Here is a 57,671-nt window from a genome sequence, read left to right as displayed (position 1 = left end):
TTCTCCTCGCTATGATGAAATAGTCGCTTCTTTGACAGGCAGCACTCCAGCGGCAGTTGAGACATCAGTTGCTTCAACTACTCAAGAGATTGACCTAAATCATATTGATGCTGTAGTAGTGGCTTATGGCAAAGCTGAAGGATCTGCAACTATGGGTTGTGAAACGATTCGGGCAATCTTTAAAAACAAAGATATTTGGATTCCGGTCTCTACAGTAGCTATCTCAGAATTAGGTGAATACAATGCTAAGAATATCGTAATTGTGACAACGATTACCTTGCAAGCAGAAGTCCAACAGGCGGCACCAAATTCTCAATTTTTGATTGTGGATAGCTTAGTGACAACACCCGAATATGATAAGATGGTTGCTAGGATGTACAAATAGAATTTAGAGGTTTGTAAATAACACATGCTATTAACAAAACGAGAAGAACAACTTTTGAAGGCTTTCCTAAATGTAGGGAAGCTTTCAATGCAAGACATGATTGAAATTTTGCAAGTTTCTTCTAGAACGATTTACCGAACCTTGGCTGAACTGACCGAAACTTTGGATCAGCGAGGGATTCAAATCATAAAAAAAGGCAAGCAATATTTTCTGCGTGGCAATTTGGATGATTTACTAACAGATTTGAAAGTTGTGGTTGAATACAGTCGACAGGAAAGATTAACATTGATTACCTATCGCCTTTTGACGGAAGAGGATTTCATCACCAATGAGTCCCTGCAAGAGTCTATGAAAGTCAGCAATGTGACCATTATTCAGGATATTGCAGATATTGACAAGCGACTCTTGGATTTTGATCTGAAGATTGAGCGTCAGAAGGGATATAGGATTTCTGGAGATTCGGTTTGTAAGAGACGGCTTTTAGCGATTTTATTGACTAACTCTATCTCAGTAGCAGACTTTTCAGCTGGAAATTTCGGCAGTTTTGATATCTTAGATGTGAAGAGAACTCAGCAGGCCAGTCGGATTTTTGAAACCTATTTTACGGATTTTCCAGACATGGATGTCAAGATGAAGATGTTTTTTGCTATCTTGTTATCTTTGCTTGGTCAGGAGCAAAATATTTCAAATCTTCCTAATACCAGTAAGCAGGCTTTGGAAATCTCTCAGAAAATCTTTCAGGACTATTCCAAGCAGACTATCCATTTTTACAGTATTCATGATATTATCTATTATGCTAGTGTTTTGGATGAGCTGATTATCAAAAGGCAGGACAATCCTCTCTTTACGGAAAAGTTTGATGGTGAGTTCTTCTACAATATTTCCAATCTGATTGACACAGTTTCCATGTACACTAAGATTGATTTCTTTAAGGACAAGGTACTCTTTAATTTCCTATTCCACCATATTCGGCTCAGTCTAGGTATTCCCATTCTTTTCCCAGATGAGAATCTTCCTGAGTCTATCCAGCTTTTGATTGAGAGAAACAAATTTCTTCACACGGTTGTCAGTCTTTTGGTTAATGATATTTTCCCTAAGTATCTGCACACAGATTACGAATATGGAATGATTGCACTCCATTTTATCTCTAGCTTGGGTCGTAGTCCAGAGATTTATCCCATCCGTATCCTACTTTTGACAGATGAGCGGCGGGTAACTCGGAATCTATTGGCTGCTAAGATTAAGAGTGTGGCTCCCTTTGTGGAATGGGTGGATATCCAGTCTCTGGCAAACTATGATAATCTAGACAGCAGCCAGTATGATTATCTTTTGGCAACTAAACCATTGGGAAATCAAGAAATTGATGTAATTTCCAGCTTTCCTACAGTTAAGGAATTGCTGGAACTGCAGGAAAAACTCCAGTATGTTCAGGAAAATCGAACAGTAGTGGCCAGAGAAGATCTGATTCAGGATGTCAACTATGACCTTCAGGCATATCTAAAAGCTAGCAGTCAGATACTGAACCATTTTCACCTGCTTCCTCTAGCAAATCCAGAAAGTTTTGAAGGAACTATCAGACAGATTATTAGTCAGATGTCTCAGGTTAATGACCACTCCTATCTCGTCGAAAAATTGCTGTCCCGATTTGAAACCAGTCCTATGGCTATTCCAAATACGGGTTTGGTCCTCTTGCATACCCAGTCCAGCAAGGTGACGACCAGTAGCTTTACCATATTTGAGCTCAGACAGTCTGTTACTGCTCTGTCCATGAAGAGGGAGAGGGAGAGAGTCAGCCGTTGTCTACTCATGCTGACAGCTGCAGATGCCAGTGAGGAAATGCGAGATTTGATGACGACTATCAGCCAGTCTATTATTGAAAATCATCTCTATACAGAGATTTATAAGACTGGTAATCAGACCATCATTTATCAGTTGCTCAACACCATATTTAATGAAAAAATCAAGAAATTGGAGAACTAAGATGAAACTTGAAAAACATTTGATTAAACTCAATGAGAAATTTTCTAACAAAGAAGAAGCTATCCGCTTCTGTGGAAAGGTTCTTTATGAAAGTGGCTTTGTCACTGAAGACTATATTGAAGCTATGATTAATCGTGATGAAGAACTATCTGTTTATATGGGCAACTTCATTGCTATCCCCCATGGGACTGATGAAGCTAAAAAGGCTGTCCTTAAGTCTGGTATCACAGTCGTTCAAGTACCAAAAGGAGTTGATTTTGGCAATGCAGACGATCCAAAAGTAGCAACAGTTCTTTTTGGCATTGCTGGCATTGGCAACGAGCACTTGGAAATTATCCAGAAGATTTCTATCTTCTGTGCCGATGTGGACAATGTAATCAAGCTAGCAGATGCTCAGTCTGAAGAAGAAGTCATTCGTCTGTTGGACGGTGCCGAATAAGCTATTCAGTTCATGCAGTTGGAATTTTCTAACAATGAATTAATCTGGGAAACTATCTAATCCTAGAATAGGGCAATGGTAAGCAGCTAGTGTAGATAGTTCAAAGTATAGTTCGGAGATTCTAAATTGAGATTCCACAAGAAATTATTAGCTACTATAACACTACGAGAAATAAAGTAAGAAAAGATAAATTAAACGACTATATCAACTCAAAGGAGAAATTCAATGAAACATGCAGTACATTTTGGAGCCGGAAATATTGGCCGTGGCTTTATCGGTGAAATTTTGTTTGAAAATGGCTTCCATATTGACTTTGTAGATGTCAATGACGATATTATTCAAGCTCTAAATAAGCAGGGCAAATATGAGATTGAAATTGCTCAAGAGGGTCAGCCCCATATTGAGGTAGCCAATGTCACTGGTATCAATAGCAAGAAGCATCCAGAGCAAGTTGTTGAAGCTATTCAAAAGGCAGACATTGTGACAACTGCTATCGGGCCTAATATATTGCCCTTTATTGCGGAGCTTCTGGCTAAGGGAATTGAAGCCCGCCAAGCTGTTGGGAACACACAACCTCTGGATGTCTTGGCCTGTGAAAATATGATTGGTGGTTCCCAATTCCTCTATCAGGAAGTCAAAAAATATTTAAGTCCAGAAGGTATGGCATTTGCTGAAAAATATATTGGTTTCCCTAATGCTGCGGTTGACCGGATTGTACCGGCTCAAAGCCATGAAGATCCACTTTTTGTAGTCGTAGAGCCTTTTAATGAATGGGTAGTGGAGACTAGCCGCATAAAAAATCTGGATCTGCGTTTAGATAAGGTTCACTATGAAGAAAATTTGGAGCCTTTCATCGAGCGCAAGCTCTTCTCAGTCAACTCTGGTCACGCAACTTCAGCCTACATTGGGGCTCATTATGGTGCTAAAACAATCTTAGAAGCTCTGCAGAATCCACAAATCAAGGATCAGATTGAGGCAGTTCTGGCTGAAATTCGTAGTCTCCTGATTGATAAGTGGAATTTTGATGAAAAGGAGCTAGAGCACTATCATAAAATTATCATTCAGCGCTTTGAAAATCCCTTTATCGTGGATGATGTTAGTCGCGTAGCTCGGACTCCGATTCGCAAACTAGGCTATGATGAACGTTTCATTCGCCCGATTCGCGAGCTCAAGGATCGAGGTCTGTCCTATGACAACCTGCTCAAAACAGTAGGTTATGTTTTTGATTATCGTGACGTCAATGATGAAGAAAGTGTCAAACTTGGCCAGATGTTAGCAGCTCAACCAGTCAGAGAGGTTGTTGTTCAAGTAACAGGTCTGAATGATCAGGATTTAATTGATGAAATTGTTGCTCTTGGATAAGTTTAGCCTCATAGCAGTCATTGCGAATTGCTCATCTGGACGTATCATAAAAGCTGATGAAAACCTATACTTCATCGGCTTTTTTGGTGTATTCTCGTTAATTCACAGAAAGAGTGGATAAGAAGTTTAACTCGTTTTTGGTTAGATGCTTATTTTATAGATTAAAAAATTATGTAACTTTTTACAAAAATCTATTGACTTTTTGTTTGGAACACTGTATAATTACAATTGTAAACGGAAAGGAATAAAATCCGTTACATTCGCTCAAACAAGATGAAATTCTTAGCTACGCTCAGTTAAAGTGATTTCATCTCTATTTTGGGAGAGGTTTAAAATTATGTAAAATATTGGCTGCCTTTTATAAATATAAATCCAAAAGATAGAGTTGCTCACTTTGTCTTATATTTTAAGCAGTTGCAAAAATTATGTAAAATAACAAATGAGGTACAGATATGAATAACAACTACAACAACTTTGATAATATGGATAATCTTTTCAATCAATTGATGGGAAGAATGGGCGGTTTTAATAGTGAAAATCGGCGTTATCTCATCAATGGACGTGAAGTAACACCAGAAGAATTTGCACAATACCGAGCAACGGGGAAACTGCCGAAACAAGCGGTAGAAAATCAAAATCCGCAAATGCAGGGACAAACAGGTGCTCCAAAACAAGATGGCATTTTAGCAAAATTGGGTCGCAATTTGACAGAAGAAGCGCGGCAAGATATGTTAGATCCCGTTATTGGTCGCAATAAGGAAATTCAAGAAACAGCTGAAATTCTGTCTCGTCGGACGAAGAATAATCCAGTGCTAGTCGGAGATGCTGGGGTTGGTAAGACCGCAGTTGTCGAAGGTTTGGCGCAAGCGATTGTCAACGGCGATGTCCCTGCTGCTATTAAAAATAAGGAAATTATTTCTGTAGATATTTCTGGATTAGAAGCAGGTACGCAATATCGAGGTAGCTTTGAAGAAAATATTCAAAATTTGGTGTCTGAAGTGAAAGAAGCCGGCAATGTCATTCTCTTCTTTGATGAAATTCATCAAATCCTTGGTGCTGGAAGCACAGGTGGAGACAGCGGCTCTAAAGGTTTGGCAGACATTTTGAAACCCGCTCTTTCTCGTGGGGATTTAACTGTGATTGGTGCGACGACGCAAGATGAATACCGCAATACCATTTTGAAAAATGCGGCTTTGGCTCGCCGTTTCAATGAAGTAAAAGTAAATGCTCCGTCTGCAGAGGATACTTATAAGATTTTGCAAGGAATTCTTGATTTGTACGAAAAACACCACAATGTTATCTTGCCAGATGAAGTGTTAAAAGCGGCTGTGGATTATTCGATTCAATATATTCCGCAACGCAGTTTGCCAGATAAAGCAATTGACCTAGTAGATGTGACAGCGGCTCACTTAGCAGCTCAACACCCCGTTACAGATGTGCATGCAGTAGAACGTGAAATCGCAGAGCAAAAGGCCAAACAAGAAGCTGCTGTTGAAAAAGAAGATTTTGAAACGGCTTTGAATGCCAAGATGCGCATTGAAGAGCTGGAAAAGAAAATTGAAAATCATACGGAAGATATGAAAGTGACAGCGACTGTCAATGATGTGGCAGAGTCTGTAGAACGCATGACGGGTATTCCTGTTTCTCAAATGGGCAGCAGCGATATTGAGCGCTTGAAAGAGATGAATGCGCGCTTAAAGACCAAAGTCATTGGACAAAATGAAGCGGTTGAAGCGGTGGCACGTGCTATTCGGAGAAATCGTGCAGGTTTTGATGAAGGCAATCGTCCAATTGGTAGCTTCCTCTTTGTCGGACCAACTGGGGTCGGAAAAACAGAGTTAGCAAAACAATTAGCGCTTGATATGTTCGGTACAAAAGACGCGATTATTCGTTTGGATATGTCTGAATACTCTGACCGCACGGCTGTGTCGAAGTTGATTGGTACAACAGCTGGCTATGTGGGCTACGACGACAATAGCAATACATTGACAGAACGTGTTCGTCGCAATCCATACTCGATCATTTTGCTGGACGAAATCGAAAAAGCTGATCCGCAAGTCATCACGCTGTTATTGCAAGTCTTGGACGATGGACGTTTGACAGACGGTCAAGGAAATACTGTCAACTTTAAGAATACAGTTATTATCGCTACTTCTAACGCAGGATTTGGCTATGAAAGCTTTACGGGCGATGAAGAAAAGGATATGAAAATTATGGATCGGTTGAAACCATACTTCCGTCCAGAATTCTTGAACCGTTTCAATGCAGTCATTGAATTCTCTCATCTTGGTAAAGAAGATTTAGCTGAAATCGTCGACTTGATGTTGGATGAAGTCAACCAAACGCTTGCTAAGAAAGACATCACGTTAACAGTAACAGATGCAGCCAAACATTATCTAGCAGAAGAGGGGTATGATGAAGTCATGGGTGTTCGTCCGCTTCGCCGTGTGATTGAACAACAAATCCGTGACAAAGTAACAGATTATCATCTGGATCATCTGGATGTGAAACATCTTTTGGCAGATCTTAAAGATGATGAATTAGTCATTGAGGAAACAACAGATAGTCAAGTTGAAAAATAAATTTCATTATTCAAACGCTGAGAAATTTCTCGGCGTTTTTGGCTCCCATATTTTTCGCAGTCCAAGAGTGAACAGTTGCTTGTGTAATTCTTGGTCTTTTTGTTACCGCTTACATGGTTTATAATAGGCCTATAAAGAACAAATAAAATAGAAAAAAGGAGAGTTAAAATGAACATCATTTTAAACATTCTGAACTGGTTCTCGCAAAATATTTTGCAGAATCCGGCCTTCTTTGTAGGTCTCTTGGTTCTCATTGGCTATGCGTTATTGAAAAAACCAGCGCATGATGTCTATGCTGGTTTCATCAAAGCGACAGTTGGTTATATGCTGTTGAACGTTGGTGCTGGAGGTTTGGTAACAACTTTCCGTCCGATTTTGGCGGCTTTGAACTTTAAGTTTAAGATTGGTGCGGCGGTTATTGACCCATACTTTGGATTAACAGCGGCAAATACAAAGATTGCAGAAGAATTTCCAAACTTTGTCGGAGCAGCAACAACAGCACTTTTGATTGGTTTTGGTGTCAATATCCTGCTCGTTGCTCTTCGGAAAATTACGAAAGTGCGGACGCTGTTCATTACAGGTCATATCATGGTGCAACAAGCAGCAACCGTTTCATTGATGGTTCTTCTCCTTGTTCCTCAATTGCGTAATAGCTGGGGCGTGCTGGCAATCGGTGTCATCTGTGGACTTTACTGGGCAGTCAGCTCCAATATGACAGTAGAAGCAACACAGCGTTTAACTGGTGGCGGTGGTTTTGCGATTGGTCACCAACAACAATTTGCGATTTGGTTTGTGGATAAAGTTGCAGACAAATTTGGCAAGAAAGAAGAAAATCTTGACAATTTGAAGTTGCCAAAATTATTGTCTATTTTCCATGATACAGTGGTTGCTTCGGCGACGTTGATGTTGGTTTTCTTTGGAGCTATTCTCTTAATCTTGGGTCCAGATATCATGTCAAATGCAAAAGTCATTACATCAGGTACAGTTTACAACCCTGCTAAGCAAGATTTTTACATGTATATCATTCAAACAGCCTTTACTTTCTCAGTTTATCTCTTTGTCTTGATGCAAGGGGTGCGGATGTTTGTAGCAGAATTGACCAATGCCTTCCAAGGTATCTCTAACAAATTGCTTCCTGGTTCATTCCCAGCTGTGGACGTTGCAGCTTCTTACGGTTTTGGTTCACCAAATGCAGTGCTTTCAGGCTTTGCTTTCGGTTTGATTGGACAATTGATTACCATTATGCTCTTGATTGTCTTTAAGAATCCAATTCTGATTATTACCGGTTTCGTTCCAGTATTCTTTGACAATGCAGCGATTGCAGTTTATGCGGATAAGCGTGGTGGCTGGAAAGCTGCGGTTATCTTGTCCTTTATCTCAGGTGTGCTGCAAGTAGCGCTCGGTGCTCTCTGTGTGGCACTACTCGGTCTTGCTTCTTACGGCGGTTACCATGGAAATATTGACTTTGAATTCCCATGGCTTGGATTTGGCTATCTTTTCAAATACCTTGGTATTGCTGGTTACATTCTTGTCTGTGTGTTCTTGCTGGCTATTCCGCAACTTCAATTTGCCAAAGCAAAAGACAAGGAAGCATACTACCGTGGTGATGTTCAAGCAGAAGAAGAATAAAAATAGATTTAAATATTGGAGGAAAATAATATGGTTAAGGTATTAACAGCGTGCGGAAATGGCATGGGTTCATCTATGGTGATTAAGATGAAAGTAGAAAATGCTCTACGTAAACTTGGGCAAACAGATTTCACGGTCAATTCTTGCAGTGTGGGCGAAGCTAAAAGTTTAGCTTCTGGTTATGATATCGTCATTGCCTCTCTTCATTTGATTCATGAATTGGACGGACGGACAAATGGCAAATTGATTGGTCTAGATAATCTGATGGACGACAAAGAAATTACTGAAAAACTATCACAGGTATTGGAATGATGCGGCTAGAGGTTTGTCTCAGCCTCGTCGCTTAAGAAATTGATATAGAGGCTTTGGACGCTTGTCCAAGCCTCATTCGCTTAAAAGGATAGGTGAAACTGAAAGCATAGGAAAATTGAAGTCTGTTGTACTTTTAAAGTAGCAGAGGATTTCTCTTTGCCAATCCGTTTTGAGTTTCCATTTCCTACGAAAGGAAGAAGCCATGAATTTAAAGCAAGCATTGATTGAAAACAAATCTATTCGTTTAGGGCTTTCTGCTTCAACTTGGCAAGAAGCGGTCAAACTTTCTGTTGACCCTTTGATTGAAAGCGGAGCTGTTAAGCCTGAATATTATGATGCAATCATCGAATCCACAGAAGGATATGGTCCTTATTATATTTTGATGCCGGGTATGGCGATGCCACATGCTCGTCCAGAGGCTGGTGTACAAAAAGATGCCTTCTCTTTGGTGACTTTGAAAGAACCTGTAACTTTCTCAGACGGGAAAGGTGTGAGTGTCTTGTTGGCTCTTGCGGCAACGAGTTCAAAAATTCATACGAGTGTCGCCATTCCGCAGATTATTGCCCTCTTCGAATTGGAAAATTCTATTGATCGTTTGTTAGCTTGTCAAACAGAAGCAGAAGTTCTAGCTTTGATTGATGAGTCAAAAAATAGTCCTTATTTAGAAGGATTGGATTTAGATAGTTAGTAAATGGTTGTGTTTCAATCCATTAGAAAAGAATAGAAGGAGAGAAAATTATGTCAAAACGTCTTCCAAATTTACAAGTTGCACTAGATCATTCAGACTTGCAAGGAGCTATTAAAGCAGCTGTGTCGGTCGGTCATGAAGTGGATGTCATTGAAGCAGGAACGGTTTGTCTCTTGCAAGTCGGTAGTGAGCTGGTAGAAGTGCTGCGCAGTTTATTTCCTGATAAAATCATCGTAGCTGACACTAAATGTGCTGACGCTGGCGGGACAGTTGCTAAAAATAATGCCGTACGCGGTGCGGATTGGATGACTTGCATTTGTTGTGCGACGATTCCAACCATGAAAGCAGCCCTGAAAGCTATACAAGAAGAACGCGGTGAACGCGGTGAAATTCAGATTGAACTCTACGGTGATTGGACTTATGAGCAAGCTCAGATTTGGTTGGATGCTGGTATCTCGCAAGCCATTTATCACCAATCACGCGATGCCCTTCTTGCCGGCGAAACTTGGGGTGAAAAAGATCTCAATAAAGTTAAGAAATTGATTGAAATGGGTTTCCGTGTGTCTGTGACAGGTGGTTTGAATGTGGATACACTCAAACTCTTTGAAGGAGTGGATGTCTTTACCTTTATTGCTGGACGCGGAATAACAGAAGCTGAAAACCCAGCAGCAGCAGCGTGTGCTTTCAAAGACGAAATCAAGCGAATATGGGGGTAAGTCATGGCACGTCCAATTGGAATTTATGAAAAGGCGACACCGAAGCATTTTTCTTGGCAAGAACGGTTAGAATTTGCCAAAGAAATGGACTTTGATTTTGTGGAAATGTCGGTTGATGAAAGCGATGCTCGGTTGGCGCGTCTCACTTGGTCCAAAGAAGAACGCCTAGAGCTTGTCAAAGCCATCTATGATACAGGTGTGCGGATTCCAAGCATTTGTTTTAGCGGACATCGGCGCTATCCATTAGGCTCGAACGATCCTGAGCTAGAAGCAAAATCACTTGAAACGGTGAAACAATGTATTGAGTTAGCGCAAGATTTGGGTGTGCGAGTTATTCAATTAGCCGGCTATGATGTTTATTATGAAGAAAAATCACCTGAAACACGCGTTCGTTTCTTAAAAAATCTGCGACGAGCATGTGATTGGGCTGAGCAGGCGCAGGTCATGCTGGCGATTGAAATTATGGATGACCCATTTATCAACAGCATTGAAAAATATCTGGCTGTGGCAAAAGAAATCAATTCGCCTTATCTCTTTGTCTATCCAGATACAGGTAATGTTTCTGCTTGGCATAATGACCTCTGGAGTGAATTTTACCTTGGTCATCAGGCAATTGCTGCGCTGCACTTAAAAGATACCTATGCCGTGACGGAGCATTCTAAAGGGCAATTTCGAGATGTACCTTTTGGCAAAGGTTGTGTCAATTGGGAAGAAATGTTTGCCGTTTTGAAAAAAACCAACTACCAAGGACCGTTTTTGATTGAAATGTGGTCTGAAAATTGTGAAACGGTGGAAGAAACCAAAGCAGCTATCAAAGAAGCGCAGGATTTCCTTTATCCACTCATTGAGAAAGCGGGGTTATGAGAATGTTAGTACCAGAATTACGAGAACGTGTCTATAAAGCCAATATGGAGCTTCCAGAGCATGGTTTGGTGAAATTTACTTGGGGAAATGTTTCGGCGATTGACCGCGAGAAAGGCTTGATTGCCATTAAACCTTCTGGTGTGGCGTATGAAAAATTATCTCCAGAAAATATGGTTGTGACTGATTTGGACGGTAATATTGTCGAAGGAGACCTGAATCCGTCGTCAGATTTGCCGACGCATGTGGAACTGTACAAAGCATTTCCAGAAGTGGGTGGCATTGTTCATACGCACTCGACAGAAGGAGTGGCTTGGGCGCAAGCAGGACGTGATATTCCTTGTTATGGCACCACGCACGCTGATACTTTCTACGGTTCAATTCCATGCGCTCGTGCCTTGACACCAGAGGAAATCAATGGCGAGTACGAAAAAGAAACTGGGAAAGTCATTATTGAAGAATTTGCCAAGCGTGGCTTAGATCCGCTCGCAGTAGCAGGTGTAACCGTCCGCAACCACGGACCATTTGCTTGGGGAAAGGACGAAAAGTCTGCTGTTTATAATGCAGTTGTTCTGGAAGAATCCGCTCGTATGGCACGCTACACAGAAGCTATCAATCCAGAAGTGGCAGAAGTGCCGCAAGATCTCAAAGACAAGCATTACCTGCGAAAACACGGAAAGAATGCTTACTACGGACAGAAAAAGTAAGAACGACGATAAGAAATCTATCAAGGGGTGGAACGATTACTATGATTCAGAGTGTCATGGTTGGCAGTTCCACACCCTGCTTTTCTCATTCTGCTTCCGCAACAAACTCAAAGATAAGCAAAATAACAGATGGACTCGTTTCAATCTCGTAGGAAGATGTGTGAAAAGATGTTATAATAATTTACAGTCCCTTTCAAGGAGTAAATGATGATACTATTGGACCAGACAAGTTGTGACTTACTAAGATACCTCATTCAGCTGAAAGAGCCAGAAACGATTATGACGATTTCACGGGCAACCAATCAATCGCGGAGGAAGATTTATTATCATTTGGAAAAAATCAATGACGCTTTGGCAGAGGTTGGTGAAATGATTAGCAGTCGTCCGAGGGTAGGGATTGTCTTAACTGCACAGCAAAAAGAATTATGCCAATCCTTGCTGGAAGGAGTCGATTCTTATAGTTATGTCATGAACATGACCGAGCGCATGCAGTTGACTGTTCTGTATATTTGTGTTGCAAACAAGCGTGTGACCATTGAAAAACTGATGGAATTGACAGAAGTATCCCGCAATACGGTTCTCAACGATTTGAATGAAATCCGCAATCAGTTAGCTTCGGAGCAGTATCAAGTCAATCTCACTTCCACGAAAGCGCAAGGATATTTTTTAAAGTGTCATCCGCTCAATAAAATCCAATATGTTCATTCTCTCTTGTATCACATTTTTGTAGAGGGAAATCATAGTTTTGTGATGATTTTGACAGAAAAGATAAAAGAATTTATCGGAGAAGATTTACTTTTGTCCGATGATTTACAGGATTTTCTCAATCAAATAGTGCAAGATGTGGAGCAGGATTTGGGCAAGAAAATCAATCGACATGAAATCAAATTCATGCTGCAAGTTTTACCATATCTGCTGTTGAGCTGCCGCAATATGGCTTTAAATGAGGAAGAACAGGAAGACTTGAAGCGTGAGTTTACCTTGATTCGCAAGCGGATAGAATACCAAGCAGCCAAGAATTTGAATAGTAATTTACAGGCAACATTTGGCTTGCAATTAAATGATATTGAGATTTCTCTCTTAGCCGTTCTTTTGCTTTCTTATCGGAAGGACAGGGATATTCATGCAACCAGTCAAGATTTTGTCCAATTAAAAGAAGCGATTGATGAGTTTATCTGGCGTTTTGAAGTTAGTTCGCACTTTGAAATTGAAAATAAAGAAGATTTGTTGCGGAATTTATTGACACACTGCAAGGCTCTGCTGTTCCGTAAAACCTACGGAATTGTATCCCAAAATCCATTAACTGCTCAAATCAAGGAAAAATATGCAGAGTTGTTTGCGGTCACCAAGTCTTGCGCTGTGATTTTGGAGGAAGCGTGGCTTATTTCACTAACCGATGATGAGGTGGCTTATCTTGCTCTTCACATGGGTGGATTTTTAAAGCATAATCATGCTGAAAAACGAGATGCTAAACGAATTTATTTAGTTTGTGACGAGGGAGTCGCTGTGCAGAAATTGCTGCTCAAGCAGTGCTTATATCATTTGCCAAATGAAAATTTAGGCGCTGTTTTTACGACAGAGCAATTCAAAAGTGTTGAAGACATTTTAGATGTGGACTTATTGATTACGACAAATGACGGGTTGGAAACTACTTTGCCAACGATACAGGTTCAGCCTATTTTGGACTACGAGGATGTATTGAATATTACTTCTTTTGTGAAAGATCAATCTCTTTCTACTAAAGGCGTGCGATTTAGTCAAGATTTAGAACGACTTTTGTCACAATACCTCAAGGATTCAACTCGTACACAAGAGTTGAAAAATAAAATTCAAAAGCTTGTAAACGAAGAATTATTATCAACTTCAACAGAAGACTGAAAGAATGGATGACTAGCTAGGAATAGAATTCCCGGCTTTTTTAGGTACTAAAAATAGTCCAATCTTGAACACAGCCTTGTGCTTTATTTGGTCTTTTTTTCTCTCTTAGAGCAGCTTATACTAAAGATAGAAATATAATATTATCTTGAGGAGGAATGATCATGCTAAACGTAAACGAAATTACTCGGGAATCTTGGATTTTAAGTACTTTCCCAGAATGGGGCACTTGGCTTAACGAAGAAATTGAAGCAGAAGTAGTGCCTGAAGGTAACTTTGCTATGTGGTGGTTAGGGAATTGTGGTGTTTGGATTAAGACGCCAGGCGGAGCTAATGTGGTTATGGATCTTTGGTCTAACCGCGGAAAATCAACTAAAAAGGTCAAAGATATGGTGCGGGGACATCAAATGGCAAATATGGCAGGCGTACGTAAATTACAGCCAAATTTGCGCGTGCAGCCAATGGTGATTGATCCATTTATGATTAATGAGTTGGACTATTATCTGGTATCGCATTTTCACAGTGACCATATTGATATCAATACTGCAGCAGCGATTGTCAACAATCCGAAATTGAATCATGTTAAATTTGTCGGACCTTATGAATGTGGCGAAATCTGGAAAAAATGGGGTGTCCCAGAAGAACGTATCATCGTGATTAAACCCGGCGAAAGTTTTGAGTTTAAAGATATTAAAGTATCAGCTGTGGAATCTTTCGACCGAACTTGCTTGGTAACACTTCCGGTTGATGGTGCTGATGCCCAAGATGGTGAACTGAAAGGTCTGCCTGTAACAGATGAAGAAATGGCGCGTAAAGCAGTCAATTACATCTTTGAAACGCCAGGTGGTACAATTTATCATGGTGCAGATTCGCACTTCTCAAACTATTTTGCCAAACACGGAAAAGATTTCAATATTGATGTAGCGATTAACAACTACGGTGATAATCCAATCGGTATTCAAGACAAGATGACTTCAATTGATTTGCTTCGTATGGCTGAAAACCTTCGTGCCAAAGTTATTATTCCAGTTCATTATGATATTTGGTCTAACTTCATGGCTTCAACGGACGAGATTTTAGCCTTGTGGAAGATGCGTAAAGAGCGCCTCCAATATCAATTCCATCCATTCATCTGGGAAGTCGGTGGTAAATATACCTATCCGCAAGACAAAGACAGGATTGAATATCATCACCCACGTGGCTTTGATGATTGCTTTGAGCATGATTCAAACATTCAATTTAAGGCTTTACTATAAAAAATTAAGTGGGAATTATCCGTATACATTGCGATATGCGGATAATTTTCTTATAATGATAGTGTAGAATAATTGCTACTGAAAAGGTAGTATTATAAAAGGAGAATTCAATGTCAAATTTATCTGTCAATGCCATTCGTTTTTTGGGAATTGATGCTATTGAAAAATCAAAATCTGGGCATCCAGGTGTTGTCATGGGCGCAGCACCGATGGCTTATGACTTATTTACCAAGCAAATGCGTGTGAATCCAGAAGTACCAAATTGGGTCAATCGCGATCGTTTTGTTTTATCAGCAGGCCACGGCTCTATGCTGCTCTATGCACTTCTTCACTTGTCTGGTTTTCAAGATGTCACTATGGACGAAATCAAGCACTTCCGTCAATGGGGTTCTAAAACGCCTGGACATCCAGAATTTGGACATACGGCTGGTGTAGATGCGACAACTGGACCCCTCGGTCAAGGAATTTCGATGGCAACTGGTTTTGCACAAGCAGAACGTTTCCTAGCTGCTAAGTACAACCGTGAAGGCTATAATATCTTTGACCACTATACCTATGTCATCTGTGGTGACGGGGACTTAATGGAAGGTGTGTCTGCTGAAGCGGCTTCTTATGCTGGACTGCAAAAGCTAGATAAGCTCATCGTTCTCTATGATTCAAACGACATCAATTTGGACGGAGAAACGAAAGATTCCTTTACAGAAAGTGTTCGTGACCGTTACAATGCTTACGGCTGGCACACAGCTTTGGTCAAAGATGGAACAGACTTAGAAGCAATCGATACGGCGATTGAAACCGCAAAAGTTTCTGGCAAACCTTCCTTGATTGAAGTCAAAACGGTGATTGGTTATGGCTCACCAAATAAACAAGGGACAAATGCTGTTCATGGAGCGCCTCTTGGTGCGGAAGAAGCAGCGGCTACTCGCAAAGCCCTTACTTGGGATTACGCACCATTTGAAATTCCAGAAGAAGTCTACGAAGATTATCGAGTTAATGTTGCAGAACGCGGCAAAGCTGCCTATGATGCTTGGGAAAAACTCGTTGAAGAATACAAACAAGCCTATCCTGACTTAGCTGATGAAGTTTCTGCCATTATTGCTGGAAAAGATCCAGTTGAGATCAAACCAGAAGATTTTCCAGTAAAAGAAACAGGTCTTTCACAAGCTACTCGTAATTCTAGCCAAGATGCTTTGAATGCTGCCGCAAAAGTTCTCCCAACTTTCCTTGGTGGCTCTGCTGACCTCGCTCATTCTAATATGACTTACATCAAAGAAGATGGCTTGCAAGATGATGCCCACCGTCTTAACCGCAATATTCAATTTGGTGTGCGTGAATTTGCTATGGGTACTATTTTGAATGGTATGGCGCTTCACGGAGGACTTCGTGTTTATGGCGGTACGTTCTTTGTCTTCTCAGACTATGTTAAAGCGGCTGTTCGCTTATCAGCCCTTCAAGGCTTACCTGTGACTTATGTCTTTACGCATGACTCAATTGCAGTTGGTGAGGATGGTCCAACTCATGAACCAATTGAGCACTTAGCAGGTCTTCGTGCAATTCCAAACCTCAATGTCTTGCGCCCAGCAGATGCACGTGAAACACAGGCTGCTTGGTACTTGGCACTCAAGAGTCAAACAACTCCAACAGCTTTGGTTCTCACACGTCAAAACTTGACAGTTGAAGCTAGAACTGACTTTGACAAGGTGGCGAAAGGAGCTTATGTTGTATATGAAACAGCAAATGGTTTTGATACAATTCTTCTGGCATCTGGTTCTGAAGTTAACTTAGCTGTTGCAACTGCTAAAGAGTTGGAAGTACAAGGAGAAAAGGTTCGTGTTGTCAGCGTACCATCAACAGACATCTTTGATGCACAAGACGCTGCTTACAAAGAAGAAATTTTACCAAATGCAGTTCGTCGCCGTGTTGCTATCGAAATGGCTGCAACCCAGTCTTGGTATAAATATGTCGGACTTGACGGAGCTGTTATCGGTATTGACAAATTCGGTGCTTCTGCCCCAGCTGCTAAGGTAATGGAAGAATATGGCTTCACCGTTGCTCATGTCGTAGAAGTTGTGAAAAATTTGAAATAGTAACTATCAAGAAGAACCGAGGCTTGCTTTGCTTCGGTTTTTCTAACTAGAAATGCTATAATGAAAATAGGAAATTTTATCTCGGAGGTGTGAAGATGACAAAGGAAAGTATGATTTATCAGCTGTTGGATGAATTGAAAATTTCTTATGATCGTCTGGATCATGAACCAATTTCTTCCGTTATTGAGGCAGCTGAAAAAGGAATTGTCTTACCGGGGCAACAGGTCAAAAATCTCCTTTTGAAAAATAAAAAGGGACGTCAATTTTATTTGGTCATTTTGCGGGACGAAAAAACGGCAGATATCAAGCATTTGGCAGAAATCCTTGATGAAAAACGATTATCATTTGCCAATGATAAGGAGCTGGAGGAGCTTTTACAGGTAGAGCCAGGTGCGGTTACACCCTTTGGGCTGCTTTTTGATAAGGAAAAGAAAGTCCAACTGATTGTGGACGAGGAGGTTGATCCGAACTTGACCGTGGGTTTTCATCCTTTTGTCAATACAACAACGCTCAATATCGCTTATGCGGACTTTTTACGCTTTTTGGAAAAAGCAGAGCATACTGTCAAAAGAATTCGCTGCTAGTCAGACTTAAGGAGGAATCCTTTTAGAAATTTCAGCTCTTCCTTGTAAATTCTTTAGGAATCTGCTATAGTAGATAATATATGAAATCTAAAGGAGACTAAAATGAAAATGGGTAACGGTTTTTCAATTTTAATCATGTTGGTTGTGATGATGGGCTTGATGTTCTTCATGCAACGTTCTCAAAAGAAACAAGCAGACAAACGGATGGAAAGCTTGAACAAACTACAAAAAGGATATGAAGTCATTACGATTGGTGGCTTGTATGGTACGGTTGATGAAGTTGATACTGAAAAGAAAACGGTTGTTCTCGATGTAGATGGTGTTTACTTGACATTTGAATTAACAGCTATTAAGACCGTATTGCCTCTCACAGAGGGAATCACAGCAGTTGCTGGTGCAGACGGAAGTGTTGATATGTCAGAAGATACAGCTATTGAAGAAGAATAGTAGTGTTTTAAGCTAAAAAAGGGATTGGAGTTTCTCCAGTTCTTTTATTTTTGCTTGAAAGGTTTCTTTTACAATTTATAAGAATAATTCTTTTTCTACTTTGACGTCGCCAATTAGCTATTTTGATGCCAAAGCCCAACCAAGTAACAAATATTCCCTTAGCAGAATAGGAATTTTAAAAAGATAAAGCATTTAATTTTATCGTAAAATAATGTGAAAAAGAAATTGGAGCCAAAAATTTCTATGTTTCGGCTTCTTTTTTATCTGAAATTTATCATAAATCCCATTTTTAGAGGATTTATGATATAATGAAATGTAAAACTTTATTAGGAAAACAAGCAGATGTTTAGTTTTAAGAAAAAAGAAAAAATTGAAGTTCCGTTACAAATACCAAAACATATCGGTATTATTATGGACGGGAATGGTCGTTGGGCTAAAAAGAGAATGCAGCCGCGCGTTTTCGGGCATAAGTCTGGAATGGAAACTTTGCAAAATGTTACCATTGCAGCTAAAGAGTTGGGTGTCCAAGTATTGACAGTCTACGCGTTCTCCACAGAAAATTGGTCGCGTCCTGAAAAAGAAGTCAGCTTTATCATGAACTTGCCGGTTGAATTTTACGACCGTTATGTGCCTGAGTTGCATAGAAATAACGTAAAAATTCAAATGATTGGAGATACAGAGCGGCTGCCTAAGACAACGTATGATGCGCTTTGCAAAGCAGAAGAATTAACGCGACTCAACACAGGCTTGATTCTGAATTTTGCCTTGAATTATGGTGGTCGTGCTGAGATTGTTCAGGCAGTTAAAATGATTGCTCAAGATGTGTTAGATGCCAAGTTCAGTCCGGGCGAGATTGATGAAGAGATGATTGCCAATTATCTACAAACCAGCAGTCTACCTCGATTATTGCGCAATCCGGATTTGGTCATTCGAACGAGCGGAGAATTGCGTTTGAGTAATTTCTTACCTTGGCAAAGTGCATATAGTGAGCTGTATTTTACAGACATTTTATGGCCGGATTTTGATGAGAAAGCTTTGAAAGCAGCTATTGAAGAATATAGTAAACGAAATCGTCGATTTGGCGGCGTGTAGGAGAATTTATGGATAAGGATTTACAAAGACGTGTTATTTTTGGCGGAGTGGCACTTGCTATCTTCATTCCAGTTTTGATGATAGGAGGCGCTCTTCTGCAAATTGGAATGGGGCTTCTAGCCATGTTGGGTGTTCATGAATTGCTACAAATGAAAGGGCTGAGAAGTACCACACTAGAAGGTGTCTTAGCTATGTTAGCAGGTTTTGTGCTGACGATTCCACTCGAAAACTATTTGAAATTTTTGTCGGTAGACGGAAATGTTGTGGCTTATAGTTTAGTTGTTTTTCTTCTATTAGTCTCAACTGTTCTAGGGAAAAATTACAGTTTTGAAGATGCGGCTTATCCAATCGCTGCGAGTTTTTACGTGGGAATTGGCTTCAATGCTTTGCTAGATGCACGGGTGGCTGGTTTTGACAAAGTGCTCTTAGCCTTGTTTATCGTCTGGGCAACGGATAGCGGAGCTTACTTGGTCGGACGGAGATATGGCGTACGTCGCTTAGCTCCTCATGTTTCACCAAATAAAACTGTTGAGGGCAGCCTAGGAGGCATTGCTTCAGCAGTCCTTGTAACATTTATTTTTATGTTGTTTGATAGAAACGTTGCCGCACCTCATCATATGTTTGTCATGCTTCTTTCCACAGTATTCTTTAGTATTGCAGGTCAGTTTGGGGACTTGGTAGAAAGTGCAATTAAGCGCCATTTTGGAGTCAAAGATTCTGGTAAATTTATACCCGGACATGGTGGTGTGTTAGATCGTTTTGACAGCATGCTGTTTGTCTTTCCCTTGATGCATTTCTTTGGATTGTTCTAATGAGAATGGTAAAATGAAGTGGGACAGACTAACGTGATTGTTTTGTAATCACTCACAGAAAAATGAAATCTGAGAAGATGAGATAAAAAATCAATATTTCGCAAGAAGTTTATTTTGTTACTCCCCTCTGCACAGTTGACTAGGATAGTTGTTGTTCTTTCCCTAGTAAGGGATTAGAACTACCACTCGACAGTGATTGATTGGCACTAAAGTACCTAATCAATTGTGCATAGGAACTCTAAATTGACTAAAGTCAACAGAGTTTCTCATTACTGCGTTTTGTTGTAAAAATAATTATTGTAAGAGTCTGGGAAACGTTCCTTCCAGCCTCTTTGTGAATGAACTTTATAAGGAAATCTTAAGCCGAGTGAAGTAATCTTGATTTGCTGGGTGCAATTCAGTAAGATGATCATGTCAGAAAGTAGAAAGGTTGGTGTAATGCAGTCTGGTATTATAGGAATTATCACCTTTATCATTGTTTTTGGAATTATTGTAGTTGTTCATGAGTTTGGACATTTCTATTTTGCGAAAAAATCGGGCATTTTGGTGCGGGAGTTTGCTATTGGAATGGGCCCGAAAATTTTTGCTCATATCGGAAAAGACGGTACGGCGTATACCATTCGGATGTTACCGCTGGGTGGCTATGTTCGTATGGCTGGTTGGGGCGAAGATTCGACCGAGATTAAAACCGGAACACCTGCTAGTTTGACTTTAAATGAAGCAGGTAAGGTCGTCCGAATCAACCTTTCGGGCAAGAAAATTGATCAAACCGCTTTGCCGATGAATGTGACGGGCTTTGATTTGGAAGACAAGCTGGAAATCACTGGTTTGGTACTAGATGAACAAAAGACCTATGCGGTTGACCATGACGCAACAATCGTAGAAGAAGACGGCACAGAGGTTCGGATTGCTCCGCTTGATGTGCAGTATCAAAATGCTAGTTTAGGCGGGCGCCTCATTACCAACTTTGCAGGACCGATGAACAATTTCATTTTGGGGATTGTAGCTTTTCTGTTGTTGATTTTCATGCAGGGTGGCGTTGCCAATCCCAATACAAATCATATTCGTGTCTTACAGGACGGTGCCTTGGCACAAGCTGGTGTAAAAAATAACAACCAGATTTTAAAAGTTGGTCAAGCAGAAATCAAGAATTGGTCGGATTTGACCCAAGCTGTTCAGTCTGAGACGAAAAACAGTAAAGGGCAGTCAGAACTAAATGTGACTGTTAAAAGCGGAAATAAAGTTCAAGAGCTGACAGTTAAGCCTAAAAAAGAGCAAGGAAGATATCTATTAGGAGTGATGCCGGGCTTGAAATCAGATTTTCCGTCTATGATCGCGGGTGGGTTTAGCATGGCTTGGAACGCTAGTTTCCGCATCTTTGACGCTTTAAAAAATTTAATTTTCCACCCAGACATCAATAAACTAGGCGGTCCTGTGGCGATTTACAAAGCCAGTAGTGACGCTGCTAAAGGCGGAATTGAAAGTGTTATCGCTTTATTAGCTATGCTATCTCTAAATATTGGTATTTTTAATCTCATTCCTATCCCAGCGCTTGACGGTGGAAAGATTGTGCTCAATCTTCTTGAAGCCATTCGTCGCAAGCCATTGAAACAGGAAACAGAAACCTATGTCACGTTGGCAGGTGTCGCTGTTATGGTACTCCTAATGATTGTGGTGACCTGGAATGATATTATGAGAACCTTCTTTTAAAAGGTGAATTCTAAATAATAAATAAAAGGAAGAATTTATGAAACAAAGTAAAATGTTAATCCCAACACTACGTGAAATGCCTAGTGATGCACAAGTCATCAGCCATGCACTTATGCTGCGTGCGGGCTATGTCCGCCAAATTTCAGCAGGTGTTTACTCTTACTTACCATTGGCTAATCGCGTGATTGAAAAAGTAAAAAAAATCATGCGAGAAGAATTTGAAAAAATCGGTGCGGTCGAAATGTTAGCTCCAGCCCTCCTTAGTGCCGACCTTTGGCGTGAATCAGGTCGTTATGATACCTACGGTGAAGATCTTTATAAATTAAAAAATCGCGAAGGTTCAGATTTTATCTTAGGGCCCACTCATGAAGAAACATTCACCGCAATTGTACGGGATTCTGTAAAATCTTATAAGCAATTACCGCTTAATCTTTATCAGATTCAGGCTAAATACCGTGATGAAAAGCGTCCTCGAAATGGCTTATTGCGGACACGTGAGTTTATCATGAAAGACGGTTATAGCTTCCATGCCAATTACGATAGCCTAGACGTGACTTATGATGAATACAAGACGGCTTATGAAAATATTTTTATTCGTAGTGAGATTGAATTTAAAGGTATTATCGGTGACGGTGGTGCCATGGGTGGAAAGGATAGTCAAGAATTTATGGCCATTACACCTGAACGGACAGACCTCAGCCGTTGGGTTGTCTTGGACAAGTCAGTCGCTAGCTTTGATGAAATTCCAGCTGATGTGCAAGAAGCCATTAAAGCTGAATTGACAAGTTGGTTGGTGTCTGGTGAAGATACTGTTGTGTATTCAAGCGAGTCAAACTATGCTGCAAATTTGGAAATGGCAACGAATGAATACAAACCAAGCAATCGTGTCGTGGCAAAAGAGGAATTGACTCGTATAGAGACCCCAGATTGCAAGTCAATTGATGAAGTCGCTGCTTTTCTTCATGTTGATGAAAGCCAAACAATTAAAACGTTGGTTTATATTGCTGATGAGAAACCGATTGTAGCGCTTCTTGTTGGGAATGATCAACTGAATGAAGTCAAGCTGAAAAATTATTTAGGTGCTGATTTTTTTGAACCAGCAAGTGAAAAAGAAGTTCGTGAATTATTTGGAGCAAACTTTGGTTCTCTTGGACCTGTTCATCTTCCAGAAGATGTTCAAATTATCGCTGATCGCAAAGTAGAGGACGTTCGAAATGCGGTGGTTGGTGCCAATGAAGACGGTTATCATTTGACCGGTGTCAATCCAGGGCGAGACTTCACAGCAGAATATGTAGATATTCGCGAGGTGCGTGAAGGAGAAATTTCACCAGACGGACAAGGCGTCTTGAAATTTGCACGTGGCATTGAAATTGGACATATTTTTAAATTAGGAACTCGTTATTCAGAAAGTATGAATGCGACTGTTTTAGATGAAAATGGTCGTGCAGTTCCTGTCGTAATGGGCTGCTATGGTATTGGTGTCAGTCGCCTCTTATCAGCTGTTATGGAGCAACATGCACGCCTCTTTGTCAATAAAACGCCAAAGGGAGACTATCGCTATGCTTGGGGAATCAATTTTCCAAAAGAATTGGCACCGTTTGATGTGCATCTAATCCCTGTAAATGTCAAAGACGAGGAAGCTCTTTCATTGACAGAACAACTAGAAGCAAAGCTGCTCAAAGCTGGCTACGAAGTTTTGACAGATGACCGCAATGAACGCGCAGGTGTGAAATTCAGCGATAGTGACTTGATTGGCCTACCAATCCGTGTGACGATCGGGAAAAAAGCAGCTGACCGCATCGTTGAAGTCAAAATCAAAGCGACAGGTGATACCATTGAAGTGCATGTTGACAACCTTCTTGAAACACTTGCAATCTTAACGAAGAAAAATGAATAAATAGGTCTAAAACAAGATCTAAATTATCATTCAAAAAACAGGAAAAATCTTAATTGGAGACAATCCGAAAGAGATTTTGCCTGTTTTTTTGAGTTGATACTTTGCGTCGACTTGTTGGCGTGGGACAAAGAAGGACTGTTGAGGGAAATGTGTTTTACTTTGCTTTCATTTTTTACTATTTGAAGATAAAAAATAAATTTTTAGGGCATCTTCTGAGGAAACCTTTGAAATATTTTATACTAAAAAGGTAGAAAAAGGAGTTGAAATGAGAAAGATAAAAAATATTCTTCAAATGAGTTTGCTAATCGTTCTGACACAGATTGCTTTGGTATTGCTGACGACGCCATTGTCCAAATCATTGACCTTTCAGCAGTCAAGTTTTGTATTTTTGTTCATTCTATTTTCTTGTGGCTTGCTTTATTTTCGCTATTTTTCCAGAGAGTTAACAGATTTTAAATCAGAAATCTTAACGGCTCGTTACTGGCCTCTCCTGCGATTATCCTATCTCATGATGGTATTTATCAATGCTATAGGAGTTTATCTGATGATTTTAGAAGGGACGGCTGCTGTTTCAGAAAGTCAACAATTATTTATGAGCCTGTTCATCCACTCCTCTCTTTTTTTGCTGGGTGTTGATGTGATAGCTCTGGTGCCTGAAGTACGGTCATTTATTATTCATCTTTTTGTTTCAAAAGATCAAGCAAGAATGAGTTTTGTGATAGGGAGTTTGTTTTTTATCCTTTTACGAAATCCAGCTGATATCAGTTGTTTTATCGTTTATACGGGCTTAGGATTTCTGTTTTCGCTCTTTATTCCCAAGCCACTTCCTCGTTTGGAGTTCTCCATTTTCAGTCATTTGTTGCGCAATAGCTTTTCTCTTCTTTTCTTGCTCATTTTTTGGTAAATTCCTTTTGTAGAAATCTCACTTCTATGATAAAATGAGAGCATTATAGATTGGATGAGAAGGACAATGATACAAAAGGAAGAACAGTTAGAATGGTTGCACCAACACCAAACAAAAGAGCCGCATTTAGGCTTAGAACGAGTGAGACGACTATTAGCATTGCGAGGTAATCCGCATTTACAAATCTCGGTCATTCACATTGCAGGTACCAATGGAAAAGGATCAACGATTGCGCATTTACGTCAGCTATTGCAAGTAAAGAAGTTGTGTATTGGAACGTTTACATCGCCTTATCTTCTTAACTATAATGAGCAAATTGCAATCAATGGTTTACCTATTTCAGACGAAGACTTTTATTCTTTGTTGCAATCTTATCAAGAGTTATTAAAAAAGCAGGTAGATGATACGGTATTGCAGGCAATAACAGAGTTTGAGATTATCACGGCGTTGGCTTATGATTATTTCTGCCAGCAAGAGGTAGATGTGGTCATAATGGAAGTAGGTCTGGGTGGTTTATTGGACAGTACTAATGTGTGTCGACCGGATTTGACAGCTATTACGACAATCGGACTAGATCACATGGCTATTTTAGGTACCACACTGGCAGACATTGCAGTGCAAAAGGCAGGTATTATCAAAGAGAGGGTACCAGTGGTGACAGGCAAGATTTCTTCAGAAGCACTGGCAGTTATTCACACTATTGCTCAGCAACGTCAGGCTTCTCATGTCCGCTATGGGAAAGATTATCAGGTAGAGTCTGTGCAACGCTTGGCAGAAGGAGAAAAATTTCGTTTTTCAAATGCATTTCGGAAGAAAGAAGACTATCAAAGTGTTCTTTTGGGCGTTCATCAAGTTGAGAATGCAGGACTTGCACTTGAATTATGCGATCAATATTGCTACTTGAAAGGTTTACCATTGTTGAGTGAAAATGAGATAAGACGGGCATTAAAAAGAACGTATTGGCCTGCTCGCTTGGAGAAAATTTCAAATGCACCATTGATTTTGCTAGATGGTGCACACAATCCTCATGCAATGAAAGCCCTGATTGCTTCCTTAGAAAGCTATTTTCCAGATTATCAAAAAACGATTTTATTTACATGTATTCAAACTAAGGCGTTGGATGAAATGGTTGCTTTGTTAAAAACTGTTTCCAAATCTCAGTTATTTCTCACTACATTTGAAGATTCGAAGAGTTTTTCAACAGAAGAAATGCAAGGTTTGGCAAAGCGTGAAAAGTTAAAATATGTAGAGTGGTTGCCTTATTTGGAGCAATACAAAAAAGTCAAACATGGAGAGAAAGAGCTACTGCTCATCACAGGCTCTCTCTATTTCCTTGCAGATGTGAGAAAATATCTAATGAGCGATAGGTAAAAGGGGGTTTTCTAAATAGTTAAAATGTGATAGAATAAAAGAGCAATTCGTTTGCACAGAGTAAGTGGTCTGCGTTAAGTGTGTATGGATGGGATGTTGCCATACAACGAAACATTTGTGCGGTAGACCATTGCATCCGCTGTCATTTTGACAGCTCCCGAAAGAAAAGGAGCGAATATGAGAAAAAACTCGCCTAAGTTGTCGGTGCAACTTTTAGTTGCCCTTTCTATGATTGTAGCTCTCTGCTTTGTCTTAGAGAGGTTTTCAATCTTTGTCATCCCTCGTTTGTTGAAGCTGAGCCCAGCTTTCATTGGTTATACCCTTATGGGAAGTGTCGCTGGTCCGATTTTATCTGGTCTGGTTTCTGCCGTATATGATATGCTTTCCTTTTTCTTTTTGAGTCAGGGGCAACCATTCATTATCTGGTTTACATTGATTGAAGCCTTGCAAGGTATTCTCTATGGTTATTTCTTTTATGGCAAAGAATTACGATTTGAACGGAAGAAAGACTGGCTTTGGGTGACACTAGCAACTGTCGCTGTTATGGGAGTGGGGACCTTTACCTTAACGCCCTTAGCTCTCCATTTACAATATGGAGTACCCTTTGTTGCACTATACGCTACTCGGGCATGGTCTGTTTTTGAAATTCCTTTACGAGTATTTGTGACAATGCTCATTGTCACACAGTTGCAACGAATCCCCGAATTACGTAAGTTAATGGGATTAAACAATAAGTGAAAAAACGAGAGCAGAAAAAGGCTGAGACATCACTGTCTACAGCCTTTTCAAATATGCATTTTTTAATAGTTTTTTATCAAATCAACGGTTGAACGATCCAATTTCTTAACAAGAGCTTGTAAGAAAGCTTGAGCTTGTAGAAAGTCGTCCATTGCGTAGAGTGTTTGATGAGAATGAATGTAACGTGCACAAACACCAATAGTTGTAGAAGGCACACCACCGTTTTTGAGATGAGCAGCGCCTGCATCGGTTCCGCCTTTGCCACAGTAGTATTGATACTTGATGCCTGCTTCTTCTGCCGTTGTTAGAAGGAAATCTTTCATATTTGGCAACATGAGGTGACCTGGGTCAAAGAAACGAATCAGAGTCCCTTCTCCGATAGATCCTTGATCTCCGTAAATGTCGCCAGCAGGCGAACAGTCTACTGCCAAGAAAACTTCTGGGTCAAACTTAGTCGTTGAAACATGGGCTCCACGCAATCCGACTTCTTCTTGGACATTGGCTCCAACATAAAGTTCGTTGTTAAGCTTTTGTCCAGCCAGAGCTTGAACCAGTTCACTCACCATGAGGACACCGTAACGATTGTCCCAAGCTTTTGAGATAACGTTTTTCCCATTAGCTGTGAGAATAGCAGAGCTGTCTGGTACAATCGTATCGCCTGGACGAATGCCGTAGCTTTCAGCTTCTGCTTTATCAGCAAATCCACCGTCAAAAACAATATCTTCAATCCTTGGTAGACTTGGTCCACCTGTTCCACGAGTCAAATGTGGAGGAACAGATCCTGAAATAACAGGAATTTCATCTCCTGTACGATTAGATAATTTAAACCGTTGGCTGCTAACGACGAGTGGATTCCAGCCACCAATTTGTACCACACGAAACGTCCCGTCGGGTTTGATTTCACTCACCATGAAGCCAACTTCATCCATGTGGGCAGCTACCAAGACACGTGGTGCATTAGTAGCTTCTGAATGTTTTACTCCGAAAATACCACCTAAGCCGTCGGTTATGACTTCGTCTACATGAGGAGTGATTTTTTTACGCAAATAATTGCGAACAGGCGCTTCATGCCCTGAAACGGCAGCAATTTCTGTTACTTCTTTGATTTTTGAAAATAATTCTGACATCATTAACCTTCTTTCTGTTCTTATTTTATCATTTTCTATCATAGTTGGGTAGCATTCAAAGATAAAAAACAGTAGTGTTTCGATTTGTCCCAATTTATCTTTTGTGTTAAAATATTGTCATGAAAGCTAAAAAGATTCTATTAACAACGGCTGCACTTGCGGGAGTAGGGATTGCAGCTTATGCGACTAAAAAAACGTTGGACGAACGAAAAGAAGCTGAGTGGCGTGAGCAATTAGTTGCTGAAATTCGGAAAAGGTTGTCTAAATTAGGACCAATTGCTACACTGTATGTGCAATTATACAAGTCAGATGAACACCAATTGGTTGGTGGTGTGGTGTATGAAGATAATCGACACATCACATTTGTGTATGAAAACGGTGAATTGACCTATGAGGAAGAACAATGATTATTCCAGCAAATATAGAAGAATTGGCATCATTTGTGAAACGCGAAGGAAAGATTGTGTTCTTTTTCACAGCCGAGTGGTGTGGAGATTGTCGTTTTATTAAACCTTTTTTGCCTGAGATTGAAGCAGAAAATCCTGATTTTACCTTTGTTGAGGTCAATCGTGACGATTATATGGAAGTTGCCAAAAAGTGGGATGTGTATGGGATTCCTAGCCTAGTAGTCCTAGAAAATGGACAAGAAATTGGTCGTTTTGTTAATCGCGAGCGAAAAACGAAGACGCAAATCAATGAATTTTTAGCCCAGTTATTATGAATTGTATATAGTGGAGGAACAATGATTTTTACATATAATAAAGAGCATGTTGGCGATGTGTTGATGGTGATTGTTGCAGACAGTCAAGATGCTAAGTTATCTGCTGAACGCAAAGGTGATGTGGCGCGTGTCTATCGCCAAGATACTGGAGAAACGGTTGCTTGGAATATTTTTGGGGTTTCCAATCTTTTTAATATCACTAATCGCGGACAAGTTTTCCTGACCGATGAAGAAATTTCAATTCTTAACCAAGAATTGAGTCAAGCAGGTTTTGAGCCAGAATTAGTCAATGACCTTACTCCAAAATTTGTAGTGGGTGAAATTGTTGAAATGGAAGTACATCCGGATAGTGACCATCTCAATATTTGTCAAGTAAGAGTCGCAGCAGAAAAAGTAATTCAAATCGTAGCAGGAGCGCCTAATGCTAAAGTGGGTCTGAAGACGATTGTGGCATTACCTGGTACTATGATGCCAAAAGGAAACTTGATTTTTCCTGGTGAACTGCGTGGAGTAGCGAGTTTTGGTATGATGTGCAGTCCTCGTGAGTTGCAACTGCCAAATGCCCCACAAAAGCGCGGAATTATTGAATTAGCAAGCTCAGAAGTAGTAGGAACAGCTTTTGATCCAATCAAACATTGGCAAGAATAAGTACAAATTAATCGTGGATTTTCACGATTTTTTCTTTTTTCTTACGAATAAATAGTTAGGAGGAAAAGAAAATGTATAATAAAGTAATTTTAATTGGTCGCTTGGTTAATATACCAGAGTTAAATAAAACAGCTAATGATAAATCTGTGGCGCGTGCAACGCTTGCTGTTAATCGCCGATATAAAGGACAAAATGGCGAGCGAGAAGCGGATTTTGTAAACGTCATTGTTTGGGGCAAATTAGCCGAAACTTTAGCAAGTTATGCAACAAAAGGAAGCTTAATTTCTCTTGATGGAGAACTTCGTACCCGTCGTTATGAGAAAGACGGTGTGACACATTATGTAACAGAAGTGCTTTGCAACGGCTTCCAGTTATTAGAAAGTCGTGCCCAACGAGCTCTTCGTGAGAATAATACAGGTGCAGACTTGGCAGATTTGGTTCTAGAAGAAGAGGAATTGCCATTTTAGGAATAGAAATTTCCGATTAAAATATTTAAAAATATTAGGATATTGAAGCTGAAATTTATCTTGATGTGATTAAAAAATGAGAAAAATACAGTTCCTAATCAAAGTTCAGTCATTAATAACAGAAAAGCTTAAAATCAACGTTTTTGATAACTTGCTTTTAAGCTTTTTTACTATTTCTGGGATTTTTATCTATTTGAATATCTTTTGTGACTCAATATGAATCTAAAGGAAACTGTTTAGCTTTAAAAATTATTATGACAGGCAAAATTCAACGACTTGAGTGATTGATAATTTTAAAAGAGAAGTTGATGTGTATGAAAAAAATTAACAATAAATAGTTGACAAATGGGAGCGGTTGCAGTAAAATCGACTTAAACGTTTAAGTTAAAAATTAATTTTCTCAAAGGAGTTTTACAATGAAAAAAGTCTTTTCTTATTTAGTGTTAGCAGGAAGCTGTTTTAGTCTAATGGCTTGTGGACAAACCACAAAGAACTCATCTGTAACGAATACAAGTGAGACAAACCGTAAGGAGATAAAAGTTAATTACTATGATACAGATGGGAAAACTTTATTAAAAAATGAAAAAGTTAATTCTATTAAAGATATTTTGAAGTTTAAGCCTGAAAAGCAGGGAAAGAATTTTGAAGGTTGGTATGTAAAACCAGATTATTCGCGAAAATTTACGGATAAAATGGAGGTGAAATCAGTGTTATCCTTGTATGCAGGTTTTTCAACCTATAAAGCAGATAAGAGAGAGTTTATTATTCTGGGCAAAGGGAAAAGTCCGACATTAAAAACATCTAATTGGGGTGCGGTAGTAAATGATACACACAAGATGAAAAAAGAGGAGCAAGCAAATAGTAATATTTATAAAATTACTGTTGATTTAGAAGCAGGAGATGAATTTCAATTTGCCATTAATAATAAATGGGAAAATCAAAGAGGATTTGGTTATCTTCAAACAACTAAAAAAGATGGTGTTAGTTATTTCGAGAACTCAGGAGGTATAGGTGAAGTTTCAAGTAAACGTGCTAATATAAAAGTTGTCAAACCAGGGACTTATACCTTTACTTTAGTGACACATCCAGCTGAGGATACTTATGATACGAAAAACGAAAAATACACTGAACTAAAAAAGGAGGCTTTCAACATGAATCCTTTTGATACAATTTTTTGGGACTATACAAAAAAATGAGTGAGAAAGTCCACTCATTATACGATCAGATATAGATTTAAACCAGAATATCATGATTTTGAATTTTCTTACGTTGTATAGCCCATTCAATGCTTTGAAATAAATGTTGAAATTTTTCTTCAAATATATTTGGTAGGTAAAGTTTCTTTTTAAGATTAGACGTGAGTTGATGGATACTTTCATCAATCACTAAAATATTTTTAGCTGCAAAATATTCTAAATCAATCGTATTTTCAGTGAAAATAAAAATATCTTTAAAAGTATTCTGAATTTTTGTTAACCGTTCTTCGTTTCGTATAGGGAGAGTAAGTAAGGTAAAAGGCTCATTATTAAAGTAAGTTTGAGCTGTACGATGGATGCGAGAGTAATCTGTATTTATCTGAAAAAATACAGGATTATCAATGAAACTATCTAAGGCAATTAGAGGGGAAAAATTGATATTTCCAATTTTATAGAAAGTTTCGTTATCTATATCTAATGTAATAACAGCATCTACATTATCGTATTTTTCAATACACTGCTCATTTAAATAAAATAAATTGTATTGTTTAGAGTGGAGAAACTTTGAGAACTGATTTATAAAGTAAAATTGCTCAGCATTTTTGATTAATGATGAAGATTGCTGACAGTAGATTGCTACTGTTTGTAATTTCTTTGTGATAAGAGATTTAGCTGCTTGATTAGGAGTATAATCTAAAAGATTGATGATTTGCCATATTTTATTTTTAGTTTTATCGCTAATTTTTTGATCTTCGCGATTGTTGATAACATAGGATACAGTTGCAACAGATACACCTGCTTCTCGAGCAATATCTTTTATAGTTACTTTATTTTTCATATTCTTGTTATATAAAAAAAGAAAGTAAAAGTCAACTGATAAAAAAGAAGGGAGATTGAGGATGAATGAAGCAGGCATATTACACATACCTGATTCAAGATATTGCTTTGCTATTAATGAAAATGAACTTGTCATCCGTTTTCGACTAGCTAAAGAAGATCGAGATGTAAAAGTATTTCTTTTATATGGAATGAAATATGATTACCAGACAAAGCGAAAAGAAAAGGAAATTTTTATTTGCTATGAAGATAAACTATTCGTTTATTTTGAAGTTAAATTACACTTAGATGATACACGATTCGCCTATATTTTTCGACTAGAAAAAGAAAATGAACTATATTACTTTAGTGAAGATGGAGTCACACAAGATTATGATTTTTCAAATGCTTTTTATAATTTCTTTCAAATGCCATATATAAATCAAGCGGATTTATTTCCTTGTGTTCCATGGATGAAAGAAGCAGTATTTTATCAAATTTTTGTGGATCGGTTTTGTAAAGGGAATGAGCAAAAAAATCAATCTTATATAACGATGAATTGGGGAGAGAAGCCTACACCGACAAATTTTGCGGGAGGAGATTTGCAAGGGATTCTTGCAAAATTAGACTATTTATCCGACTTAGGGATTAATGCAATCTATTTGAGTCCTATTTTTACTTCTCCGTCTAATCATAAATACGATATTATTGATTACTATACGATTGATGAGCAATTTGGCTCTAAGAAAGATTTGAAACAATTAATTGAGGTAGCTCACCAAAAAGGCATGAGAGTGATTTTAGATGCAGTCTTTAATCATTGCAGTTATAGGTCTAAAGAATTTATGGATGTAATCCGAAAAGGAAAGGAGTCAAAATATTACAGTTGGTTTCTTATACAAGGTGATTTTCCTGATATAAAGGAACAAAATTACGAAAGCTTTGCTGCTTGTTATTATATGCCAAAATGGAATACTTCAAATCCGGAAGTTCAAAAACATTTAATTCAAATTGGACTTTATTGGGTGCGAGAATTTGACATAGATGGTTGGCGTTTAGATGTATCTGATGAAGTTTCTCACCAATTTTGGCGCCAATTCCGTTTGGCAATCAAACAGCAAAAAGTAGATTGTGTATTGATTGGTGAAAATTGGCATGATGCTTATCCCTATCTTATGGGGGATCAGTATGATAGTATCATGAATTATGCTTTCACAAAGGCTTGTCTGGATTGCTTTGCTTTTAATCGTTATTCTGCTCAGGATATGGCAGAACAATTAAATCATATTTTAATGAGAAATGTAAGCCAAGTAAACCAAATGAATTTGAATTTATTAGATTCGCATGACGTACATAGAATTTTTACACAAGTAGGGTGTTCAAAAGAAAAATTATTAGCCGCTCTAGCTTTAATGTTTATGTTTCCGGGAGTGCCTTGTCTTTATTACGGAACTGAAATTTGCATGGAGGGAGGTTATGATCCTGACTCAAGACGTACCTTTGATTGGAATATGGAGCATTGGGATTTGCAAATAATGGCAAAAATAAAAGAATTAATTGCTTTAAAGAAAGAAAAAATTGTGCAAGAAGGTGAAGTTCGAATTTTCTTTAAAGGGGCGATTCTGGTAATTGAGAGAAAATATAATGACACTTGCTTAATAGTTGAACTGAATCTCAGCAATCAAGAACAAAACCTTGATGAAGATATCTCGCAATCTTTAATTGAAAATGGAGTACGTTATCATAATGTGCTAGTTCCTTATGGTTATAGAATATCAAAAAGATAGGAGGATGATATGAAATTAAAAGTAATTGGAAAGATAAGTATCCTTGCAATTATAGGATTATGTCTTATTGCTTGTGGTCGTTCCACTAAAAACAAGTCTGCTAATGGAAATCGAATTTTTAATGGGAAATTAGAAAAAAATGTGACTATTAAAGTCTTAGAAAATGATACGGCAATTTCCAAAGGTTATTTTAGCGAGTTAATCAAAGCATTTAATGAGGAATATGCAGATAAAGGAATTAAAGCAGTAGATGCCAATACTGATCAGCATGTAGACTTAGCAAATGACGGGCCTTATGGTTATGGACCAGATGTATTATATCAGGCTAACGATGTGATTATGAAATATGTTGAGAAAAAACATGTTTATCCGTTGCCTATCAAAACATTAGATGCCTACAAAACGACATCAGAAAAAGCATGGTCTGCTTTTGAAATACAAAAATATGGAAAGACCTACATTTGCGGTGTTCCTGTAAATGTCCAATCTTCTATGTTGTATTATCGAAAAGATTTATTGCCAGCTGACTGGAAAGAAAGATGGGATAAAAATAAAAACGGTATTCCAGATATGACTGAAACTTGGTCTGATTTGGTTAAGTTTTCAAAAGAACGTCATATGGCAAATTCTTCACAATATGGTTATATGGAATCTCTTTATGACACTTATTTTTCAAGTGGTTATCTGTTTTCCTATGGTGGATATATATTTGGTAAAAAGAACACAGATACTAAAGATATTGGCTTTGCTAAGGGCGAAGCTGAAAAAGGAGCAAAAATTATTCAACAGTTAGCTGCTGTTATGAATGAAGAAAGTATTGATGATACTATTAAAACAAGTGCTTATAGTAAGTTAGGGAATGGAACTTATTTTGCAACAATGTCAACGCCAGATGTTTATTCAACTTTCTTAGATGAACTGAAAAAGAATTATGAATCACAAGGACAATCTTCGCAAGAAGCCGAGAAAAATGCTAAGGCAAACCTTGTGATGACAACTCTGCCTCAGCTGCCAAAAAGTGGTGATTTGACAGATACTAAGTCAACATTAATCCCTACCAAATCAATGGGTGGAGTGAATGGTTACGCTATTAGCGCTTATACCAAAGCTCCAAATGCAAGCCTAGCCTTTATCAATTTTGCAACACGCTATAAAATGATTGTTAAACGTTATGAAAAACTAGGAATTGTCCCAACTCGCAAAGATGTAGTAGATAAATTAGGAGGTATTTCTAAAGATTTATATTCAAATCTTGAAAAAAATAATATTATCTTAATGCCTTCAATATCTGCTGTATCACAAATTTGGACACCGACTCAGACTTATTTTGCAGACATTACGAAAGATGTCTTTCGTCCGAAAAATGAAAAGAAATATAAAAGCAACAAGGACTTAAAGGACGGACTCTCAAATGTAAGCAAACAAATTAGTGATGCTATTCACACACTAGAATAGGAGTGTAGTATGTGGGAGAAAAATCTCAAAAGTTTCAAGGAATCTACTTTCAAAACTAAACTCTCCTTTATTTGTATGGGAGTAGGACAGTTTCTTTATGGTCAAAAAATAAAGGGATGTCTCTTTTTCCTCATAGAACTGTTGTATTTATTTTATTTCATTAGCCGAGGTTGGAAAGACATAACAGATTTCTTTACTTTAGGAACAGAGGAAACAGATACTTGGCTTGGCATTCAAGGAGACAACTCTATTATTATTCTCTTAATGGGGATTTTGAGTTTTTTGTTTCTGTCTGTATTTATATGCCTCTACATCTTAAATGTAAAAGATTGTTTACAGATAGAAAGAATGGTAAAGAAAGGTAAAAAACTTCCCAACTTTCGAGAAGAATTAGCTATACTGACTGATAAAAACTTTCCGGCATTTGTATTATTTTTACCTGTGTTAGGAGTTTTGTTATTCAGTGTTTTACCTATCTTATTTATGATTTTAATTGCTTTTACGAACTATGGAGGCAAAGTTGTTCCTCCGATGTTAGTTGATTGGGTGGGTCTGGCTAATTTTGTAAAAATTATTTCTCTTTCTCAATTTGCTCCGACGTTTTTTAAAATTTTATCTTGGAATGTTATTTGGGGTGTTCTATCGACTTTCTTAAATTATTTTGGTGGAATTGGTTTAGCGCTTCTTTTTACCAATAAGCGTGTAAAAGGTCAGACTTTATGGCGAGCTTTTCCAATTTTAGCTTATGCTATTCCTGGTTTTATCAGTTTACTGGCTTTTAAGTTCATGTTTTCTTACGGTGGTCCTATAAATCAGCTTATTCAGCAATTCGGTCATAAAGCTATTGGTTTTTTGGATGTAGATGCAAAATGGTCTGCAAGATTCATTGGACTCCTTGTTAATGCTTGGATAGGAATACCTGCCATTATGCTATTAGTGACAGGGATGTTAGCGAACCGAGATGAAAGCTTGTATGAAGCATCTCGAATAGATGGTGCAAATAAATGGATGCAATTTAGGAAGATTACTTTACCTTATATTTTAACAGCAACAACTCCGGTTTTAATTGGACAATTTGTTGGTAATTTTAATAATTTTGGTATTTTTTATTTCTTAAGAGGAAGCTTATATCTTAAAAATTACTTCCTTGCAAGCGATACAGATTTATTAATTAATTGGCTGTATAACTTATCAATAGATAATAATTATTATAGTATTGGTGCTAGCATTAGTTTGATTATCTTTTTGATTACCTCAGCTATTTCATTGACGGTCTATGTGCGTACATCATCTTACAAGGAGGGAGGAAGGTTTTCATGAGAAGAATGAAAAGGTTTATTGAAAGTTCTAGCTTGTATGTTCTAATATTATTAGTCAGTTTAATATTTCTGTTTCCTTGTATTTGGTTGATATTGGCTTCGTTTTCTCGTTCAGGAACAATTTATTCCTTTAAAGGTTTTTTTCCAAAATCTTATAGTCTGCACAGTTTTATAACTTTATTCAATGATACAAAGCTATATAACTATCCTAGATGGTTTTTGAATACTCTTTTTATTTCAGGAAGTAGTTGTCTTTTGGGGTCTGTGTTAACTATCTTAACAGCTTATTCTATGTCCCGATTTGATTTTAAAAGTAAAAAATCGTTGATGAAGATAACAATGGTATTGGGAATGTTTCCTTCATTTATGGGAATGATTGCAGTTTATCTCTTAATGACACAATTTAACCTCATTAATCAATTGTGGGGCTTAGTTTTGATTTATAGTGCTGCTGCACCACTAGGATATTTAACACAAAAAGGATTTTTTGATACAATTCCTCATAGTATTGATGAAGCTGCTAGAATAGATGGAGCAACTAGTTTCCAAATCTTTTGGCATGTTCATTTACCTTTATCTAGACCAATTATTACTTACACAGCTTTAACAGCTTTTGCTTGGCCTTGGAGTGATTTTATTCTTCCTAAATTGTTATTAAAAGAAAAAAATCTTTATACAGTTGCAGTCGGGTTGATGAATCTTGACGAGACTGAATTTGCAAGATTTGCGGCAGGAAGCGTTTTTATAGCAGTTCCAATTGTACTTTTATATTTCTTATTAATCAAAAATATGGTAAAAGGTTTAACTGCAGGGGCAGTAAAATGAGGGTAAAATAATGAAAAATAGAAAATTAAATAGATGTTTAATCATTATATTTTGCTAATAATAGCGGGATGAGCTTATTAGATTTTAGATTTGCAAATTCAGTTCGTAGTTTATTTACGAATCCTTCCTATACTATGCAAGACTTTTATAATGTCATAAAAGAAACGGAATCCGATTACAAAGAAGTAAATGATCAAGTCACTTTCATAGATAATCATGATATGATCCGATTTTCAACGATAGTTAATGGCAATCGGACTGCTGTCAATCAAGCTTATGCTCTATTACTGACTTCTCGTGGAGTTCCAACTATTTATTACGGTAGTGAGCAATATGATAAAGGTGAGAGTGCCCCATATAATCGTTCTGATATTACTTCATTTAATCAAACAACAGATGCCTATCAAATTATTAGCAAACTTTCAAAATTGAGAAAATCGAATAAAGCACTAGCATATGGTCAAACAGTTGAGCGATGGATTAATCAGGATGTGTTAATTTTTGAGCGGCACTTTGGGAATAGTGTTGCAATAGTAGCTGTCAATAAAGGAGATAAAAGTTATCATATAGATAATTTAAAGCCCCATTTACCTAAAGGAGATTATGTAGATAAACTAGCTTCTATGATGGCTGCAGGAAACATACAAGTTCGTTCAGATAATTCGGTTACTCCTTTTGAATTAAAAGCAGGCAGTGTTGGGGTATGGACTTATGATAATTCTCAAACAACGAAGTTATCTGTGGGGGATATAGATCCATCAATAGGCAGTGTTGGCAATGAAATAGCAATTACTGGAGAAGGTTTTGGAAACAAGGAAGGTCAAGTTAAATTTGGAGATACTAATGCGAAGGTGTTGAGTTGGTCTGATACTTTGATAAAAGTCTTAATACCTGAAGTAGCAGCTGGTAAATATGCAATTCACGTTTCAAATTTAAGAGGAGAAAAGGGGACCTATTCAGACTTTGAGGTTTTAACAGGAAAGCAAATTCCTGTAAGATTAATTGCAGACAACGCTCAAACGTTGCCGGGTGAAAATTTATACGTTGTCGGAAATGTTAGTGAATTGGGAAATTGGGATGCCAATAAAGCTATAGGTCCTATGTTTAATGCAACGGCATCGATTGCACAGTACCCTTCATGGTTTTATGATATCAATTTACCCAAAAATAAAAACATAGAATATAAGTTTATTAAGAAAAATAAAGATGGACAAATTATTTGGGAAAGTGGAGAAAATCATAAGATAACAAGTAGTGAAGAAGCACAAACCAAAAGAGCAAGTTGGCAAAACTAAATGACTTGATACTAAGAAGAAATAATAGAACTTCTTTACAATGTCAAAAATAGATTTCAAAATTGTAAGCAAGTTTGTAATCTGTCTTTACACCTATATAATACAAATTTTGTAGTAAATTAGGAAAGATTTGAGGCTGGGACAAAAGAGTCCCGGTCTCGTTTTTTGGTAGAAATAGCCTCTTGATGCGGTAGCTAATTGGACTTTTGTTCGTCTTTTCGTGGTTCCATCGCCTTTGTGTTTGTTATATTGGAATATGCTGAAGGAATGAGTTCAGACATTAAATTTCAAGTTTTTGAGTGGTTTTGTTTATTTATTATATAAAATGGAAAGTAGTGATTGTTTGTATCTACAATCAGCCATTTCTGCTCTTTCATATTCATATTAAATTTTGTTTTTTTGTATAAATATAATATAATAAACCTAGCTAAACCAGAGTTTTCTGTTTAAGATTGCTGTTGATAAGGAGAAAAAATGAGAGCAGGTAAAGGAAAAAAGCAATATCGCAATTGTCGTAAATATCTATTATTTTCTCTATTAGTTTTTGTTTTGACGGGCTTAGTTTTTCTCTATGTAAAGGGAATTTCATCAGATAGTAAACAGGTCAAGATAGGAGCAACCTATATGACGATGAATAATGATTTTTATAAAACTTTAAATGCGGAGATTGAGAAAAAAACGAATCAACAGGGCAATCGGCTTTATGTGCGGGACCCAGAATTAGACGAAGACAAGCAAAGTCAGCAGATTGATTATTTTGTTCAAGAAAGAGTAAATGTGATTGTTATAAACCCAGTTAAGAGTGACAGTCCAAAGATTCTGACTTCTTTAAATAAAGCCAGAAAAGCGGGAATCAAGATTATTGTTGTGGATGCACCTGTTAGCAAAGATGCTAAAGTTGATACTACTATTGTGTCAGACAATTATCAAGCCGGTGTGTTGATAGCAAACGATATGATGAAACGATTGTCAAGTGCGAAGATTTTACTGTTGGAACATCGTAATGCAGTGTCTGCGATGGACCGAATTCAAGGATTTTTAGATACGATTAAAGGGCATCCTGCTTATCAGGTGGTTTCTAAGCGGGAAACATTGGGGCAGACGGAAGAAAGTATGCCTCAAGTAAAAAAGGCATTGAACGAAGGAATGCAATTTAATGTGGTCATGTCTTTAAATGATCGTGCAGCTATCGGAGCTCTTGCGGCTATAAAAGATCAAGGTGTGACAGACAAGATTGCAATCTATGGCGTAGATGGCTCACCTGATATTAAGAATTTCCTTGCCAACACCAATGATATTCAAGGAACGGTTGCCCAGTCTCCGATTCAAATGGGCGGAAAGGTGACAGAAGTGATTGAGCGCATGATGAAGCATCAATCTTACAAAAAGGAGTACCTGATTCCTGTTCATTTGGTGAATAAAGATAACATCGGGCAATATACAATTACAGGGTGGCAATAATGAGACGAAATAAAAGTATTTTTTATAGCAAAATTGCTTTAATGGTCATCAATTTTATTGCCATTGTTTATAATGCCTCTATTTATCTTTTTGCGACGAATTACGTGGTCGCAAGAGGTTATGCTCATTCACTATTGGGGCGTTTGGATGCTATCCCAGGCTCGCCGAGCTTTAGTTTTTGGTTAGCTATTATCTTTTATGCTTGCTTGCTATTAGTATTTTATTACCGCGAGAAACACCCAAATCAGCTATCCGTTTATGATAAAGTAACTATTATTGAGATTTTGCTGATGTTAGTTATCTTTTCTGTCCTGCATTCTTCTTATAATGGTCTGATTCTCTTGGTTTTTGCGGATATTTTTTACGGTTCTAAGGAGTTTAACACTTCAAAAGATCGGAAATATTGGTTTTCCTTTATCATTTTGAGCTTTACTATGTTGCTCTTATCCAACTATGATTTGATGTCACTTTTTGTTAAATTGCCTTCGTTAGATACCTACATTCGCTTTTGTCCAGAATCCATTCGCATGGCTCTCCTTTTTGGAAAGAATTTTCTCTTTTCACTGAATCTAGTTGTCTTTATGATTTCTCTACTATTTTATATTTTATCTGCGATGACCGAAAAACATCATATTGAAGAAGAGCTACGCATGGCCGCACAAGCCAATCGCGAGTTGAATAGTTATTTAGCCTTATCTGAAAAAATCGCAGAAGACCGTGAAAGAAAGCGAATCGCTAGAGAAATTCATGATACGCTAGGGCATGCTTTGACAGGGATTTCTGCGGGGATTGATGCAGTTAAAGTATTGGTGGATATTGACAAAAATCGTGCTAAGGAACAGTTAGAAAATGTTTCTGTGGTTGTGCGAGACGGTATCCGTGATGTGCGAGGTTCACTCAATAAAATGCGACCTGGTGCTTTAGAAAATAATAGCTTAAAGGAAGCGTTGTTCAAAATTATTCGAGAATATGAAGCCATTTCTAATTTGGAAATTCATTTTCGCTATGAATGGGCCACAATTGATTTAGATATTGCAAAAGAAGATATTGTCTTTCGGGTGATTCAAGAGTCCATTACCAATTCGGTACGGCATGGGCATGCCAAAACGGTTTGGATTGAGTTATTAGAAGAAGAGAATTATATCATGACCATTCAAGACGATGGAGTCGGCTTTGATGAGCTTTACTATGGTTATGGTCTCAAACAAATGCAGGAGCGTTTGGCGATTATTGGTGGGAATGTTCATTTTGAAAATCGCAACGGTTTCTATACTCATATTGAAATTCCGAAAATAGGAGGAAAAAATGATTAAAGTTTTAATAGCAGATGATCAAGCCTTGATTCGTGAGTCTTTACAGATTGTTTTATCGGCACATCCAGATATTGAAGTAGTGGGAATAGTCGGAGATGGCAAAGAAGTGCTTGACAAACTGCATCATGTACACCCTGATGTGATTTTAATGGACATTCGAATGCCTGTTATGGACGGTGTTCTCTGTACAAAGGCAGTCAAAGAACACTATCCAGATATCAAAATTATTATTCTAACAACTTTTGATGACGATGATTTCATTTTTTCTGCTTTAAAATATGGTGCTTCTGGTTATATCTTAAAAGGAGTCTCTACTGAAGAATTGTATCAAGCTATTCAAACGGTTCACAAAGGCGGAGCTATGATTAATCCGAACATTGCTAGCAAAGTGTTTAAAATCTTTTCACAAATGGCGCAGTCGAATTTTGCCATTTCTGTTGCGGAAGAAAATGTAGAAGATATGAGTCAGACTGAGTGGAAGATTATCCAACAAATTGGTTTTGGAGTTTCAAACAAGGAAATTGCAGCGAAGTTGTTCTTGTCTGAAGGGACAGTGCGGAATTACTTGTCAGGTATTCTGACGAAATTAAATTTGCGAGATCGCACGCAATTAGCTATTTGGGCTGTGCAGACAGGTGTTACCCAACGTGATTTTAGTAAGGACAATGACAAATGAAGTGGCGGATGAGGTATTTGACGATGTTCGTCTCGGCTCTCCTTTTAGTGACCCTTAGCTTTGTTTTATGGACTTCCAATCAAAAAAAGATTTTGCGAATTGAAGTGTATGCAGGCAGCAGCTGGGACGTTCCGAATAGTCGTGAGAATAGAGTGTTAGACAATATTATTCGCCAATTTGAAAAGTCACATCTCAATGTCAAGGTCGTTTATGAGAGTGGAATTCCTAAAAAGGACTATGACAATTGGCTAGCAGAAAAGATTCTAAAAGGTGAGCAGGCAGATGTATTTATGGTGCCTGAAAATGATTTTTCAATGTTGGCATCTTCTGGAGCATTCAAATCTTTGGATTCTTTGATTAGTAAGGAAGAAGCCGCGGCTTACTATTCAGTTGCCTACCAAGCTGGACAGTATCAGGGGCGCAGTTATGCTTTGCCGATTGAAAGTAACCCTGTCATGATGTGTGTCAATAAGGATTTGCTGGAAAAAGAAGGCATTTCAATTCCTAACTCTAATTGGACTTTAGAGGATTTATATGCGATTTGTCAAAAAGTAACAAAGGATACAGATGGTGACAGTCTGATTGACCAGTATGGCATTACGGATTATACTTGGAAGCAAGCCTTGGTGGCGTATAACGGGCATTTAAGAAATCAAAATGGTGTTAATGTTGATAGTGTCGAAATGCATCAGGCACTCTCCTTTATCAGTAAATTGGATTCATTAAATCAACGGTACAAGGTAACGTCAAATGATTTTGATGAAGGTAAGGTCGCCTTTTATCCAATGAGTTTGGCTCAATATCGAACCTACAAACCCTATCCCTACCATGTGGCAAAATATTCTAGATTTTCTTGGACTTGTATTCCCATGCCAGCTGCTAAAGCAGGAATTCCTGCAACACAAGTGAAAACGTCCCTTTTTGCCATGTCTTCAAAGACAAAACAGGACAAATTAGCTTGGGAATTTATGAAATTATTGTGTCAAAATCAAAAAACTCAACAGAATTTATTTGAAAAGTCGCAAGGAACATCTGTCTTGCTATCAGTTGTTAAAAGCAGTCAGACGAAAAAGATTTTACAAGCAGATGATTTTGGGCTGAATTCATTGACTTCTCAAAGATTGGATCATATGATGAAACATTCTGTCTTAGATATTAGTCGAGATGTGGATTATCACTCTCTGGAACGCATTGATCACTTACTCGAAAATGCTCTCAAGAACAATGAAATCGACAGTCGCTTGCCAAGTATTCAAAGGGAAATGGAAGAAACAGGCAAATAGAGGTTTAACGAAGAATAAATATCAAAATAGTCAGATGAGAGATTTTTGAACTCAAAGCTGGCTATTTTTCTTTTTGAAAAACTATATGACATTTGTCATATTTTAACTAACAAATGTCATCTTTACAAAGTGACATTCGACAATATGAAATCGGTTCCATGTTTGGTAAAATAAGGCTAGGAAATGAAGGAGGAAAGAACATGAAATATCTAGTACTGGTCAGTCATGGTGGACTAGCAGAAGGTGTGCAAAGCTCTTTGAGGATGTTCGCTGGGGATAAGACCGACCAAGTCGTTGCAGTAGGCCTAAAAGAAGGCAAGTCTGTTGAAGATTTCGCTCTTGACTTTCGTCAAGCGTTAGCAAATCTGGGAACAGAAGATACGGTTTTGGTGTTGGCAGACATTGTCGGAGGAAGCCCTTTGACGACAGCTTGCAATGTTTTATCAGAACTTGGCAAGTTAAACACTGCAGTCGTACTTGGTGGTCTCAATTTGACAATGGCACTCACAGGCTTAGTGATGAAAGATATGTTGGAAGGAAAAGAATTGGCACAAGCCATTCTCTCAGAAGCATCCGTAGCGCTGCAAGAATTTGATGTAGTTGCTAGTGACGAAGAGGATGAAGACGATATTTAAAAAAAGATTAAAAAGGAGATTTATCATGACAATTTCATTTGTACGTATTGATGACCGTATGATTCACGGTCAAACAGTAACTCGCTGGGCAAAGGAATATCCTTGTGACGGCTTAGTTGCTGTCAATAATGCTGCAGCAGGAAATGCAGTTTTGAAACAAGCCTACAAAGCAGCTTCTGATAAAAAAACATTCGTTTGGACAAAAGAAGCATGGAAAGAAAAATCACAAAAGGTATTGGATTCCGATAGTCGCTATTTCTTGATTACTAAAAATTCAATTGATATGAAAGAAATACTAGTTGATCAAGGTTTTGTGCCTGGTGATATCAAAGAAATCATCGTTGGTCCAGCCAATGACCGTCCAGGAGCTATTAAATTAGGAAACAACCAATCCATCACACAAGAGGAAGCGGAAGCACTTGAAGCGATTCAAAAAGCTGGCTATAAAGTGAAATTCCAACTCTTGCCAGATGTGTCTATTGGCTACTGGGACGATTTCAAATCTAAATTTGGTTTTTAACAAAATATAATAAGCATTAAGGAGGCTTTATTATGACAATTTCGTGGTTTCAAGCCGCTTTACTAGGGTTATTTGCCTGTCTATCATCTATGCCTGGTCTAGGTGGTACTTCCATTGGTAACTATACTCTTGGGCGCCCACTTGTAGGTGGTCTTGTTTCAGGACTGATCTTAGGAGATGTGAAATTAGGTATCATCTGTGGGGTTGCGATGCAACTTGTTTACATCGCTTTGGTAACACCTGGCGGTACTGTTTCAGCTGACGTTCGTGCGGTTTCTTATATTGGGATTCCTCTGGCAATGGTTGCTATTCAATCACAAGGACTATCACTTGACTCTGCAGACGCTGCTAACTTGGCTAAATCAATGGGAACACTCGTTGGTACAGTCGGTACAGTTCTTTTCTATGGTACAGCTACTATGAATCTACTTTGGCAACATATTGGTTGGAAAGCTGTTGAAAAAGGTGAATTTAAACGCCTGTACATGGTAGACTGGGGCTTTCCTTGGATTTCACACTTAGTATTCTCATTCTTGCCAACGCTTATTATGTGTAAATTAGGTGCTGATGCGGTTACTGCTTTAAAAACAGCTCTTCCATTAGATGGTATTCCAATGAAAACCCTCTTTACGGTCGGCTCTCTCCTTCCATGTGTCGGAATTGCCATCCTCTTAAAACAAATCGTTGAAAAAGCTGTTGATTTCATTCCATTCTTTGTTGGATTTACTTTAGCAGCTTCATTAGGACTTAACCTTGTATCTTGTGCAGTCATTTCATTAATCTTTGCAGTATTATTCTATGAAATTCAAATGGCGAAAAATGTAAGAGCACAAGCGGCTGCCAGTGCAAGTTTTGATGATGACGATGAGGAGGATATTTAAAATGGTTAAATTAACGAAAAAAACATTAGGAAAATCTTTTCATCATTGGTATTATGGGAACTTAACTTGCTTCTCACAAGAACACATGCAAACCTTTGGATATCTGGCTTCAATGTTACCAATTGTGGAAGAATTATATTCTAAAAAAGAAGATCAAGCAAAAGCAATGCACACCTACACCGCATTCTTTAACACGGAGCCGCAATTAGGTGCATTGATTGTAGGGATTACAGCAGGTTTAGAAGAAGCGCGCGCGAATGGGGCTGATGGAGTAGATGATGAAACAATCAACGGTCTTCGTGCTGGTCTCATGGGACCTGTTGCAGGAATTGGTGATTCACTGATTGTTGGTACTTTGATTCCGATTATACTAGGTATTGCTCTCGGTTTGTCAAACGGTGGTTCACCACTTGGTGCGATTTTCTATATCGTGGTTTGGAACTTGCTCGCCTACTTTGGTATGAAATTCGCCTACTTTAAAGGGTACGAACTAGGAGATAAAGCAGTTGAATTTCTTGTAGGCCCTCAAGGACAAGCTATCCGTAAGTCGGTGTCTATCATTGGTGGTATGGTCATCGGTGCGGTTGCAGCGACATGGGTACCTGTTAAGACAGCTTTCAAATTGAAAGATTCTTCAGGGAAAGCCTTCTTGGTTTTACAAAGCCAATTAGACGGTGTTTATCCAGGTTTATTGACAGCTTTGTTTATCGTCTTTTGCTGGTGGTTGATGGCGAAGAAAAATCTCTCACCAATCAAAGTAATGTTGCTTCTCGTTGTAGTGGCCTTTCTTGGTGTATTGGTTGGCTTCTTCAATCCAGGATTGAAATACTAAATAGGAGAAAAATATGACAGAACAAGAATTGATTCAAGGATATGAAACGGAAATTCAATACCAAAAACACATGATTGAAAATCTAGGGCGTTGGTTTAGTCTCTTCTTTACTATTACTAGTATCGGTCTTGTTCTGGTTTATTTCTTCCGTCAGACCAATTTTATTAGCTTCATTGCTGGAACGATCCTAGCGGTCCTAGGGATTCTAGCAATGCTTGTCTTTGGTTATGGTATTTATAAAGGACGATTGAATATTAAAAAAGTTATTGACGATTTTGAAGAAAAATTAAGATTGATCCAATAAAAACTTATTTGCTTTCCCCCTAAAAACTTTGTCGTTTGACAGAGTTTTTTTCTTGACTATTTCTGACCAAGTGATACAATAGAAAATGTAAATATTAGCACTCGTGTATATAGAGTGCTAAAACAAGATATTGGAGGTAAACAAATGCTTAAACCATTAGGCGACCGTGTGGTCCTAAAAGTAGAAGAAAGAGAACAAAAAGTTGGTGGCTTTGTCATTGCAGGCGCAGGACAAGATGCAACGAAGACGGCAAAAGTTATAGCTGTCGGGGAAGGAATTCGTACGCTCAACGGTGAACTCGTTGCTCCAAGCGTGAAGGTCGATGATACTGTTCTCGTTGAAAGCCACGCAGGAATTGAAGTCAAAGACGGCGAAGAAAAGTACCTCGTTGTCAATGAAGCAAATATTCTAGCGATTGTTGAATAAATAAAAATTTATAGAAAGAGGAATTGTAAAAATGGCAAAAGATATTAAATTTTCAGCAGATGCAAGAAGCGCCATGGTGCGTGGTGTTGATATTTTGGCAGATACCGTTAAAGTAACCTTAGGCCCTAAAGGGCGCAATGTCGTTCTTGAAAAATCATTTGGCTCACCACTCATCACAAATGACGGTGTCACCATTGCAAAAGAAATCGAACTCGAAGATCATTTTGAAAATATGGGAGCTAAGTTGGTGTCAGAAGTTGCATCAAAAACCAATGATATCGCTGGTGACGGAACAACTACTGCGACTGTGTTGACGCAAGCAATTGTCCGTGAAGGAATCAAAAATGTAACTGCTGGTGCAAACCCAATCGGCATTCGTCGTGGTATTGAAACAGCTGTTGCAACAGCTGTTGAAGCCTTAAAAGCAAATTCTGTTCCGGTTTCTAATAAAGAAGCCATTGCGCAAGTTGCAGCCGTATCATCACGCAGTGAAAAAGTCGGAGAATACATCTCTGAAGCTATGGAAAAAGTTGGCAACGACGGTGTCATCACTATTGAAGAATCAAAAGGAATGGAAACAGAGCTAGATGTTGTGGAAGGTATGCAGTTTGACCGTGGCTATCTTTCTCAATACATGGTAACAGATAATGAAAAAATGGTTGCTGATTTAGATAATCCATATATCTTGATTACAGATAAGAAGATTTCTAATATCCAAGAAATTCTTCCTTTGTTGGAAAATATCTTGAAGACTAGTCGTCCATTATTGATTATCGCAGATGATGTAGACGGTGAAGCTCTTCCAACTCTTGTGTTAAATAAAATCCGCGGTACTTTCAATGTAGTCGCTGTGAAAGCGCCAGGATTCGGAGACCGTCGTAAGGCTATGTTAGAAGATATTGCGATTTTGACTGGTGGTACAGTAATTACAGAAGATCTTGGTCTGGAATTGAAAGATGCAACGATTGAAGCGCTTGGACAAGCCTCAAAAGTGACTGTGGACAAAGATAGCACTGTTATCGTTGAAGGCTCTGGTGATTCCGAAGCGATTGCTAACCGTGTGGGTGTTATTAAATCCCAAATCGAAAGTTCTACGTCTGACTTTGACCGTGAAAAGCTCCAAGAACGCTTAGCGAAATTGTCAGGCGGTGTGGCTGTCATCAAAGTTGGTGCTGCAACAGAAACAGAACTCAAAGAAATGAAACTCCGCATCGAAGATGCCCTCAATGCAACTCGCGCCGCTGTTGAAGAAGGAATTGTCTCAGGTGGTGGAACAGCCTTTGTCAATGTTTTAAGTGCCGTTGAAGCGCTAGAGTTGTCAGGTGACGAAGCAACTGGTCGCAACATCGTTCTTCGTGCGTTAGAAGAACCTGTTCGCCAAATCGCTTTGAATGCAGGATTTGAAGGTTCTATCGTCATTGACCGCTTGAAAAATTCGAAAGCTGGAACTGGTTTTAATGCTGCTACAGGTGAATGGGTGAACATGATTGATGCTGGGATTATTGACCCAGTCAAGGTTACTCGTTCTGCCCTTCAAAATGCAGCTTCAGTAGCGAGCCTCATCTTAACAACTGAAGCAGTTGTTGCTAACCAACCAGAACCAGCCAGTCCAACTCCAGCAATGGATCCAAGTATGATGGGCGGCATGATGTAATATATAACTAAAACCCTTGTAATATCAAGGGTTTTACTATTGTCTGAAACATGATTAAAGGCAAGGAGGGGCAAAAAAGGGGCAAAAGATTATAACTTGTTTAGAGCGTCTATAGCTTTTTTTCTTGCGTTTTTTGTGACGTGATTATAAATAGCTAGAGTAGTTTCAGGGTCAGAGTGTCCTATTCGCTCCATAATTACCTTAAGTGGGACAATAAAGAGATGTGGGAATGTCTGAATATGTGGCTAGTTAAATACTTTTTGAAATGCAGCTCTTACCCATGTTCAATTTTGAGAGTGGGACAGAAATCAATCATTCGAAGAATTTGATTTTTCAGCAAGTCCCAATTTCTAGTTGCTGACCTAAAATAGTCCACAGGACTGTTTTGACTTTCACCTTTGCACAGTTGGTTAGGATAGCCGCTATCACCGGTATAACAAGGGATAAGGTTATCCAACCAACCACTGTTTATTGCAAGCCAAACTATAAAATGCATGAGGTTGGGAACTTTTGTCTCAACCTCTTTTTTAGCTTGAGTTCATATAGAAGACAAAAAGGATACAAAGTAAAAATAGAAGTTCCAAAAATGTTCGATGAATATTAGGAATTTATTGCTGTTACTTAATAAATTAGTACCACTTGACAAAGCCATTCTCTTTTGTCTATTTGTCTCTGCTCCTTTTCTGTGGTAAAATAGTGATACATTTCTAAGGAGAAAACAATGATTGATGTTGAAGAAATTCTGAGTAAAATGAATCCCAATCAAAAGATCAATTACGACCGCGTGATGCAAAAAATGGTCAAAGTTTGGAAAGCAGACCAGAAGCGTCCTACGATTTTGATGCACACCTGCTGTGCACCTTGCTCAACTTATACGCTGGAGTATTTGACCCAGTATGCGGACGTGACGGTTTATTTTGCCAATTCAAATATTCACCCCAAAGCAGAATACCAACGCCGTGCCTATGTTACTCAAAAATTTGTTCACGATTTTAATGAAAATACTGGTAATCATGTTCAATATTTAGAAGCTCCCTATGAGCCTCAGGAATTTTTCCGGACAGTACACGGTTTGGAAGAAGAGCCGGAAGGTGGCGATCGTTGTAAAGTTTGCTATGATTATCGCTTGGATAAAACGGCACAAGTGGCGGTTGATTTGGGATTTGACTATTTTGGAAGTGCCTTGACAATCAGCCCTCATAAAAATTCGCAGACAATCAATAGCGTTGGAATTGAAGTACAGAAAGTTTATGCAACGCAGTATCTTCCTAGTGATTTCAAGAAAAATCAAGGCTATAAGCGCTCAGTCGAAATGTGCGAGGAGTACGACATTTACCGCCAATGTTATTGTGGTTGTGTATTTGCAGCACAGGCGCAAGGAATTGACCTCGTTCAGATTAAAAAAGATGCGACGGCTTTTTTGAAAGGAAAAGATTTAGAAAAAGATTATTCGCATATCAAATTTACTGTCACGAATGGAGAATCCTAAAATAACGCTTGTATGGAGTTGATTGCGCTTCTTTATACAAGGTTATTTTTGTTTGTACATTTAGAAGTTTTATATCTTGACGTCATCAATATATTGTGTTATCATTTTCTTTGGCACAATATATGGTAGTTCAACTGAGACTGATGACCTGATATTGGATAGATTTGGGAGGTGCAGGAAGATAGTGATTATTTTAGCGGGCATGATTGGGGTAGGCAAGACGACCTACACTTATCGACTAGCCGAGGAATTAGGAACGCAGCCTTTTTTTGAACCTGTAGAAGAAAACCCTATTTTGGATAAGTATTATGAAGACCCTGATAAGTATGGTTTTGCTTTGCAGATTTACTTTCTAAACAAACGCTTTAAAATGATTAAAGCGGCCTATCATGATGACAATAACATTCTAGATCGTTCTATTTATGAAGATGCTCTGTTTACTTACATCAATACCCTCAAAGGCAGCATTAGTGAGCAAGAGTACAATATCTACTTGGAACTTTTGGACAATATGATGGAAGAAATCCAAGGTTTACCTAAGAAGGCGCCAGATTTGTTGATTTATTTAGACGGAAGTTTCGATCATATTATGAACAATATCAAAAAACGTGGTCGCGATTATGAGCAACCAAATGAAGAAAATGGGCTCGCTGACTACTATCAGCTGCTTTACAAGCATTATCAAAATTGGTATGAAGATTACAATTATAGTCCTAAAATGAGAATTGCAACGGATGATTTAGATATTGCAAATCCAAATGACTGGAATCACGTGTATCAACAAATTCAACAAAAAATGAAAACGATTGGGCTTGAAAAGTGAGTTCAATCAAAAAATCTCAAAATCGCTTCGAGATTTTTGTGTATATAAATAAAAAGGGTGACAGATGATAACGGATAGACAAGCGAAAATTCTTCAAGAAGCGAGAGATTTTGTTTATGCTGAACTGAAAGACGAGATGAGCGGGCATGACTGGTGGCATATTGTGCGTGTCACGAACAATGCTGTAGAAATTGCTACACAAGAACAAGCAGATGTTTTTATTTGCGAGCTAGCTGCCTTGCTGCATGATATAGCTGACGGGAAATTAAATGAGAATGAAGAGGTGGGCTTGCAAAAGGTTGAGCAATGGCTACAGAATCATCAGGCTTCAGATGCGGAAATAGCTCATGTGCTGGATATTATTTCAACGATGTCATTTAAAGGTGGTCATCAACAGAAGAATGTCAGCACTTTGGAGGGGAAAATTGTTCAAGACGCTGACCGTTTGGATGCGATTGGAGCGATTGGAATAGCGCGAGCTATGGCTTATTCAGGTCATATAGGGAGACCGATTCACGATCCAGATTTGCAGCCGAGAGAAAACATGACATTGGAAGAATATCGCGCTGGGAAGAGTTCAGCTATCATGCATTTCTATGAGAAATTACTCAAATTAAAAGACTTGATGAATACAGACTATGCTAAGCAATTAGCGATAGGTCGCCACCACTTTTTGGAAGAATACCTAGAGCAATTCTATGCAGAATGGGATGCGAAAAAGTGACAATTAAAGATACGAAAAAGCTGAGAATATAACTTCCCAGCTATTTTAATATGCCCAAAATGGTAGCTAGATTATTTACGAAAGGCATCAACGATATAGGTAAAACCAGCAATTAAAAATGCAAAAGCAACGGCATAAATGACAAAGACGTTTGTAGCTGTTGGATTGAACAAAATGACTAATCTAAGCAGAAATACAAGTAGCGCCACCCACATGATGTGATTGCCAATAGCAGGGAAAATCAGTCCTAGACAATTACCTTTAAAGAAAGCAATAATGGCTTCTACAATTAACTAAATTCCTAAAATGGTTGGAATGATGACAGGTAAGGTCACAATCCATAGGCAACGAGGTAGAGAGCTAAGAGAAGATTAACAATCCCTTGGAAAAGATAAACTGGTGAGCGAAGCTCTTTTGGTACAGAGAAATAGCCTAAAATAGCTGCTATAGAAGCAACCAGTAAACCAAATGCAATCCACCAGCTGTAAGCAACAAGATTAGCTACTGGGTTTGTAAATAGAAAAAGTGCTAAAAGGATAAAAACAACTCCTGCAAGGAAGGAATAGCAATAAACGATTAGAAATTTCATTTCAATACCCCCTATATAGTATAGTTTGAGAATGAAAGCATTTTAACTCTTTTGATGGGAGATATCAAGAAAGGAAATAGATAGTTTGAGAATTTTAGTATGGCTTTTTGTGGAACAAAAAAGGCTGTTTTATTATTTTTTGTAACTATAACAAGGTTAGAAGATTATAAGTGGGAACAACAAAAAAGAGGATGGGACAAAAATCCGACCTCAAATATAAAAAGCGAACAAAACTAGTTTTCTGATTACCAGAAAACTAGTTTTGTTCGCTTTTCGCATTTAATTATAGATTTGAAGGGCTTAATAATTAAGATTTTTAAAAATTGAAATCTTTTTGTCCCAAACTCTTTCTACTTAAATTTTATTATGCCCCCTACAGGGCTCGAACCTGTGACCCATGGATTAAGAGTCCACTGCTCTACCAACTGAGCTAAGGAGGCAACAGAAAAAGCTGTATTGGTGCCGGACCTTCACGATTTGTATTGAACCCGCGCAATTAAGCAGGTGGGCAACTCGCTCTAACTGAAGCTGCTTCCGCGTGAGACGGCCTGCAAGCTGTTAGAAGTCTTTTGTTTCCCTAATAATACAAAAAATAGTCGGTCAACACTTAAGTGTGAAGTCGTACACCACAGCGCTTCTATAATTATGATACCACAATTTTTGAAAAATTCAAGAGAAAAAATTGATTTTTTGCAAACGACACCATGATTTTTTAGTAGTTTTTGAGTTGTTCAATCTTATTTTTAGTCATGCCAAGGGCTCGTTCGTACTTCCCGTTTTCGTTCGGAGTGAAATAATCGGCATTTTTAATTTTTTCAGGAAGGTAGTCTTGCTGCACCCAATTACCAGGATAGTTATGTGGATATTTGTAATCTTGTGCGTTTCCCAGCTCCTTGCTACCAGCGTAGTGACCGTCTCGTAGATGGCGGGGGATAGGGAAGTTTCCATTTTGTCGCAAATCCGAAAGAGCTTTATCTATAGCTACTATGGCAGAGTTGGACTTAGGAGAAAGTGCTAGGTCAATGACAATGTTGGCAATGAGGATGCGAGCTTCTGGGAACCCAATTTTTTGAGCAGCTTCAAGTGCGGTCACTGTATGAATCTGAGCATCGGGGTTTGCCAGACCAATGTCCTCATAAGCGATGACCGTCAGACGTCGTGCGAGACTGGGAAGGTCTCCAGCTTCAATCAAGCGAGCTGCATAATGGAGACTGGCATTGACATCAGACCCGCGAATAGACTTCTGTAAGGCGGACAGAACGTCATAGTGCCCGTCTCCGTCCTTGTCCATAGTGATGTAGCTCTTTTGCAGGCTGTTTTCCATAATATCCAGAGTGATATGGCGAACGCATGTATTATCTGCTTGAGTAGAGAGAACTGCTAAATCTAGAGAATTAAAGGCTGAGCGCAAGTCTCCGTTCGTGGAAGTGGCAATGAAATCCAGAGCGTCATCATCTAGCTGGACAGGAAAGTCAAAGCCTCGTTCGGTGTCCGTCAGGGCTGTTTGAATAGCTTGTTTAATATCGTCATTTGTCAGAGGCTCCAGCTCGAAAATCTGTACCCGGCTGCGAATAGCAGGAGTGACGGAGAAAAAAGGATTTTCTGTTGTGGCACCAATCATGATGATTAGACCGTTTTCTAACAGAGGGAGGAGGAAGTCCTGCTTTGTCTTATCCAAGCGGTGAATCTCATCTAAAAGTAGCACCAAACCACCAGAGAACTTGGCTTCTTCCGCAATCTCTTGCAGACGCTTCTTACTATCAACGGTAGCATTAAAGGTCCGAAAAGCAAATTTTGTAGTACCAGCGATGGCAGAAGCAATGGAAGTCTTACCGATGCCGGGCGGACCATAGAGAATCATGGAAGACAGGCGATTGGCTTCCACCATGCGACGAATGATTTTTCCTTCACCGACCAGATGTTTCTGACCGATGACCTGATTGATATTTTTAGGCCGCATGCGAATCGCTAAATTGTCTGGCATACGTTTTCCTCCTTACTGGTATTCTTTTCAACTGTTCTGATTTATGTTACTATAGTTATATCTATTTTAACACATTTTAAAGGATTGGAGAGAGGCTGGCTATGGTTAAATATGGATTTTTGGATATATTAAATGAAGAAATGGGGCAATGCTTTCCATTTGACTATGAGATAAACTGGGATAAGAAGAATCATGCCGTAGAAGTGTCCTTTCTCTTAGAAGTACAAAATGCAAATGGCATCGAACTGTTAGATGTGGATGGAGAAAGTAGCACAGAAGACATTTTCTTTGAAGAAAGCGTTCTCTTTTATAATCCTGCTAAGTCTCACTTTGAAACAGAGGATTATCTAACAGTTGTTCCTTACGAGCCAAAAAAAGGTTTGTCTCGTGAATTCTTGACCTACTTTGTGGATTTTTTGAAGCAGACAGCCGAAGAGGGATTAGATACTCTCATGGATTTTCTGGCAGATCCAGCGGCAGAGGAATTTGAAATTGTCTGGAATAATAAAGCTTTTGAAAAAGCCAGAGCAGATTTGCAAGAGACGGACTTTTATCCCTATCCGAGATACTAAAACACAAGGGTGTCCCAAGAAGACGACTAATTGTGCGGAGGAAAGTAAGAATGAGCGATATGACTGTTTTGCATCAAACGTTTGATTTCTCAGGCTGTAAAATTGCTTTGCTGCATGGTGATACAATTTTAACCATTTTAAGAGACGATATTTCGACTATTCCTTATCCTAATATGTGGGATTTTCCTGGCGGTGGGAGAGAAAAGGACGAGACGCCTTTTGAGTGCATTAAAAGAGAAGTCTTTGAGGAGCTGGGCATTGAACTGATGGAGGATTCCATTGCTTGGGTCAAATGTTATCAGGGATTTGTTCATCCTGAGAAAGTTTCTGTTTTCATGGTGGCTTCTATCTGTCAAGAACTAATAGATCAGATTGTCTTTGGTGACGAAGGACAGGGCTACAAATTAGTAAATATAGAAGAATTATTAGCGGATGAAAACGTCATCCCGCAGTTGAAAAGTAGATTGGGAGATTATTTGGAGGTGCAGAGATGATTCATATAGAACAAGCAGAAGCTACAGATTTAGAAACCATTATCGGTATTCAACGTGCTAGTTTTAAAGCTGTCTACGAAAAATATCATGACCAGTATGATCCTTATCTGGAAGATAGGGAGCGGATTAAGTGGAAGTTGGTGGAACGTCTTAATAGTTTTTACTATTTTGTCAAAGATGATGAGGAAATTGTTGGCTTTCTTCGCTTGCAAACCAACGATGAGCGAACAAAAGGTTGGCTTGGTACAGCTGCGATTTTGCCTCAATATCAGCGAAAAAGCTATGGCTACGAAGGGATTCGCCTGCTAGAGAAAAGATTTCCTACGATTACTCAGTGGGATTTGTGTACGGTTTTCCAAGATGAGCCTATGGTCAAATTTTATGAAAAATGCGGCTATCATCAAACGCATACTGAACCAGAGCAAGAGGGCATGGATATGGTTTATATGACGAAGAGTATTAAAAGAAAGGAATGACACATGAACACTTGGCAAGAACTAACTATCATGGTCAGCCGTGAGGCGGAAGAAGCGGTCAGTAATATTCTGATTGACCTAGGCAGTCAAGGTGTGGCGATTGATGACAGTGCGGATTATCTGGGGGAAGCTGGTCCTTTTGGGGAGGTGCTGCCTCAGGTAGAGCAGCTGAATATGGTTGCCATTACGGCTTATTACCCAGAAACAGCGAATCTTGAAATGATTCGTCAAGAAGTGAAAGAGCGTTTGGTACAGCTTAGAGATTTTGGTTTGGAGATTGGAGAAACCCAGTTAACCACTCAGCAGCTGGCAGAGGAAGATTGGGCGGACAATTGGAAAAAATATTTTGAACCGGCTCGAATCACCCATGACTTGACCATCGTGCCGTCCTGGACGGACTATGAGGTGACCACTGGTGAGAAGATTATCAAGCTGGATCCTGGCATGGCCTTTGGTACGGGCACTCACCCGACGACCAAGATGAGCCTCTTTGCTCTGGAGCAGGTCCTGCGGGGCGGAGAAACGGTGCTGGATGTGGGTACAGGCAGTGGGGTTCTCTCCATTGCCAGCTCTCTCTTGGGTGCCAAGGAGATTTTCGCCTATGACCTAGACGATGTGGCTGTCCGTGTTGCTCAGGAAAATATTGCGCTGAATGCTGGGACTGAAAATATTCATGTGGCAGCTGGCGACCTTCTCAAAGGCGTTGATATTGAGGCTGATATCATTGTAGCCAATATTCTGGCGGATATTTTGGTAAATCTAACGGATGATGCTTACCGTTTGCTTAAGGATGAGGGCTACCTGATTATGAGCGGAATTATCTCTGAGAAATGGAATCTGGTGCGGGAGTCAGCAGAAGCTGCTGGATTTTTCCTTGAGACCCACATGATTCAGGGCGAGTGGAATGCCTGTGTCTTTAAGAAAACCAAGGAGATTTCAGGAGTGATAGGAGGTTAGATGCAGCAGTATTTTGTGAAAGGACAGGTTGCAAATCCTGTCATTATCAGAGATAAAGATACCCTCAAGCATATGTTTTCTGTTATGCGTTTGGTAGAAGATGATGAGGTAGTACTGGTTTTTGAGGATGGTATTAAACGTCTAGCAAGAGTTGCAGATAGAGAGCGCCATGTGCTGAATCTGGTAGAAGAATTGCCAGAAAACGCGGAGCTGCCACTTCATGTGACGGTTGCTTCTGGCTTTCCCAAGGGAGACAAGCTAGAATGGGTAGCTCAGAAAACGACGGAACTGGGTGCAGCTGCTATCTGGGCCTTTCCGGCCGACTGGTCTGTTGCCAAGTGGGACGGTAAGAAACTTGCTAAAAAAGCAGACAAACTAGAGAAGATTGTTTTGGGAGCAGCAGAGCAGAGCAAACGCAATTGGGTACCAGAAGTTCGACTTTTCGAGAAGAAAATTGATTTTTTAGATTGTTTGAGCCAGTTTGACCGCGTCATTGTAGCTTATGAGGAATCTGCCAAAGGGGGAGAGTCTGCTGCTTTGGTCAAGGCTGTGACAGAACTCAAAAAAGGAAGTCGGATTTTATTTATTTTTGGTCCAGAAGGTGGCCTGTCTCCAGCAGAAATTGCCACATTGGAAGAGATGGGAGCTATACTTGCAGGGCTGGGTCCACGTATCTTGCGGACAGAGACAGCTCCGCTTTACGCACTCAGTGCAGTCAGTGTACTGACAGAGCTACTGCAATAGGGAAAAATCATTGGGAAAGCTAATTTCTATTGTCCTTAACTCCTGACTTTGGTATAATATAAGTGAAATATCTAGCTTAGCTAGAAAGGATGGAAGTACAGGAACAAATTTGCTAGCTAGATGACGAAAAATGCTTTTGCTTGATAAGGAGAGGAGGTTCAATCATGTCTTTATCTACCTTATTTGAGTTGTTGATTGCTATGCTAGGCGTTGTATCAGCTTGCTATCTCATTTATGCTTATGTTGAATTTATCGGAGATATGTTGCATACTGAAAAACATCACTTCTTCCATCACAACCCGCCTATTTAAAGGCGGGCTTTTTACCTGAAATGGTGCCATGTTCTTTTTCCTAGTATTGGGGAAATGGTATTGAATCTGCAGCTTTTAGGTATTTCTTATGATTCTATTGCTTTCTTCTGTATTTCCTTGTTTTCATATCGGTCTAAAAATGATAAAATGGTAGGAAGAACTGGAGAGAGAAAATGCCAAAAGAAGTGAATTTGACGGGCGATCAAGTGGTCGCTCTTACTAGAAAGTATTTATCATCAGAAGATGTTGCCTTTGTTCAAAAAGCTTTGGTTTATGCAGTAGATCGGCATCGGGGGCAATTTCGCCAATCAGGTGAGCCATATATAATCCATCCGATTCAAGTGGCAGGGATTTTAGCTAAGCTAAAGTTGGATGCGGTCAGTGTCGCTTGCGGTTTTTTACATGATGTTGTAGAAGACACAGCTGCAACTTT

56 protein-coding genes, 1 tRNA gene, 3 pseudogenes and 1 riboswitch (1 of these 61 cut by a window edge) are annotated in these 57,671 nt (G+C 38.8%); of the genes and pseudogenes, 54 read left to right on the top strand and 6 right to left on the bottom strand.

The genetic code is table 11. The features are described 5' to 3' along the window. The 23 genes from HMPREF2574_RS08515 to HMPREF2574_RS08405 form a co-directional block, all read left to right on the top strand. A protein-coding gene (locus HMPREF2574_RS08515; RefSeq protein ID WP_070812454.1) for a PTS mannitol transporter subunit IIBC crosses the window boundary here: on the top strand, positions 1-385 show its 3' portion. Its footprint begins 1,370 nt before the window's first position; only the last 385 of its 1,755 coding nucleotides appear in the window; the start codon falls outside the window, past its left edge; its stop codon occupies positions 383-385. Positions 386-409: 24 nt separating this feature from the next. Beyond that, entirely contained in the window at positions 410-2,365 is a 1,956-nt protein-coding gene (locus HMPREF2574_RS08510) for a BglG family transcription antiterminator (RefSeq protein WP_070812453.1), read from the top strand. Between the two features lies 1 nt (position 2,366). Then, positions 2,367-2,804 carry a PTS mannitol transporter subunit IIA gene (locus HMPREF2574_RS08505; protein ID WP_070672299.1) on the top strand — a complete coding sequence of 146 codons (438 nt, stop codon included), beginning with the start codon at positions 2,367-2,369 and terminating at the stop codon, positions 2,802-2,804. A gap of 225 nt (positions 2,805-3,029) precedes the next feature. Then, positions 3,030-4,166 (top strand): mannitol-1-phosphate 5-dehydrogenase, encoded by a 1,137-nt coding sequence (locus HMPREF2574_RS08500; protein ID WP_024053119.1) that lies wholly within the window; start codon positions 3,030-3,032, stop codon positions 4,164-4,166. Between the two features lie 452 nt (positions 4,167-4,618). Continuing rightward, positions 4,619-6,748, top strand: coding sequence for an ATP-dependent Clp protease ATP-binding subunit (locus tag HMPREF2574_RS08495; RefSeq protein WP_024052583.1), 2,130 nt, complete (start codon positions 4,619-4,621; stop codon positions 6,746-6,748). A gap of 168 nt (positions 6,749-6,916) precedes the next feature. Continuing rightward, entirely contained in the window at positions 6,917-8,377 is a 1,461-nt protein-coding gene (locus tag HMPREF2574_RS08490) for a PTS ascorbate transporter subunit IIC (protein ID WP_024052584.1), read from the top strand. A gap of 30 nt (positions 8,378-8,407) precedes the next feature. Beyond that, positions 8,408-8,689, top strand: coding sequence for a PTS sugar transporter subunit IIB (locus tag HMPREF2574_RS08485; RefSeq protein WP_003032305.1), 282 nt, complete (start codon positions 8,408-8,410; stop codon positions 8,687-8,689). A gap of 202 nt (positions 8,690-8,891) precedes the next feature. After that, positions 8,892-9,377 carry a PTS sugar transporter subunit IIA gene (locus HMPREF2574_RS08480; RefSeq protein WP_020999451.1) on the top strand — a complete coding sequence of 162 codons (486 nt, stop codon included), beginning with the start codon at positions 8,892-8,894 and terminating at the stop codon, positions 9,375-9,377. A 50-nt stretch (positions 9,378-9,427) separates the two neighbouring features. Further along, on the top strand, positions 9,428-10,093 hold the full coding sequence (locus HMPREF2574_RS08475) for a 3-keto-L-gulonate-6-phosphate decarboxylase UlaD (RefSeq protein WP_024052585.1): 666 nt from the start codon (positions 9,428-9,430) through the stop codon (positions 10,091-10,093). A 3-nt stretch (positions 10,094-10,096) separates the two neighbouring features. Then, positions 10,097-10,957: an L-ribulose-5-phosphate 3-epimerase gene (locus tag HMPREF2574_RS08470; RefSeq protein WP_024052586.1), complete on the top strand. Its 861-nt coding sequence runs from the start codon at positions 10,097-10,099 to the stop codon at positions 10,955-10,957. A gap of 2 nt (positions 10,958-10,959) precedes the next feature. After that, positions 10,960-11,661: an L-ribulose-5-phosphate 4-epimerase gene (locus HMPREF2574_RS08465; protein ID WP_042754115.1), complete on the top strand. Its 702-nt coding sequence runs from the start codon at positions 10,960-10,962 to the stop codon at positions 11,659-11,661. Positions 11,662-11,868: 207 nt separating this feature from the next. After that, the gene (locus HMPREF2574_RS08460) at positions 11,869-13,539 is read left to right on the top strand and encodes a BglG family transcription antiterminator (protein WP_070812452.1); all 1,671 of its coding nucleotides are present in this window, start codon (positions 11,869-11,871) and stop codon (positions 13,537-13,539) included. A gap of 161 nt (positions 13,540-13,700) precedes the next feature. Next, complete coding sequence (ulaG, locus tag HMPREF2574_RS08455; protein ID WP_024052589.1) at positions 13,701-14,792, top strand: L-ascorbate 6-phosphate lactonase; 1,092 nt, start codon at positions 13,701-13,703, stop codon at positions 14,790-14,792. 110 nt (positions 14,793-14,902) lie between these two features. After that, positions 14,903-16,879, top strand: a complete 1,977-nt coding sequence (gene tkt / locus HMPREF2574_RS08450) for a transketolase (RefSeq protein ID WP_024052590.1) — start codon at positions 14,903-14,905, stop codon at positions 16,877-16,879. Between the two features lie 95 nt (positions 16,880-16,974). Further along, complete coding sequence (locus tag HMPREF2574_RS08445; RefSeq protein WP_070584706.1) at positions 16,975-17,463, top strand: prolyl-tRNA synthetase associated domain-containing protein; 489 nt, start codon at positions 16,975-16,977, stop codon at positions 17,461-17,463. A gap of 108 nt (positions 17,464-17,571) precedes the next feature. Next, positions 17,572-17,910 carry a preprotein translocase subunit YajC gene (yajC, locus tag HMPREF2574_RS08440; RefSeq protein ID WP_003026971.1) on the top strand — a complete coding sequence of 113 codons (339 nt, stop codon included), beginning with the start codon at positions 17,572-17,574 and terminating at the stop codon, positions 17,908-17,910. A 342-nt stretch (positions 17,911-18,252) separates the two neighbouring features. Further along, positions 18,253-19,002 carry an isoprenyl transferase gene (locus HMPREF2574_RS08435; RefSeq protein ID WP_024052593.1) on the top strand — a complete coding sequence of 250 codons (750 nt, stop codon included), beginning with the start codon at positions 18,253-18,255 and terminating at the stop codon, positions 19,000-19,002. Positions 19,003-19,010: 8 nt separating this feature from the next. Beyond that, positions 19,011-19,814: a phosphatidate cytidylyltransferase gene (locus HMPREF2574_RS08430; protein WP_070812451.1), complete on the top strand. Its 804-nt coding sequence runs from the start codon at positions 19,011-19,013 to the stop codon at positions 19,812-19,814. A gap of 438 nt (positions 19,815-20,252) precedes the next feature. Further along, complete coding sequence (locus tag HMPREF2574_RS08425; RefSeq protein ID WP_070241512.1) at positions 20,253-21,524, top strand: M50 family metallopeptidase; 1,272 nt, start codon at positions 20,253-20,255, stop codon at positions 21,522-21,524. Between the two features lie 37 nt (positions 21,525-21,561). Continuing rightward, positions 21,562-23,421, top strand: a complete 1,860-nt coding sequence (locus tag HMPREF2574_RS08420; protein WP_024052596.1) for a proline--tRNA ligase — start codon at positions 21,562-21,564, stop codon at positions 23,419-23,421. A gap of 265 nt (positions 23,422-23,686) precedes the next feature. After that, positions 23,687-24,325 carry a hypothetical protein gene (locus tag HMPREF2574_RS08415; RefSeq protein ID WP_024052597.1) on the top strand — a complete coding sequence of 213 codons (639 nt, stop codon included), beginning with the start codon at positions 23,687-23,689 and terminating at the stop codon, positions 24,323-24,325. 66 nt (positions 24,326-24,391) lie between these two features. After that, positions 24,392-25,696, top strand: coding sequence for a bifunctional folylpolyglutamate synthase/dihydrofolate synthase (locus HMPREF2574_RS08410; RefSeq protein ID WP_070812450.1), 1,305 nt, complete (start codon positions 24,392-24,394; stop codon positions 25,694-25,696). Positions 25,697-25,750: 54 nt separating this feature from the next. Next, positions 25,751-25,840, top strand: a riboswitch (THF riboswitch). Between the two features lie 33 nt (positions 25,841-25,873). Then, positions 25,874-26,434, top strand: coding sequence for a folate family ECF transporter S component (locus HMPREF2574_RS08405; protein ID WP_070812449.1), 561 nt, complete (start codon positions 25,874-25,876; stop codon positions 26,432-26,434). A 62-nt stretch (positions 26,435-26,496) separates the two neighbouring features. Here HMPREF2574_RS08405 and pepA read toward each other — a convergent pair whose 3' ends face one another. Further along, positions 26,497-27,561, bottom strand: coding sequence for a glutamyl aminopeptidase (gene pepA / locus HMPREF2574_RS08400; RefSeq protein WP_070812448.1), 1,065 nt, complete (start codon positions 27,559-27,561; stop codon positions 26,497-26,499). A gap of 119 nt (positions 27,562-27,680) precedes the next feature. On the opposite strand from pepA, the gene HMPREF2574_RS08395 reads away from it, so the two are divergent. The 5 genes from HMPREF2574_RS08395 (at position 27,681) to HMPREF2574_RS08375 (ending at position 30,593) form a co-directional block, all read left to right on the top strand. Then, entirely contained in the window at positions 27,681-27,968 is a 288-nt protein-coding gene (locus tag HMPREF2574_RS08395) for a DUF4651 domain-containing protein (RefSeq protein ID WP_070812447.1), read from the top strand. After that, complete coding sequence (locus tag HMPREF2574_RS08390) at positions 27,965-28,282, top strand: thioredoxin family protein (protein WP_070812446.1); 318 nt, start codon at positions 27,965-27,967, stop codon at positions 28,280-28,282. Before HMPREF2574_RS08395 ends, HMPREF2574_RS08390 begins: the two co-directional genes overlap by 4 nt. A gap of 21 nt (positions 28,283-28,303) precedes the next feature. After that, positions 28,304-28,930, top strand: coding sequence for a YtpR family tRNA-binding protein (gene ytpR, locus HMPREF2574_RS08385; RefSeq protein WP_070812445.1), 627 nt, complete (start codon positions 28,304-28,306; stop codon positions 28,928-28,930). Between the two features lie 71 nt (positions 28,931-29,001). Further along, entirely contained in the window at positions 29,002-29,397 is a 396-nt protein-coding gene (locus HMPREF2574_RS08380) for a single-stranded DNA-binding protein (RefSeq protein ID WP_070812444.1), read from the top strand. 416 nt (positions 29,398-29,813) lie between these two features. After that, entirely contained in the window at positions 29,814-30,593 is a 780-nt protein-coding gene (locus HMPREF2574_RS08375; protein WP_024052604.1) for an InlB B-repeat-containing protein, read from the top strand. A 37-nt stretch (positions 30,594-30,630) separates the two neighbouring features. Here HMPREF2574_RS08375 and HMPREF2574_RS08370 read toward each other — a convergent pair whose 3' ends face one another. Then, on the bottom strand, positions 30,631-31,431 hold the full coding sequence (locus HMPREF2574_RS08370; RefSeq protein WP_024052605.1) for a LacI family DNA-binding transcriptional regulator: 801 nt from the start codon (positions 31,429-31,431) through the stop codon (positions 30,631-30,633). Positions 31,432-31,492: 61 nt separating this feature from the next. Between HMPREF2574_RS08370 and HMPREF2574_RS08365 the strand changes: the two genes are divergently transcribed. The 16 genes from HMPREF2574_RS08365 (at position 31,493) to groL (ending at position 48,075) form a co-directional block, all read left to right on the top strand. Continuing rightward, a complete protein-coding gene (locus tag HMPREF2574_RS08365; RefSeq protein ID WP_024052606.1) occupies positions 31,493-33,196 on the top strand; it encodes a glycoside hydrolase family 13 protein in 1,704 nt (567 codons plus the stop codon). Between the two features lie 9 nt (positions 33,197-33,205). After that, positions 33,206-34,651: a sugar ABC transporter substrate-binding protein gene (locus HMPREF2574_RS08360; protein WP_070241514.1), complete on the top strand. Its 1,446-nt coding sequence runs from the start codon at positions 33,206-33,208 to the stop codon at positions 34,649-34,651. Between the two features lie 9 nt (positions 34,652-34,660). Then, complete coding sequence (locus HMPREF2574_RS08355) at positions 34,661-35,971, top strand: carbohydrate ABC transporter permease (RefSeq protein ID WP_070812443.1); 1,311 nt, start codon at positions 34,661-34,663, stop codon at positions 35,969-35,971. Continuing rightward, positions 35,968-36,795, top strand: coding sequence for a sugar ABC transporter permease (locus HMPREF2574_RS08350; protein ID WP_070241515.1), 828 nt, complete (start codon positions 35,968-35,970; stop codon positions 36,793-36,795). Before HMPREF2574_RS08355 ends, HMPREF2574_RS08350 begins: the two co-directional genes overlap by 4 nt. Before the next feature lie 68 nt (positions 36,796-36,863). After that, on the top strand, positions 36,864-38,090 hold the full coding sequence (locus HMPREF2574_RS11140; protein ID WP_083313005.1) for a carbohydrate-binding module family 20 domain-containing protein: 1,227 nt from the start codon (positions 36,864-36,866) through the stop codon (positions 38,088-38,090). A 474-nt stretch (positions 38,091-38,564) separates the two neighbouring features. Further along, complete coding sequence (locus HMPREF2574_RS08340; protein ID WP_070812441.1) at positions 38,565-39,551, top strand: sugar ABC transporter substrate-binding protein; 987 nt, start codon at positions 38,565-38,567, stop codon at positions 39,549-39,551. Beyond that, a complete protein-coding gene (locus HMPREF2574_RS08335; protein WP_024052612.1) occupies positions 39,551-40,864 on the top strand; it encodes a sensor histidine kinase in 1,314 nt (437 codons plus the stop codon). The genes HMPREF2574_RS08340 and HMPREF2574_RS08335 overlap by 1 nt, the downstream gene beginning before the upstream one ends. Further along, on the top strand, positions 40,857-41,540 hold the full coding sequence (locus tag HMPREF2574_RS08330; RefSeq protein ID WP_024052613.1) for a response regulator transcription factor: 684 nt from the start codon (positions 40,857-40,859) through the stop codon (positions 41,538-41,540). The genes HMPREF2574_RS08335 and HMPREF2574_RS08330 overlap by 8 nt, the downstream gene beginning before the upstream one ends. Next, entirely contained in the window at positions 41,537-42,823 is a 1,287-nt protein-coding gene (locus HMPREF2574_RS08325) for an ABC transporter substrate-binding protein (protein ID WP_070812440.1), read from the top strand. Before HMPREF2574_RS08330 ends, HMPREF2574_RS08325 begins: the two co-directional genes overlap by 4 nt. A gap of 200 nt (positions 42,824-43,023) precedes the next feature. Next, positions 43,024-43,458 (top strand): PTS sugar transporter subunit IIA, encoded by a 435-nt coding sequence (locus HMPREF2574_RS08320; RefSeq protein WP_042754111.1) that lies wholly within the window; start codon positions 43,024-43,026, stop codon positions 43,456-43,458. 25 nt (positions 43,459-43,483) lie between these two features. Beyond that, on the top strand, positions 43,484-43,978 hold the full coding sequence (locus HMPREF2574_RS08315) for a PTS sugar transporter subunit IIB (protein WP_024052616.1): 495 nt from the start codon (positions 43,484-43,486) through the stop codon (positions 43,976-43,978). A gap of 32 nt (positions 43,979-44,010) precedes the next feature. Next, on the top strand, positions 44,011-44,859 hold the full coding sequence (locus tag HMPREF2574_RS08310; protein WP_024052617.1) for a PTS mannose/fructose/sorbose/N-acetylgalactosamine transporter subunit IIC: 849 nt from the start codon (positions 44,011-44,013) through the stop codon (positions 44,857-44,859). 1 nt (position 44,860) lies between these two features. Beyond that, positions 44,861-45,691, top strand: a complete 831-nt coding sequence (locus HMPREF2574_RS08305; RefSeq protein WP_022525277.1) for a PTS system mannose/fructose/sorbose family transporter subunit IID — start codon at positions 44,861-44,863, stop codon at positions 45,689-45,691. A gap of 13 nt (positions 45,692-45,704) precedes the next feature. Next, positions 45,705-45,995 (top strand): hypothetical protein, encoded by a 291-nt coding sequence (locus HMPREF2574_RS08300; protein WP_024052618.1) that lies wholly within the window; start codon positions 45,705-45,707, stop codon positions 45,993-45,995. A 144-nt stretch (positions 45,996-46,139) separates the two neighbouring features. Then, entirely contained in the window at positions 46,140-46,421 is a 282-nt protein-coding gene (gene groES / locus HMPREF2574_RS08295) for a co-chaperone GroES (RefSeq protein WP_024052619.1), read from the top strand. A gap of 31 nt (positions 46,422-46,452) precedes the next feature. Then, complete coding sequence (gene groL / locus HMPREF2574_RS08290; protein ID WP_024052620.1) at positions 46,453-48,075, top strand: chaperonin GroEL; 1,623 nt, start codon at positions 46,453-46,455, stop codon at positions 48,073-48,075. A gap of 89 nt (positions 48,076-48,164) precedes the next feature. Here the strand turns inward: groL and HMPREF2574_RS10955 are convergent. Beyond that, positions 48,165-48,349: pseudogene (locus tag HMPREF2574_RS10955) on the bottom strand (site-specific integrase); the annotation flags it as partial. A 447-nt stretch (positions 48,350-48,796) separates the two neighbouring features. On the opposite strand from HMPREF2574_RS10955, the gene HMPREF2574_RS08280 reads away from it, so the two are divergent. From HMPREF2574_RS08280 to HMPREF2574_RS08270, 3 genes are all read left to right on the top strand, one after another. Continuing rightward, entirely contained in the window at positions 48,797-49,564 is a 768-nt protein-coding gene (locus HMPREF2574_RS08280) for an epoxyqueuosine reductase QueH (RefSeq protein ID WP_024052623.1), read from the top strand. A 184-nt stretch (positions 49,565-49,748) separates the two neighbouring features. Continuing rightward, on the top strand, positions 49,749-50,387 hold the full coding sequence (locus HMPREF2574_RS08275) for a deoxynucleoside kinase (RefSeq protein WP_003026903.1): 639 nt from the start codon (positions 49,749-49,751) through the stop codon (positions 50,385-50,387). A gap of 64 nt (positions 50,388-50,451) precedes the next feature. Continuing rightward, a complete protein-coding gene (locus tag HMPREF2574_RS08270; protein ID WP_070672806.1) occupies positions 50,452-51,111 on the top strand; it encodes an HD domain-containing protein in 660 nt (219 codons plus the stop codon). Between the two features lie 71 nt (positions 51,112-51,182). On the opposite strand, the pseudogene HMPREF2574_RS10950 reads toward HMPREF2574_RS08270, so the two are convergent. From HMPREF2574_RS10950 to HMPREF2574_RS08255, 3 genes and pseudogenes are all read right to left on the bottom strand, one after another. Then, positions 51,183-51,700 (bottom strand): annotated as a pseudogene (locus tag HMPREF2574_RS10950) (DUF308 domain-containing protein). Between the two features lie 367 nt (positions 51,701-52,067). Then, a tRNA-Lys gene (locus tag HMPREF2574_RS08260) sits at positions 52,068-52,140 on the bottom strand. A 272-nt stretch (positions 52,141-52,412) separates the two neighbouring features. After that, positions 52,413-53,684 carry a replication-associated recombination protein A gene (locus HMPREF2574_RS08255; RefSeq protein ID WP_070812437.1) on the bottom strand — a complete coding sequence of 424 codons (1,272 nt, stop codon included), beginning with the start codon at positions 53,682-53,684 and terminating at the stop codon, positions 52,413-52,415. Positions 53,685-53,785: 101 nt separating this feature from the next. Between HMPREF2574_RS08255 and HMPREF2574_RS08250 the strand changes: the two genes are divergently transcribed. The 7 genes and pseudogenes from HMPREF2574_RS08250 to HMPREF2574_RS08225 form a co-directional block, all read left to right on the top strand. After that, on the top strand, positions 53,786-54,256 hold the full coding sequence (locus HMPREF2574_RS08250) for a DUF3013 family protein (protein WP_070812436.1): 471 nt from the start codon (positions 53,786-53,788) through the stop codon (positions 54,254-54,256). A 50-nt stretch (positions 54,257-54,306) separates the two neighbouring features. Beyond that, the gene (locus HMPREF2574_RS08245) at positions 54,307-54,750 is read left to right on the top strand and encodes an NUDIX hydrolase (RefSeq protein ID WP_024052633.1); all 444 of its coding nucleotides are present in this window, start codon (positions 54,307-54,309) and stop codon (positions 54,748-54,750) included. Continuing rightward, a complete protein-coding gene (locus HMPREF2574_RS08240; RefSeq protein ID WP_024052634.1) occupies positions 54,747-55,226 on the top strand; it encodes a GNAT family N-acetyltransferase in 480 nt (159 codons plus the stop codon). The genes HMPREF2574_RS08245 and HMPREF2574_RS08240 overlap by 4 nt, the downstream gene beginning before the upstream one ends. 3 nt (positions 55,227-55,229) lie before the next feature. After that, positions 55,230-56,183, top strand: coding sequence for a 50S ribosomal protein L11 methyltransferase (gene prmA, locus HMPREF2574_RS08235; RefSeq protein WP_070812435.1), 954 nt, complete (start codon positions 55,230-55,232; stop codon positions 56,181-56,183). After that, a complete protein-coding gene (locus HMPREF2574_RS08230) occupies positions 56,184-56,927 on the top strand; it encodes a 16S rRNA (uracil(1498)-N(3))-methyltransferase (protein ID WP_070812434.1) in 744 nt (247 codons plus the stop codon). Positions 56,928-57,091: 164 nt separating this feature from the next. Continuing rightward, entirely contained in the window at positions 57,092-57,238 is a 147-nt protein-coding gene (locus tag HMPREF2574_RS10595; RefSeq protein WP_003070706.1) for a hypothetical protein, read from the top strand. Between the two features lie 173 nt (positions 57,239-57,411). Continuing rightward, positions 57,412-57,671: pseudogene (locus tag HMPREF2574_RS08225) on the top strand (HD domain-containing protein); the annotation flags it as partial.

Source organism: Streptococcus sp. HMSC034E12 (assembly GCF_001835915.1).
In the GTDB taxonomy this organism is placed as follows: domain Bacteria; phylum Bacillota; class Bacilli; order Lactobacillales; family Streptococcaceae; genus Streptococcus; species Streptococcus vaginalis.
Note: the sequence above shows the minus strand (reverse complement) of the source record. Positions and strands in the feature narration are given on the sequence as shown.

Coding starts and splice junctions, on each gene's coding strand:
- HMPREF2574_RS08375 (WP_024052604.1), top strand. CDS start 29,814: ATGAAAAAAGTCTTTTCTTATTTAGTGTTAGCAGGAAGCTGTTTTAGT.
- HMPREF2574_RS08430 (WP_070812451.1), top strand. CDS start 19,011: ATGGATAAGGATTTACAAAGACGTGTTATTTTTGGCGGAGTGGCACTT.
- HMPREF2574_RS08325 (WP_070812440.1), top strand. CDS start 41,537: ATGAAGTGGCGGATGAGGTATTTGACGATGTTCGTCTCGGCTCTCCTT.
- HMPREF2574_RS08350 (WP_070241515.1), top strand. CDS start 35,968: ATGAGAAGAATGAAAAGGTTTATTGAAAGTTCTAGCTTGTATGTTCTA.
- HMPREF2574_RS08240 (WP_024052634.1), top strand. CDS start 54,747: ATGATTCATATAGAACAAGCAGAAGCTACAGATTTAGAAACCATTATC.
- HMPREF2574_RS08480 (WP_020999451.1), top strand. CDS start 8,892: ATGAATTTAAAGCAAGCATTGATTGAAAACAAATCTATTCGTTTAGGG.
- HMPREF2574_RS11140 (WP_083313005.1), top strand. CDS start 36,864: ATGAGCTTATTAGATTTTAGATTTGCAAATTCAGTTCGTAGTTTATTT.
- HMPREF2574_RS08495 (WP_024052583.1), top strand. CDS start 4,619: ATGAATAACAACTACAACAACTTTGATAATATGGATAATCTTTTCAAT.
- HMPREF2574_RS08435 (WP_024052593.1), top strand. CDS start 18,253: ATGTTTAGTTTTAAGAAAAAAGAAAAAATTGAAGTTCCGTTACAAATA.
- HMPREF2574_RS08445 (WP_070584706.1), top strand. CDS start 16,975: ATGACAAAGGAAAGTATGATTTATCAGCTGTTGGATGAATTGAAAATT.
- yajC (WP_003026971.1), top strand. CDS start 17,572: ATGGGTAACGGTTTTTCAATTTTAATCATGTTGGTTGTGATGATGGGC.
- HMPREF2574_RS08355 (WP_070812443.1), top strand. CDS start 34,661: ATGTGGGAGAAAAATCTCAAAAGTTTCAAGGAATCTACTTTCAAAACT.
- HMPREF2574_RS08460 (WP_070812452.1), top strand. CDS start 11,869: ATGATACTATTGGACCAGACAAGTTGTGACTTACTAAGATACCTCATT.
- HMPREF2574_RS08410 (WP_070812450.1), top strand. CDS start 24,392: ATGATACAAAAGGAAGAACAGTTAGAATGGTTGCACCAACACCAAACA.
- HMPREF2574_RS08485 (WP_003032305.1), top strand. CDS start 8,408: ATGGTTAAGGTATTAACAGCGTGCGGAAATGGCATGGGTTCATCTATG.
- HMPREF2574_RS10595 (WP_003070706.1), top strand. CDS start 57,092: ATGTCTTTATCTACCTTATTTGAGTTGTTGATTGCTATGCTAGGCGTT.
- HMPREF2574_RS08330 (WP_024052613.1), top strand. CDS start 40,857: ATGATTAAAGTTTTAATAGCAGATGATCAAGCCTTGATTCGTGAGTCT.
- HMPREF2574_RS08370 (WP_024052605.1), bottom strand. CDS start 31,431: ATGAAAAATAAAGTAACTATAAAAGATATTGCTCGAGAAGCAGGTGTA.
- HMPREF2574_RS08505 (WP_070672299.1), top strand. CDS start 2,367: ATGAAACTTGAAAAACATTTGATTAAACTCAATGAGAAATTTTCTAAC.
- HMPREF2574_RS08405 (WP_070812449.1), top strand. CDS start 25,874: ATGAGAAAAAACTCGCCTAAGTTGTCGGTGCAACTTTTAGTTGCCCTT.
- HMPREF2574_RS08390 (WP_070812446.1), top strand. CDS start 27,965: ATGATTATTCCAGCAAATATAGAAGAATTGGCATCATTTGTGAAACGC.
- HMPREF2574_RS08230 (WP_070812434.1), top strand. CDS start 56,184: ATGCAGCAGTATTTTGTGAAAGGACAGGTTGCAAATCCTGTCATTATC.
- HMPREF2574_RS08380 (WP_070812444.1), top strand. CDS start 29,002: ATGTATAATAAAGTAATTTTAATTGGTCGCTTGGTTAATATACCAGAG.
- HMPREF2574_RS08335 (WP_024052612.1), top strand. CDS start 39,551: ATGAGACGAAATAAAAGTATTTTTTATAGCAAAATTGCTTTAATGGTC.
- HMPREF2574_RS08500 (WP_024053119.1), top strand. CDS start 3,030: ATGAAACATGCAGTACATTTTGGAGCCGGAAATATTGGCCGTGGCTTT.
- ulaG (WP_024052589.1), top strand. CDS start 13,701: ATGCTAAACGTAAACGAAATTACTCGGGAATCTTGGATTTTAAGTACT.
- HMPREF2574_RS08470 (WP_024052586.1), top strand. CDS start 10,097: ATGGCACGTCCAATTGGAATTTATGAAAAGGCGACACCGAAGCATTTT.
- prmA (WP_070812435.1), top strand. CDS start 55,230: ATGAACACTTGGCAAGAACTAACTATCATGGTCAGCCGTGAGGCGGAA.
- HMPREF2574_RS08310 (WP_024052617.1), top strand. CDS start 44,011: ATGACAATTTCGTGGTTTCAAGCCGCTTTACTAGGGTTATTTGCCTGT.
- HMPREF2574_RS08420 (WP_024052596.1), top strand. CDS start 21,562: ATGAAACAAAGTAAAATGTTAATCCCAACACTACGTGAAATGCCTAGT.
- HMPREF2574_RS08320 (WP_042754111.1), top strand. CDS start 43,024: ATGAAATATCTAGTACTGGTCAGTCATGGTGGACTAGCAGAAGGTGTG.
- HMPREF2574_RS08300 (WP_024052618.1), top strand. CDS start 45,705: ATGACAGAACAAGAATTGATTCAAGGATATGAAACGGAAATTCAATAC.
- ytpR (WP_070812445.1), top strand. CDS start 28,304: ATGATTTTTACATATAATAAAGAGCATGTTGGCGATGTGTTGATGGTG.
- HMPREF2574_RS08280 (WP_024052623.1), top strand. CDS start 48,797: ATGATTGATGTTGAAGAAATTCTGAGTAAAATGAATCCCAATCAAAAG.
- HMPREF2574_RS08415 (WP_024052597.1), top strand. CDS start 23,687: ATGAGAAAGATAAAAAATATTCTTCAAATGAGTTTGCTAATCGTTCTG.
- tkt (WP_024052590.1), top strand. CDS start 14,903: ATGTCAAATTTATCTGTCAATGCCATTCGTTTTTTGGGAATTGATGCT.
- HMPREF2574_RS08255 (WP_070812437.1), bottom strand. CDS start 53,684: ATGCCAGACAATTTAGCGATTCGCATGCGGCCTAAAAATATCAATCAG.
- HMPREF2574_RS08510 (WP_070812453.1), top strand. CDS start 410: ATGCTATTAACAAAACGAGAAGAACAACTTTTGAAGGCTTTCCTAAAT.
- HMPREF2574_RS08270 (WP_070672806.1), top strand. CDS start 50,452: ATGATAACGGATAGACAAGCGAAAATTCTTCAAGAAGCGAGAGATTTT.
- groL (WP_024052620.1), top strand. CDS start 46,453: ATGGCAAAAGATATTAAATTTTCAGCAGATGCAAGAAGCGCCATGGTG.
- HMPREF2574_RS08340 (WP_070812441.1), top strand. CDS start 38,565: ATGAGAGCAGGTAAAGGAAAAAAGCAATATCGCAATTGTCGTAAATAT.
- HMPREF2574_RS08475 (WP_024052585.1), top strand. CDS start 9,428: ATGTCAAAACGTCTTCCAAATTTACAAGTTGCACTAGATCATTCAGAC.
- HMPREF2574_RS08395 (WP_070812447.1), top strand. CDS start 27,681: ATGAAAGCTAAAAAGATTCTATTAACAACGGCTGCACTTGCGGGAGTA.
- HMPREF2574_RS08490 (WP_024052584.1), top strand. CDS start 6,917: ATGAACATCATTTTAAACATTCTGAACTGGTTCTCGCAAAATATTTTG.
- HMPREF2574_RS08315 (WP_024052616.1), top strand. CDS start 43,484: ATGACAATTTCATTTGTACGTATTGATGACCGTATGATTCACGGTCAA.
- pepA (WP_070812448.1), bottom strand. CDS start 27,561: ATGTCAGAATTATTTTCAAAAATCAAAGAAGTAACAGAAATTGCTGCC.
- HMPREF2574_RS08245 (WP_024052633.1), top strand. CDS start 54,307: ATGAGCGATATGACTGTTTTGCATCAAACGTTTGATTTCTCAGGCTGT.
- HMPREF2574_RS08360 (WP_070241514.1), top strand. CDS start 33,206: ATGAAATTAAAAGTAATTGGAAAGATAAGTATCCTTGCAATTATAGGA.
- groES (WP_024052619.1), top strand. CDS start 46,140: ATGCTTAAACCATTAGGCGACCGTGTGGTCCTAAAAGTAGAAGAAAGA.
- HMPREF2574_RS08365 (WP_024052606.1), top strand. CDS start 31,493: ATGAATGAAGCAGGCATATTACACATACCTGATTCAAGATATTGCTTT.
- HMPREF2574_RS08465 (WP_042754115.1), top strand. CDS start 10,960: ATGTTAGTACCAGAATTACGAGAACGTGTCTATAAAGCCAATATGGAG.
- HMPREF2574_RS08250 (WP_070812436.1), top strand. CDS start 53,786: ATGGTTAAATATGGATTTTTGGATATATTAAATGAAGAAATGGGGCAA.
- HMPREF2574_RS08305 (WP_022525277.1), top strand. CDS start 44,861: ATGGTTAAATTAACGAAAAAAACATTAGGAAAATCTTTTCATCATTGG.
- HMPREF2574_RS08425 (WP_070241512.1), top strand. CDS start 20,253: ATGCAGTCTGGTATTATAGGAATTATCACCTTTATCATTGTTTTTGGA.